Source organism: Mycoplasma miroungigenitalium (assembly GCF_013008635.1).
In the GTDB taxonomy this organism is placed as follows: domain Bacteria; phylum Bacillota_I; class Bacilli_A; order Mycoplasmatales; family Metamycoplasmataceae; genus Mycoplasmopsis; species Mycoplasmopsis miroungigenitalium.
The window spans coordinates 57,672-115,342 of sequence record NZ_CP053096.1 but is presented as its reverse complement, the minus strand read 5'-3'; the positions used below and the strand labels follow the sequence as shown (position 1 = coordinate 115,342).

Below are 57,671 nucleotides of genomic sequence, written 5' to 3'. Positions count from 1 at the left end.
ACAAGAATTGTTATGCATTTTTCTAAAGAGCTAGCGCCATACAAAGTTGCTGTCTTACCGTTAGTTAAAAAATTAAATGATAAAGCAACAGAGATTTATGAAATGATTCTAGAAAAAGGTATTAGCGTAGTTTACGATGAAACGGCTTCTATTGGTAAAAGATACCGTAGACAAGACGCGATTGGTACACCAAAATGTGTAACCATTGATTTCAATACTTTAGAAGATGAATCTGTTACAATTCGCGACAGAGACACTATGGAGCAAAAAAGAGTAAAAATTAGCGAATTAATTAACCACATTTAAATATGAATACAAATTTTAAGCAATTACAAGATGAAATACTATCTCACTACGACATTGTTGAGGTGATAAATAAATATATAACTTTGTCTAAATCGGGTCAAAGTTTTGTTTGTTTATGTCCTTTCCATGATGATTCCAACCCTTCAATGCATGTTAGTGAAACTAAACAATTGTTTAAATGTTTTGTTTGTGGTGTTGGCGGAAATTTGATTTCGTTTTTGATGAAATTTAAAAAGCTTTCTTATCCCGATACCTTAAAACTGCTGGCTGACGAAGCGACCATTAATTATGATTCACACATTTTTTATCAAAAACCTTCGAAATATTCACAATCTGATTTAGAAGTTTTAGATCTTTTAGATAAGGCTAATTCATTCTTTAAGTTGGAATTTACAAGACTCAAAAATACCACACTAAATAGTTTTTATAACTCAAGGGATTTATCGAATGATCTTTTAAGAAATTTTGATATTGGTTTTGCCTCTAAAGAAAACTTTTTGGAATTTTTCGGCGACGATATCAAACAAAATCCAACATTATTTGCTAAAGCGGGTTTAATTAATCCTGAATCATTGCAACCATCATTCAACAATCGTGTTACGTTTGGTATTAGAAATGATGACGGAAAAATTGTCGGATTTAGTGCACGTACTTTAGAGAAAGATGTTAAACCAAAATATATAAATAGTGTTGAATCTCATTTATTTCAAAAATCCGAACTTCTTTACAATTTCTATAAAGCTAAAGATTTTCTTGAAACAAAAGAACTGATAATTACAGAAGGTTTCTTTGATGTAATTGCTCTCCATAAAGCTGACATTAATAACGCAGTTGCCTTAATGGGCACAGCGCTAACTAATAAACACTTCAAATTATTGAATAATAAAACAATAATAATGTTTTTAGATGGCGATGGCGCCGGACAAAACGCAACTCTAAAATCATTATCTTATTTACTATCTAAAAATATTCACGCGAAAGTTGTAAAAAATAATACAAGACTTGATCCTGATGAAATCCTCAAAAAATACGGTTCTGAATATTTAAAAAACCTTATTAAAGATTCGGTAGATTCTTTAGATTATATTTACCAAAACGGCAAAAGCCAATTTTCATTAATTGCCGGTGGTGATAATAGACTCAATAATATTCAAAATTTTATATCTTATTTTTCAAAATATATTGAATATTCAGAGTCAAATGTAAGAGATTTCTATTCTGAAAAAATTTACACTGATTTTAAATATAAAATTATTTTCAAAAGTAATTTACAGGATTCAAATGAATATTCAATACATGATGATTCATATCTAAATGATCCGCAAATGGATACAGCGACATTCATGAATCAATATCAAGTTCCTGATTATGTACCGGATTTACCTCAGAACCCTTACGATTTTGATCTAATTCCCAATAAAGGAATTTCATCACCTATCAACATTGTAAAAAAACATTCGTTGCCCACATTGAGTTGGATTGACAGATTATTTTATTTAATTCTCGATTTCCCAGACCTAATTCAGTTTTATCTGGAAAAAAATAGAAAAGATCAGATGAATTTCAATGTTTTCGATGACTATAAAGAGCAAGTGCAAAACATTCTCGAAAAAGGCAAATTAACTCAAACTGACAAAAAATGAATTGAATCAATGATAACTAATAACGGAGAATTAAAATCCGAATTTGAAGCAGTAAAACAAGATTTCAAAATGTACCTCGGAGATAAAGAAAAGTTATCAATGAATTTAGAAATGATTTACGAAAACGCATTAAAAGAAAATGATGATAAATATATTGCGTTCGTACAAGACCCCAAAACCAGCAGGCTTATTGCCTCAAACCCAGCAATGTTTGAGCAAATGACTCAAAACATGCTAAGAATAAATAGGAGGAAAAAATAATGGCGACAATGAATAAAGAACTGGAAGCAGTAATTAAATTAGTGCAAAAGCACGCCAAAAAACAAAATCGTGAAAAGCTATCTCAAGCTGATATTTTCGAATATTTAGACCAAATCAAAGTAGAGATACCTGATGATCAAATGGACGAAATGTTGGAAAATCTTCATGAAATGAATCTAATTTCAGATGAAGTCGATGAGGGAGATGACTTAGAAGTTGGAGAATCGGACATTACTGATGAAATGGAAGATATCACCGATGAAGAAGTAGAAGAAATAGTCAATGAAGAAGACACATTTAAAAAGCGTACATTAGTTGAAGAAGAAGATTTTGAACATGATAATGAGCTTGACGGAACAATAGATATCGGCGAATTCGACGATGAATATACTCAAGAATTCACTTACGATGACGATTATGAATACTCTGATGATTCTAGCTATGCCGAAGAGGAAGAAGAAGAAATAATCGAAAAGAAAAACCGTAAAAATGCTAAAAAAGACGCCAGAAAAAAATCTAAAGACATAACTGATGATGATTTAGAAATTGAAACTTTCGAAGATGAAGAAATTGACTTATCTAAAGAAGAAGATAATATTTCTGCTCATGATTTGCGTAATAAACTAACCGAAACAAACGATATTGTTAAATGATACATGCGTTGAATTGGTAAATACGGGAAATTGTTAAACAAAGAGGAAGAGGAAGCTCTTGCTCACGAAATGGAAAAAGGCGGATTTAAAGGAAAACGCGCGCGTGACAAACTGATTAAGCGTAATTTACGTCTTGTTATCAATAATGCCAAAAAATACAAAAACCGTGGATTAAGCTTTATTGACCTTATTTCTGAAGGTAACTCTGGAATTGTTAAAGCTGTGCAAAAATATAATGTTTCAAAAGGATTCAAGTTTTCAACATATGCAACTTGATGAATTCGTCAAGCCATTACACGAGCTGTTGCAGACCAAGCACGTACCATTCGTGTTCCAGTTCACATGGTTGAAACAATTAATAAAATAACTAAAATTGAACGTGAACTACACCAAGAAAATGGAACAGAACCAACCGATGAAGAGATAGCAGAAAAATTCGGTAATGGATATACAGCCGAAAAGGTTAGATATATTCGTAAAATAAACATCGACCCTATTTCATTGGATAAACAAATCGGAAAAGAAAACGACTCTGCATTTTCAGATTTTGTTAAAGATGAAAGTGTTGTTAGTCCTACAGATTTTGCATCACAGGAAGAATTGGTGGATGTTTTAAATGAAATTTTAACTGATACCCTTGACCGTGACGAATACGTTTTAATTTGTAAACGTTATGGTGTTGGAGTTGATGAAAATGGCGAGAAATACCAAATAACACCTCTAGAAGAATTAGCAAAAGAACGCGGCGTTTCTAAAGAACGTATCCGCCAAATTGAAAATAAAATTTTACGTAAACTAAAGAATTCAACACGTAAAGGCAGACATTTGAAAGACTTCTTTAAATAATGCAATTAAGAAAGATTACTCAATATTTACTTAATAACTACCCATTAGAAGCAGCAGAAATTTGAGATCCAACGGGATTTAGTGTTAAATTTAATTTAAGTGAAAAAATAACAGGTGTTGTTGTCGCAATTGATTTAACAACTGCGGTTTTAAATAAAGCTTTAGAAACCAATTCAAATTTAATTTTAGTTCACCACCCATTTAAATTTATGCCAACGTGAAAAGATGAGTTTTTAGCGGCGCCTTATAAAAAGTCAATGTTAGAAATTATTAAAAAACATCGTATAAATGTCTTAGCGTTTCATACCAATTACGATAATAATGCATTAGGAACATCACATCAAATTGGTTTTAGATTGGGTTTTAGCGATCATATAGATTATCATGAGACTTATCCCTGCGTACTAAATGCAAGTTTATCTATTAATGAACTTACTAATAAATTAAGCAATTATTTGAAATTAAATAATTTTAGAACTAACGTTTCTGATTTAGATAGAAAATATCAAAAAGTCGCTATTTTATCTGGTTCAGGTCCAGCTACTCTAGCCCATGAATTAAGCACTAAAGGAATAGAATTAATATTAGTCAGTGATATTAAATGAAATGAATGATTGTTATATAAAGAACATAATATAGATATTTTAGAATTATCACATTTAGATGAACAAGTCTTTGTCAGTGATATTACAGAACAATTACAACAAAAATTTACAACCATAAAAGTAACGCCGATTTATATCGGAGAACCTTACAAAAATATTTAGGAGAAAAAATGGATTTTACAAATATATTTAAAATGCAAAAAACACTTGATGACGCAATTAATTCTCGTGAAGATCTGGGACACGTCATGCCTGAAGAATGAGAAGCAAAATGATTGCTGGCGGTTTTAGTTGAATTTGCTGAATTTGCTAACGAAGTTCAATGTTTTAAATATTGAAAAAAACATAAAAACGTTAATAAGGAAGCCGCTCTAGAAGAATTTGCAGATGTGTTACATTTTCTAGGATCGTATGCATATAAATTAAATGTTAATCCTTTTATTGAACCTAAAATTGTTTCAAAATTTCCAACAGATCAAATCTTGGAAATATTCAAAATTGCCAGTGATGCCAAAGGCAAAGTAAACGCTGATATAATCAGTGAATTGCTAAGTCTATCTCTGGGCTGTGCGAAATTGCTTGATTATACTGAAGAAGAAATTTTCAAATGATATGAGGTCAAAAATAAGAAAAATTTTGATCGCATCAAAAACCATTATTAAAATCAGCCACTGAGGTTGATTTTTTTACTAATCTACACGTTTTTGTATTGAATAAATAAAAATAGCACCCAAATAATGCTATTCCAAAATTTAGCTATTGCTTTCGGGTAATATAGTGATAGTTTGAATCTTATTATCTGATTTATTTACAGTGTTTAGTTCCATAACAACTGCGTTGAATTGACAACAGTTTTTTGAAACTTGAAATTTACTGAATGCACCATAGCGCATATGTTGATACACTTCGTCAAAATTGGCTCCAATGGCGCAATTATAAGGCCCTACCATACCAGCATCAGTTATAAAACAAGTTCCTTTTTCTAAAACTCTGGCATCGTTTGTTTGGACATGAGTATGTGTTCCACACAGCGCATCTACTTTACCATCCAAATAGAGCCCCAATACCGCTTTTTCACTTGTTGTTTCTCCGTGAAAATCGATAAAATGAAAATCAGTTTTTTCACCATATTGAATAACGTTATCTATTGCATCAAAAAAATTGTCAGCAAATTCATGTTTTCAAGGATTTAATAATTTGTTAAATGTTATACCCATTAAAGATGTTACTCTTAATGTCGAACCATTTTTCAATTTAATTATTGTTGTTCCGTGACCCGCATATGAGTTTGGAATATTTAATGGTCTAACAACATCATCATTATTAATAATTTCGAAAATACCTTCTTGAGCCCAGACATGATTCCCAAGCGTGCAAACATCTACGCCACAGCGTTTTAATTGTTCATAATCACTTTTGATAAACCCTTTACGTTTTGTTACGTTTTCACACTGAGCAACAACAGCATCTATTTTGTATTTTTCTTTGATGTTATTTATATGTTTTGTCACCATATCGATACCGGGTTGTCCGAATATATCTCCAATGAACAATAAATTTATTTTTTTATTTGGCATTTACATCCTCTTATCTACTAGAATAATATTATCACAATTGTTTAAAAATATTGTTAGTTTGCGATATGCACATATTTATTTAATAAAAAAACTTCGCCAAATATACTATATTAATATCGCAATATATTTAAGATAGAAATTAATAATTAAAGATCAAACACTTAAAACTATTACTAAAGTTTTCTTAATACTTAGCATGATTTATTTATTCTGATTATTTTACCTCTTGTGTTTGGAATTATTGCCCTTATGAAACTTGATTCAGGTGATAGTAATGAAATTTTAGTATGAGGTATTCTTAGTTTATTATTTGTCAATTTTGTTTCGGATATTAATGATTGTTGATAGTTTGTTTAAAAAATAATTAATTATTTATAAACAAATAGATTAGAAAAGCGTGGAAATTGTTTATTCCACGCCTTTTTATATACATAAATTTTCAATTTCTTCTTTAAGTTCTTTATTTAGTTTCAACAATTCTTTTAATGCTTTTTTTCCTTGACATAAATTTTCATCTTTGTATGAATATCAAGATCCTTTTTTGGATATGATTCCTTTTATTGATGCTAGCTCAATTAATTCACCAAGATAATCAATTCCTTGACCAAATACTATTTCAGTCTGTAAAGATTTAAAAGGAGGCGCTAATTTATTTTTAACTACTTTGATTCTTATATCGTTACCGATTATATCTTTTCCGTCAATAATAGATGAAATTCTTCGAACTTCTAACCTGATTGAAGCATAAAATTTTAATGCTCTTCCACCTGTTGTTGTCTCAGGATTGCCAAACATTACCCCGATTTTTTCTCTAATTTGATTAACAAAAATAATCGTTGTATTTGTTTTATTTAATGTTGCAGTAATTTTTCTTAAGGCTTTAGACATTAATCTTGCATGCGCCCCAATTTGTTGTTCACCCATTTCACCATTTAATTCAGCCTCAGGAACCAACGCAGCTACAGAGTCAACAATAATTAAGTCAATAGCTCCACTTTTGGCTAAATAGTCCACTATTTGCATTGCTTGTTCGCCGCTATCTGGCTGAGATAAAATGACTTTAGAGAAATCAATGCCTAGATTTTTTGCATAACTTGGATCAATTGAATGTTCAGCATCAATGAATGCTGCAACACCGCCCATTTTTTGCACTTCCGCAATAGCGTGTAAACATAGAGTTGTTTTGCCTCCGCTTTCTGGCCCAAATATTTCAATTATTCTTCCCTGTGGATAGCCTCCTATACCAAGCGCTTCATTTAATAAATAAGAGCCAGTTGGAATGGTTTTTATAGGTGTATTTATTACTTCGTTATCAAAAAAAGTTATTGCTTCATCGCCAAATTTTTTAGTTATTTCATTAATTGCTTTTTGAACAGCTTCATTCGTTTTGTTTGTGTCTTTCATTTTTTTCCTTTCATCATTTATAACTGCAAAACAGCAATTTTTCATCTTAAAAAATTTTTTTATTATTTTGAATCAATTAATGATATTTTAATCTTTTTTTAGAAATGATAATCCCTTAATTACTGAAATTTATTTATTTTTTCTCATTGAAATCACCAAAAATTATTGATTTGCTGTCTATAATTATAAAAAATGTGGAAATATTTTATTTATTTTCAGTTTTTTTATATTTAAACTCATTTATGAGTTTACTTTAAAACGATATATACTTATTTTTTTATCTGTTACTGACCAAAAAAAATTACTAATTTACTCATATTTCAATTGAATTGGTAAAAACGTGCAAATTTTTTTTCAGTTTTTAATCATTTTTTCCTAATGTTGCTACAAAAATAGTCAAAAAGCGTTGTTAATAAGCTTAAAAATGAAGATATATTGATAAAAAAACGTTCTTTTTTTGCGCTCGTGATTCTTCTAAAATAATTGGAATATAATTATTTAAATAAAATAATAAGATTATTAGAAAGGATTTTATGGATCAAACATCACAAAATGTCTCTTCACAAAGTAAAGAGAAAAAGAATGTTGCGCTCAAAGTAATTACAATTATATTCACGATTATATTTATTGTGGTTATTGCATTAGCAATTGCATATATTGCAGATTTTTTGATATATCAAGGGTCGCACAAAGATGGTTTATTATGAACCGCGAATCAACGTGCCCACGGATTATTTAATCTGTTTAATAAATAATAAAAGGAGATTTTATGTCAGAAAACAAGAAGAAAAACAAAAGAAAAGCTTTAGCAGCTTGATTGATAGCCGGAATCCCAGCTGCCGCATTGGCTGTTACTGTACCATTGCTGCATTCCGAAGCGGATTTACAAGTTAAAGACATCGAAACTGTTGCATATACAGAATTAGATGATGTCGCAAAAAAAGCAGAAGAGTTAATTAAGTCAGATAGTGTTCAAAATTGAAGTGCAGATTCAAAAAGCAAATTACAGGCTGCAATCAATTCTTCAAAACAATTGATGGCGAATAGGGTTAAAGATCAAACAAACGATTCAAGAGCATCAATTAAAAATATGCTGGATAGTAGAAACAATCTTAAGTCATTAGTTCCTACATTAAATTAACTGAAGCTAAATCAGAGGACGAGATAAAACTAGCAGTCAAAGAATTTAGTTTATTAATTAAATCACCCGACTTAAAACACGATTTTAATGATGCGGTAGAAAAATTTGGTAAAAATGGTAATAAAGAGGAATTCGTCAATGAATTCAACAGAATTTATGAATTGCAAAAGAAGATTGTTTTTGATTTGGAATTAAAAACAAATGTTTTCGTTTTAAATATTATTGCAAATGTTGATAACTTGCATTTAGGAAAGAAAGTTGATAAAGTCAATAAAGTAATTGATTTTATCAATAAACGTTTAGCTCAAGAAACCATTTCAAGAGATAATGTTGAAACCTTGAATGAATTATTTGATATTCAAAGTGCGAAACTATATGATGCTGAAACTACTAACAACCAGCAACAAGTTGATAAGATTTTAAGTCAAATAATTGAAGCAAAAAAACAAGTTTCAACTTTTGAACTTGAACAAGCAATCAAAGATAAAATTTATTACGAATTAGACATCGTTGAAACATTTATCCAACAAAATAAAGGTCATTTAAATTTCAATGTAATTAATATAAACGATGATAATGAAGTTGAAATTGGTCAAATTTTAAGTGATTATGTTTCTTCAATTACTAACAGAACAGCAACATATTTCTTATCTACCGATGCCGAAATTATTCCGTTCATTAAAAAACAAATTGAAGAAGGCAAAAAATTATTAGATAAAATTCAACATCAATTCAAATCAGCGCTTGAAAATTCTCTTAAATCAGCCCAAAAATTTATAGATAGTAAAGATTATACTGACGCACACAAAGTTATTTCTGAATTATCTAAACAAATTAACTCTGTTAGAATTGCGAATAGAGTATTGCTAGATGCTAAGAATTCAATTGAAAAAGATACTAATAATTCAGGTCAATTTGACCAAGAATTAGTTAATGAATTGAATACTAAAGTAGATCAATTAGTTTACACAGACTTCTTTAAATATGTCAGCGAACTTAACGATGTTATTTCTTTAGTCGAAACAACTAAAGAAATTAAAGATTTTTATCAAGACAAATACACTAAACTAAGCCAACAAATTCAATTTTCTGCAGGAAGCGACCTTACACATGAATCAATCGTAAACGACCAAGAAAAAATTAATGCTCTAACTGAAACTAACAAGAAATTGCTTTTAGTTGACTTTAAGTCTGCAAATTTAAACACTATTGCGGATACTTTTGAACAATCTGTTGAAGTTGAAAGAACTATCAATAAACAAGAATTATCAATATTACTAAGTCAAATTCAAGAACAAATGGATAAAGACACCATTTCACCTGAACTTAAAAAATTATGAGAACAAGAAAAACCACGTTTTGAAAAATTTGTTAAAGTAAACTCCACTGCAATTCGTAGCGAAATGGCTGCTTACACCTCAGACCAAATTGGCGTTAACAAATTAAACGTAATCGCTGGAGGGTTAGTTAAATTCGCTCTTGATTTACGCGATAAAGCAATCATTTCAAACCAAGCTAACATTGTTATCAACAAAACTAACAATACATTAGTAAAAATTAAGGAAACTTGAAGTGAAGATGGTTCTCCAGTTAAAAAACAATTAACCGAACACATTGCTAAAATTGCTAACGAAATTGAATTGCTACAAACTAATGACAAATTAACTTTTAAACAAAAGCAACAACGCATTAGAGAATTGAGTGAATTACAAGACGTTTACGCACAAAAAATAATTGAAGCCAAAGAACTAGAAAAAACTCGTGATGAATCTTCAAATATTTTGGAAGTTGTTAAAGATAATGACAACGTTAAAATTTATCTTGCTGAAGAATTGAAAAAACTTTCTACACTAAAACAACAAGCAGACCAAGCACTTAATGACCCTACTCAACACAATCTACCTGAAATCCAAGAAAAACTTAAAAAAGCATTGGAAGATTTCAACGAAAAACGCAGTAATCTTGAAGCTCAAAACGCATCAGGCGTTATTTCAAAATTACTTGACGATACATTTGCCAAAAACCGTAAACCTGGCGAAGAGTTTACCCCAGCTGAAGCTAAAATGCGTGATGCATTGGATAAATTGATTGAAAAAGCTAAGGTTATTAACGACGACAAAACACATTATGATTCTGAATTAGACAAAAAAGATGCCCGTCAAGAATTAGCTAACCAAATGGACGTGCTTCGTGATGCTATCGAAGCTGTATCCGAAATGGAGCTAAGTCTACAAAAACTTATTAGTGAACACAGACAATCACGTGAAGTGGCCTCAAGCTTAAAAACTGACGCTGAAAAAGATTCGTTATTCAAGTCTGAAGCTTCTAAAAAGGAAATGAAATCTATCGCTGATGAGTTGAGTTCATCGAACGATATAATTTCAATTGAAATTGAAAAATTACAAAATATCATCGACAACATTATGTTTATTCCGGATGAACATAACCGTGGTTGAATTAATATGAAGAACCGCGATATCGATGATTTAACTAATGAAATTAAGCAAAATGTTGCAAAAGCTAAACTAAAAAGAGAACAATTAATTCTTAATAATCATAAAATCACAGCCGACGATATTGGTAATGATCAAATTACAAACGAGCCATACAGCATGTTGGTAAGTGATATTAATGTTTTTGAGAATGAAAAAAATATTGCATTATCTGAATTGGAAGCAGCAAAGAGAGAAATCGAAACACTAAATAACCAAATTGCTGAAAAACAAGTTGAATTAGATCGTTTATACAAAGAAAAATTAGAGATTAAAGATGATAGACAAACTTACAATCAGCCTCAAATTGTGACTGCTGAAGAAAAATTAGCTGAAAATTCTAAGAAAATAAAAGCAATAAACGATGAAATAAAATCATTACAACAAAAAGTTGCCGATAAATATCAAACATCTAGTTTGAACGCGGATTCAGTAGCTGGTAAACTAGCTGACCAACAAAAACTGCTTGCAAAAATTAAAGAATGTACTATCGAATTTTCTAAAATTAGTGAAAAAGAATATCCGGAATTACGTACTAATTTCAAGGGCGTAATTAATGCTAGTCGTGCTGTTATTTCAGATAAACCTAATAAAATTAATGACAAAATCCTTGCTCTAGAGGAAATGCTTGGCAAAATTGAAACATCTAAAGAAGCTAAAATTGAATTAGATAAATTAATTAAGGTTAAAGAAAATCAACATAATACCCCTGAAAATAATAAATATGAAAGAGTTATTTTTGCAAAATTAGATGAAGATATCCAAGCAAAAATTGCAGCCGAACAAACAAAATTAGCAGATCCAAGTTCAACGAAAGCAGATTTAGAAGCTGTTAAAGGTAGAGTAAGACTTTACGTTGATCAATATTCTGTTGCCAAACTTCAAATTGTTACAGATTTCAATAACGCCAAAAATAATGTAATGAATTCATTAAATACATTTTTAAATAAAGAAAAAGAACAAAACTTTGACACTTTAGTTAAAGATGGAGAGGCCACTACTGAAAAAGGTTCTGAAATCCAAAAATTAAAAGCTAAATTCGACGTGCTTATTGATACAAATTCTCCTTCTGAAGGCGGCCCTAGTGCCCATGATAAGGCTGTTATGGACGATTTTGAAAACATTAGAAAACAATTTGAAATTTGTTATCAAAAAGATGCATTCAAAAACGAAAAAGCATTGTTAGAAGCTAAAGTCAGAATACTGCAAGAAACACTTAAAGCCGACCCGGCACTATCAACTATTAATGGTGAAGACTCGCAATTAATGATTGACAAAATTAATAAAACTATTAAAGCTATCGATGATACTGTAAATAGACTTGATAAACCAGAAGACGTCATTGAGCAAAAACGAAGAATTGAGTCAATGAAGTTGCTTTTAGATGAGCAAAAAATTGTAGTTGACAGAATTAAAAAAGTTGCTGATCAAGAAGATAAAAGAATCGTTCTTGAAAAATCATTAGCTGCATCTGTTCCGACTGAATCGGCGACTGTTACTGACATTGACAATGCAACGATTGCACTGCATAATCAATATATGGACTCAACATCATTTGAAGACTTAAAAGCCAATGAAAGTGAACGTATTGATGCTGTAAAATCAGAGTTTGACAAGAAATATCAATCACAACAACACGACCCCGAATCGCAGGCTGCGATCACAGGGGCACAAGGACTAATCAAACAATACCAAAATGAACTAAATAGCATTCCTAACACAGGTAATAAAGATGAGGACAATGCCGCTATTTTAGAAATTGACAGTAAAATAGCTGTTGTTAGAAACAATATCGACAACATTTTAGATCTAGCAGAAGTTGTTAAAAAAGTTAAAGAAGAAGTTCAAACTGTATCTGATACTGAGGGGCCGGTTATTGATGTTGTTAATTCAATTAAAGCCGATCTTGAAAAACAATTTGCTCAAGCACGCGAAGCGTATAGAGACCCTGCTCAATTTAGTAATTTAATGAATATTAAGCAATCAATTAAAAACAATTTAAGAAAACTAAATAAAGTTGTTTCATTGAATAAGAACATGACTCAATTGAAAGCCGTCATTCAAAATGTTACATACAGACTTGGTTTGAAAGGTCAAAGTGATTTGGAATCCAAACAAACAGAAACTAAAAATTATTATGCTAAACTTGAAGATTTTGCTAAAAACACACAAATTAACTCAGATACAACAAAAGTCCAATCATTAGATAGTATTGTAATTAAATTTACTAAATTGGTTAATAAACAATTAGAATTGCTAAAAGAATACGATAAAGGTGATTGATTATTTGATAATAAAGTTTATGGTTATGAGGCCGATAAATTAAATCTTGGACAAGCTGTCTTAGATTCTGTTGTTGAAGTGCCTACTGGCGAGTTTGATTCAACAGCGCTTTCAAATGCTATATCAGTGAAATCTAAAGCGTTACCTGAATACTTCTCAAAAGCTAAAGATCTTTATGAGGCTCGAAAATCGGCGTTTGAAGCTTTGAAAAATGCTTATGATGAAGAAGATAAATTTATAACAACCAATCATTCAACTATTGATTCAACTGCCTTCAATGAATTAAATATTGACAGAAAAATATTCTATGTTGAAAAAATAACTGAAATTTCAAAAATAAAATCTACTGATGATTTAGAAAAAATTAACAGACTTAAAAATGAAGGTCTTTCTGTTCATTCATTATTCAGTAAGTATGCAGATTTGGCTATTGTTGTTGCTGAAGCACAAAAACAAGTCGAATCAGCAAAAGGTGAAAGCGATCCTTCACAAGATTTAACTGATCTATTAACTAAAATCACTCATGAAGTTGAAGAAGTTAACAAAACTGGAGCAACAACCGTAAAAAATAATTTCTACTTTAAAGAAATAAATGCATTTAATGTTCAAACAAAAACTAAACAAATTAAGACTGATACGGTCAAAATTTCATTGCTGATTTCTCACTCTAAAAAATTAAATGAACTTAATACTAATAATGAAATCGATTCAACTGAAAAAGCTCCGCTAAAAGCAATTTTAGATGCCATGATTGCTGAATTAAAATCTAAGGATACTATCGACATTCAAGGACTAAAAACACTTGAAGAAACCTATTTAATTAAAGGTGCTAATAGTTTTGATGTTAGTCTGAAAAATAGTATTGCACTTAAAAAAGCTATTGCTTCTGCTAAATTGTTTGTTCCAACATCTGATGATTCTGATTACAGAAATAACGAAACCGCCGATATGAAATCACTATATAATGAGTTAGATAATTTAATCAGTAAAGCAACATCAAACTTAAATAATATTTCCCATATTGAAAACAATAAACTTGCTTCAATTTACCACTTGACAAACACAACAGAAGGTATTATTGCAAAATTAAAATCGCAAAAACATGTTGAATCACGTTCATTAAAATTGGAAATAGATGATGTTAAATCATACCTTGATGACTCATATGATTCGGACGCAACACCATTGATGTCTGAATTTACATCTAATGCTGTTAATGTTATTGTAGATAGTCCAGCAGTTGAAACATTAGAAAATATTAAGGCCGCTCAAAAGAATCTTGTCACAGCAAAAAAAGCTTTAGAAGCTCAAAAACAAGCAATCATTAAATATGAAAAGAATCGTTTAACATTAGCTATTGAGAGATTACAAGCTTATACAAATCTATTAACAAGCAAGAGTGTTTCTGCCAAAGGGGAAACTCAAACTTTAAATCCTGCCGAAGCTAAAAAACTTGCAGTTTCATTGCGTCTTGATAAACTGCTAAACGAATATGAAAGCAATATAGCTGAAGCCAATAGAGTTCTATCAGCTAACAACAATGACTTTAAAACATATAGCAAAGCATTGAAAAAATCATTTAACATTCTTGACAAAAACTACACAACTGTTAAAGATTTAAGTAAAAAAGCAGCAGAATTATTAAAAAATCAAATTGATTCATTTAATAATCAACTGCAACCAGCTCAAGGAACAAATGTTAAAACATTACGTAATTACATTGATATTCTTGATAAAAAAGTAAATAACAGCAATGAAAAACACAACGCTTTACTAGCTGCTATAACTAAAGTTGGAACATCTAAAGATCAAATAGATACTGATTTGACTAAACTTGGAACAAAACAATTGACTATTGACTATAATCAAGACATTAATGAACAAGTCAAACAACCTATCCAAGCTGAATTTGACCAATATTTTGAAATAACACACTCAATTCTTAATGCATTGAAAGATATTGATACATTAATTTATGGTTCATCTAATGAAACCAACGTTGCAAAAAACAGCTCAGACACTTTAATCGGTCTATATTCACAATTTATTAAAGGCCGTGATTTAACTCATATGTTAGAACTTATTGCGGGTGAAAATAATAGAGCAAATGATAAGGTTGCCAACCCAGTATTTGCGAACCTAATTACCTCTTATAAAATTGATTATGATTCATTATTGACTCAAGAATCAATTTCAAATGATTTATTAACTAATTCTGAACTAGCTCTTAATGCTAAACAAAGTATATTAGTAAATATTTTCAAACCATCTGTTACCCTTTATAACTGAATGCATAATTCTTCTAATAAAAACTTCATGTTTGATTATATTAATACCAAAAATGGCGAAAACATGAAATATATTAGACCTAAAAAAGATGTTTTACTTGAAGATTTAATTGAAAAAATAAATCAAATTCCAGGTCAAGGCACATCATTAGAAATTGACATTACTAAAAATCAAGAAGTTCTTGACTTGTTCAAAACATTTAATATCTTGAAAGGAGTTACTCCTTACAATTTAGACAATGTTAAGGTGCTTTTAACTAGAACTTCAACTTCTCAACCATGACTACCAGTATTTTTACAAACTGATACGTCTATTAAGAAGACAAAAATTAACTTAAAAGTTGTTTATAATCAACCTAAAAACTCTAATAATTTCTTTAATGATGTTGCGACTATGAGTTCGATATTTAATGACATTTGAATTACATTTAATACTCAAGCATACATGAGAATTCAAAAAGATAATTTAGGTTCAGAAAACAGCGATACCGCTGCAAATAACAGTCATCAAAGAAATACCGTCATTTTCGAAGCTTCCAGAGCTGGATGAAACAATAAAACTATGAACACAAACATTATGGCTGCGGTTAATAAAGGTGCCGGTAAATATCTTGCAAAAAATGGCATGACTTTCTTTACTGAGGATGTTACATTCGACGATGAGCATTGAGAAGCTGCAATGTTTAATAAGTTGCCTAAACATTCAAATCCAAATCACTTAAAAGTTGAAGATATTGAAAAAGTTGACCCTAATATTGATATTTCTAATAGTACGGAAAACATGAAATTCAAGATTAGACTTAAAGATAGTGGTATTGAAATGGGTGGAACAATGTGAAAACATGCGCCATTAGCTAATGGTAAGAAAATTATGTTCTGAATCCAATCTGGTTCAGACCTTGAATGACAAGGTAACAGATATACAAACTGGATGCCATATGGAGTTTCTATTCCTGTATATGAAGAAGGAACTAATAGATATGGTGTTCTTCACGGGTGAGCTGAAAATGTTATTTCAAATGATTGAGAAGGAAATAACGCAAGTTATAAAAATAATTTTGAAATGAAGTGAGAAATATATTTACCTTTAGGTGATAAAGTTGAATTTCAAACTAATTATCCTAATAGAGATGCTAAATTCTATGCTAATAAATATGCAGAAAAGTTTGCAGGTCTTTTCACTGATAAAGGTAATCAAGCTTCAAATGTTAATAATAAAAACAAATTTGAAGCAAAAGTTGGTTGAAAATCAATGAATGACCCTGTTTCAATTAGAGGTATTGATAAATACGATTTCTTCTTGAGATTACACGAAGATAAAGGAGATGAATAATGACTAAGAAAAACGCAATAAACGGAATATTAATAACGCTTGGATCACTAGCGGCAGCTGGTGCTACAACAATATCATTGCTTGAACAACGAGCAAATTTTGATAGACAAAGTTACGTTGAAAAACAATTTGAAAATTCAATTAAATTATTTGACAAATATGTTGATTTAATGAATTTATCTCCCAAAGAAAAAGCAAATCTTGAGTCAGAAAGAGATAAAGCAAGACTAAGTCTCTCAAATCCTGAGACATCAGTCCTAACAAAATATAAAGAAATTAATAGTATTAATGATTTGCATAAAAAACACATCTTTGATTTTGCTAATAAAGTTGCTGACCAAGATGAAATCTCTAAAAAAGATTTAAACGCTCTAAATGCATTATTATCAGACCAAGCTAGTCGTTTGAGAGAAAAAGATTTAGTAAGTCAATTCGGATCAAATGAATTAACAAATCTAAAAATTGCTTTGAATGATTTCAATAAAATTAGCAAAGTACAACGTGTCCAATGAGTGAATAATTACCAAAAGGAATTAGATAAGTTTTTAACTAAGCAAGATTATTTAATTAAAGATATTCTAATGCAAGAAGGTAATACATTTGATGACAATATCACTGAATTAAATAAATTATTGCCAACAAAAGCCCTAAAAAATACCATTAACCAAAATATAGTTCAAGTTGAGCATGATGTATTAGCGAGAGAATTCAGAATCAATAACATCGAAATTAACAAAAGAATTATTGAAAACAAAATTATTGACGCTAAAGGTCAAGCCAATACAGAATTTGCTGCAGAATACGTCAAAATTACTGCTGAAATCACATCACTAGTTAATACTAATGTAGAAACTATTGCACAATCATTGTTTGAAAGTGCTACACCTAATAATAAAGATGATGAAGTAAAAGCTGAATCTGTTAAAAAACTTAGTGATTTAAAAGATTTAGTAAAATCAAATAAATCAATTGAAGAAAATAGAGTGCTAATTGAATCAATGGTTCAAGTTATTGAAGATTCTAAACTTTTAAACAGTTCACAACTTAATAGTCTTTTAATCAGAGATTCAATCAGTAAATACTTTAAACTTTCGGATTACTACTTAAACAACACGAAACTTAAATTAGAAGCAAGCCAAAATAAAGATGATATCGCTCAAGCAAATGAAGATATTAGAATTTATCATTCAGTACTAAATGACTCATCTTTATCAAACGCTGAAATTATTAAAAAACTAAAAGAACGTGTTAATTCTTATCAATACTTAGGCAAATCTAAGTTAAAAAATGTTTGAAATAGATTAATCACAGAAAAAAACATTATTGCATTAATCAATACTGATAAACCAGATAGCTACAACAAAACAAAATTATTAAATCAAGTGCTAAGCTATACTTCGCGTTTAAATTCATTACGTTATTTCAATGATAAACTTTCAAATTCATTGTTGTACTTTGAACAAGAACACAATAAAAATGTTAAACGTATAACTCAACAAGAACTATTGAAGTTGAATAGAGAAATTGATGAAATTATTGAAAATAATACTGATTCAGCAAAAATTAAATCATTAGTTGATGCAAAATTAGACGCAATGTCTACTTTAATAGAAACTAGAAAAGAATTAGATGAAATTAAGATTCAAATTAATTCGACTATCATAAATTTAAATGACTATCCTCAACAAGTTAAAGATAAATACTTGAGCAAGTTAGTTAAACAACAAGCAACAGATTTAATCAACCAAATTTCAGATGCAAACATTTTTGTTAATTTAGATACTGATCAAATAGTTGCTAAAAAATATTCAATTAGAGAACAACTAAGATCACTTCAAAAAGTTGAATTAGCTTACTTATATGCCAAAACTAATGCTGAAGTTAAAGCGATGAAATCAACATTACAATTATTGAATAAACTAACTGAACAACAAGCACAAGATTTAAAATCTCAACAAATTGACGCAGTTTTACTTGAGAAACTAATTAATGAATTAAACAAGGAAACACAAAAGATTGTTTCGGTTAAATTCAACCCAGTTGTTTCAACAGTTGTTTTAGACCAAATTAAGAAATATAAATTCTTAGTTAATGTTTTAGAAACAACTATCACTCAAAACCAAACTGCTTACGACCGTTTACAGGCACAAATTTTTGCAGAAAGAACATTTAATCCAACCGGTGAAAATCCACACGAATACACTGAAAATGAAAAAATTCAATTACAAAAATTAAAATCTAATAAAGATTTATTGCAAAATCGTGCACAAAATATTAACGACTTGCTAAGCGCTCTTGACCGCAAAGAAAACGGTCAAGGCGATTTAACGCAAGACCAAAAAACTCAATTCGAAAATTCTGGAGTCTTTGCTAATGCTGAAAGTGGACAGTTAAAAACCTTAAATGATGTAGCAGATCAAATTAAAGATATTCAAAATTCAACAAGTATTATTCGTGATGTTAAAGATTCATTAAAATCATTAGATAAATTAGTCGATGAAATAAAAGCAGATGCTGATATTGTTGATCAATTTACAGAAGAATTCCAAAAAGTTGATGATATAAAAGATCAAATTTCTAATGAACTTAAACAAAACCCTGTTAATTTAGACAATGTTAACAAACTTAAACAACAAGCCATTAATTTAGCAAAAACTTTAAAAGAAAAACGTAATAATAACTCTATTGAAGCTAAATTAAATGCAATTACGGCGGATATTGATAAATATTATCCAAACCAAGAAGACAAACAACCTTCAGCCGGAGAAAATGCTCTACGTAAACGTTTAGAAGATTTAATTAAAGAATCTAAACAAGAAAATCTAACAACAGAACAAAAGAAAAAAATTCTTGAAAAAGCCGAACTTCTTAAACAATCTATTGCTAAGGTTAAAGAAATTGAAGACAATTTGAAAACCTTTGAAAAAAATTCAGAAGAGTTTAATGCAAGTCCTGATAAACGTTCTGGAGTTCCTAAAGCTATTGCTGATTCAGAAGAAATCAAAACCAAAATGGATGGTATTTTTAAGGTTATTCAAGCTGGTGAACAAATGCCAACTCTTGCAAGTATTGAAGACGCTGTAAAGAAAACATCTCAAATGAATGATGATTTAGTTTTAGCATTCCATAAAGACCAAATCAGAGCACGTAATGAATCAATTCAATCTAAGGCATATCCTATTTCCGGAGAAAGTGCAGACACATTAAAAAACCTTGTTAATACCGCAATCAAAGATATTGATTCATATGCTCAAGAGAAAGATAAAGCCAAGTCAGATGCAACTGCTAAAGACGCTGTTGCTGTATTGTCTGCCCAAGAAGCTTTAATTGATCGAATTAAACAAGCAATAATTGAAAAAGAAAATATTCAAAGTGATCCGACTTTAGCACAAAGTGAATCAGCTAAAGAAGCCAATAATTTAGGTGAAGTCATTAAAATCAACTTACCTGCAAAAGGTGACACAAGTGAAATGACTGCAGCAAAAATGAAAAAAATCACTGATGCCATTGAAATTGCGAAAGCTAAACACGAATTGCGTAAAGTGATGGTTAATGAGCTAGACAAGGTTTTATCTCCTTCACAAGAACAACGTACATTATTAGAAAGCGTAAAAACCGCTGTTAAAACCAATAAAGCAACATATAAAGATATTATTGAAAACGTCAGTTATTCTCCCGAAGCTATTCTTCAGAAGGCAAAAGAACTTCATGAAAAAGTGGTTTCTTTAAATGCTGAAAAGGAAGAATTAATTGCGACATACAACAAAGAAAAAGCTCGTATTGACGCCTTTGTTGCTGAACTTGACCAAAAAGCATATCATGATCAAACAAAACCAGACCAATACACCAATTTTGATGATTATGAAAAAGCTCGTCAAAGTTATGTAACTGATTGCGCTAATATACTTACTTCAACAATCGATTCAATGCAACAAGCAGAAAAAGCAATGAGATTTGCTTACAATAAAGATCTTGTTCAAAACAGACTAGCTAAATACGAGGCATTTGTTACAAGCGAAATTGACAACGAAACCGGAACTAAACCAACTGGCACTGCCAATGTAATGGAACACATCCAAAACTTTAAAAATAAAATAAATAATGAAATCAATAAAAATATTGAAGGCGCTACAGCAGATTCAATTATTAAAAATATTGATGCAATGGAAAACTACAATAATCGTCAAAAAGATATTATTGATTTAATCCATGAATACGAACTCGATCCTGATAAGGATACTCATAAAAAAGCTCTTCAAGATTTAAATGCATTATTAGGTGCGCAATACCAACCTTTAGCAACTGATCAACTAAATCTAAAAGATAAAACTTTATTGAGCGAATTAAAACGTATTAAAACTGAAGCTGGATTAAAATCTGAAAACAAAAAACAAGGCAACTTGTTATTGCAACACTTTAATAATTTCAGAGCAATTCCTGAGTTAAATAATAATTCAAATGAAACAAGAGTTAAAGTTAACGAAGTAGTTAACGAAATCATTGGTAAACCAGTAGATTTAGGTAATTTGGTGGATAATTCACTGACTCTAAATTCTGGCAAAATTATCAACAACATATTAAATGAAAACTTAAAACAAAATGCAAATAAAGATGTCTTAAATTCAATCAATGACAGAATCGAAATAATTAAACAAAACAAGATTTATTACGATGCATTAGGCTTACAAGTTGGTTCAGCCGAAACATTAAGTCAAGCAAATGCAAATACTGTTTCAGACACTGTAAAAAGTTATTTAACCAGTGATTTACAACCGCTTATTGACAAGGCTAGAAATCTATTTAGTTCTGACACAAAACCGGACGATAAACACTCAGTTCAACAATGTGTTCAAGAAAACAGAGCAAAATTTGTTGAAATTATCAAAGCTATTGAAATTTCTAAAGAGAGAATTAAACAAGCTCTAGAAATTAGTGGCACTGTTGACGAAGCTAAAAATATTAACCAATCTGTTGATTTCTTTGAAAAAGATGGTATCAGTGGCGCACAAAACACTGAAAAATTACAAAACTGATTAAATTCTGTTGTAAGTGAAGCGAATAACAATATAAATGAAAAAGACAAAGCTAAAGAAGCTAGAATTGCTCTTGTTAAGGAAAAATCACTTAAAGCATTAGAATTTATGAAAGCGCTAAGCGACGTTTCGAAAACAATTCAACAATGAAAAACTGAACGTGAAAGCGCGCCTAAATATAGTGTAACTATTGAAGACGAAAAAGCAATGATTCAAAATCTTTGAGATATATTGCCTAACGATAATGAGGTTCTTACTCCGTCCCAAATTGAGGAAAGAATAACCAAGATTAAACAACAACTAGCAAATCAAACAGTATTAAGAAATAAACGTAAAGACACATTAGATTCATTGAATGAATTCAAAAATAGTCCTAACTACGATGCTGCTAAACAAACTCATAATTTAGGCAGAGAAATTGATAAGAAAATTGATGCTCTTCTTCAAGAAACTGAAAACGCTAAAAACAACAATACAATGGATGGTGTAATACAAAAGGTAAATAATCTTAAAACATTCATGCCTAAATTGCTAGAATTAGCATCTAAACTGAAAAAAGTCAACGATTTCAATAGTTCTTTAGTTCCTCTAAATGAATCCATTTCTCAAGATAAAGAACAATTATCAGCAGCTATCGACTCTGCAACAGTATTATTTAGACAAGATATTCCAACTGATGAAACTATGGCTGCTAAACAAGATGAAATTGTTAAAAACATTAAACTTCTTGATTTACATATGGTTCGTCTAGATGTTAACCAGGATAGCGCTAGAATTCAAAGCGAAATTGAAAACGACACATTAATTACAAAAGAAGAAAAAGATGTAATTAATGCAAAAATTGCAGAATTCAACAAAGAATTAAAAGCAATTCCTTTATCTGATACTACTCCTGCAAAAAATTATTATGATTTGAGGGATAAATGATTATCTGGCGAAGGAAATAATTCAATTAAATATGTAATTAAAAATTCTAGAAACCTTACTACTCAATATCGTACTGCAGAATCATTATTAAGATTACAACGTAGTGGATTAACAGAAAATGTTGATTCAAATAACGTAAAAAACGCCTATGCTTTACTGAAAGAATCAATTAATAAAGCAAAAACAGCAAACAAAGCAATGCAAAATGATGAAAAAACTAAGGTAGCATTGCAAACTGAATTAAGTGATAATATCGATAAACTTGTTTCTTCTAAAATTCTGTCTGCAATGACATTGAAGGCTAAAACAAAAGAATTATTAGATTCGTTAAAATTAGCTTCTAACAAAGCGAATTCATCGGCACTATTGGGCGACTATGAACAAAAAGCAGTTAATGCACTTGACTATACAAGACCTCAAGGTGCAGCTCCTGAAGATATCATTGAAGCAGTAAATAAATTGATTGAAAAAGCATTAAATGAATATAAACACCAAATTAAGAATGCTTTTGATGTTCAACATAATGAAATTAATAAATCTCTAGCCAATTTAACCAACTTTAGTGAATTCCTAATCGATTCATTATGAGGTAAAAAATCTAAAGACAACTTTAATGCCATTGTTCAAGCTAAAGCTTTAACAAAACAATTTATCGAAGCAAATAATACGCTAGGCTCACGCATCAATTCTTTTGTTAAAATTGATACACAAGCCGGCCAAGATACTTTTGTAACAGCATACCTAAACAAAAACTTTGAACTAATAAACGAGTCTAAAGCTAAAATTGAAAAATTCATTAACCAATTAAGAGTCGATTTCGATCAAATGATTAAAGTTCAAAACGGTTTAATTGATTCATTAAATACAACATTTAAAAAAGGTTTACAAACCACTGACGAAACAACTTTATTTGAAAAATCAGGTTTAATTCAAACTCAAAAAGATTTCAATGAATTTAGCTCGGCATTTGAAAAAATTCAAGGTGTATACACTAAGATAATATCTTCTAATTCAGCAAGTGAGTTACAAAACTATGTCGATTCAATTAATTCGTCAATTAATCAATTTGATAAAATGATTTCAACATTTAAAAATGAAGTAACCGTTTTACTTGGAAAACGTGTAGATTTAACTGAAATTTACAAGTATCTATTTAAATCAACCGTTGTCTGAGGCAATGAACCAAAATTAAATGATTTAGAACAAGCTTATGAACAAGCGCTTGCTCCTATCACAGCCGAAATGGCTAAAATTAGTAAAAACAATAATTCAGGCAATTGAGTCAGCGAATTTAACACGACTGAAGCAAATAAAATTGCTATTAACACTATTTTTGAAAAATTACCAGAATTCTTAAATTGAACTAACACCAATAACAATTTATTCTTTGAAAATGTTATTGGTAAAGAAAGTTCAGATGAACAACAAAACCTCGATAAACCATATTATCAAATTGTTGCTAAACCTTCAATGACACGTGAAGAATTTAAGACTAATTTCAGTAATATTACAAACGGAATGGAAAATTCACAAACTGAAATTGACATCACAAATAACGATCAATTCTTAAATATGTTTGATGAATTTAATTTCACAAAATTAGATGATGGTTCAATTTATAATCCTGTTAGCATGAAAGTTTACTTGATAAAACAAACTGATATTAACTCGTTCTATCAAGAAACTAAGAGTTCGCAAGTTTCTAAAAGTATTAAAATTAAACTTAGATATAAATACGAACCTTCTAATCTTTCAATTTACAAGGAATTCAAAGGATTTGAAACTGAAAGAACTGTTGAAATTCCATTTACAACTAAAGATGAACTTAAACTTTTAGATGGTTCTGCGGATGTATTTTATAAAGATTATGTTAAAGAAAATATAGGCTACAACAGTAAACAAGTAATTGCTAAAGCTGACGAACTTGGTTGAGAAGAAAACGATTTAAACGCCATAAGTGCTAAAACCCTTGAAGCCTTCAAGAAATCACTCGGAATTGTCAACGAAACTGATGAAGTTATCGTTGATTACGCTAACCATAAAATTTATGATATTAAAGGTGGCAACATAACTGAAAGAACAGGTTTTGTAGACTCAAAAGACTCTAAATTCGATTTCAAATTCTTATTCCCTGAATTCTATATTTATCAACAATTTAGTCAAATTAACGCTGATTCAAGTAAACAAATGCTTAGAATAAGAGTTAAAAATCACCAAATTTATATCGAAGCTGTATTACCGTCTGTATTATTAATTGGTAATTCAAATATTGATCACAACACTAAAACTGTAACCGCAGTACAAAAAGGTGATTTCAAACTTCTTGAAGACGAAAAAACTATGGCTGCTGCTACAACAGTTTCAATGAGATTTGCAGTTGATTATGATACCGCAACTAAAAATATCTATTTATTTACTACACGGTTTGAAACTTGAATTGTTGCAAAACACAGACAATTAAGCGACCCTTCAATTAAACCAACCGCAACCTGAGAACAAGATGGAAAAAATGCTTACAACTGATCTAATATTGATTTTTGTAAATGATTAGTTACTCATGGCAGTGTATGACAAACTGAGGGTAATAATTTCAATTCATCACCATTATATAAACCTAACGAAACCGGTTCTGGCTCCGATAAAGGTAATAGAGATGATTTAGATAAGGCGGTAGGCAACGAACAAATATGAACTAAAAACCCACGTGCAGCAGAATGTTATGTATGATCAGATGGTACAACACCTGAATCATTAAAAACAACTCATATTCTTACAGCATTTGAAAAATTATCAACAGTTTATAACTCTGGTGTGTTCAGATTCATGTTTAAAGATATAAAACCAACTAAATAATTTAGCATTAAAAGCAAGTTAATTCCTTGCTTTTTTTTGTTATCTCTTTATATTGTTCGTGCGCGTTCGTGCGCGTATATATAAAGATAAGAAACCAAAAATATAATTTATTATCTAACAACGCTTTTTGGCGTATCATATATTTATTAATCATAAAAATATTAATTTCGCCATTACAATGAAAGTTTTTCAGAGAATAACTCAAGAATGATTAAATTATCAAAAACATTAAAATGGAATAAATTAAATAGCAAATTTGTGATTTTTGATAACAACGCATCTTCGCGGTTCGCACGAATTAATTAAGTGCTATAAAAATATGGAATATTTATTTACGAAATTCTTATTTTAATATAGAATATAAAAGCAACTATTACTGTGAAGCATAAGGTTGTTAAGTGGCCAATACGTTGTTGAGGACTGCTTAAGTAATTTATGTGGAGTAACGTTCGCATATGAACAAAGGAGACAACATGAGCAAAATTAATATCAAGCTAAAAGCCTTCGAACATGAACAATTAGATTTTGCTGCGAAAAAAATCGTTGAAATCGCACAAAAAAATAATGTTAAGTTCTCAGGACCTGTAGCCGTGCCAACAAGAAGACACGTTGTTACAATACTTAGATCAGTTCACATTAACAAAAAATCTCGTGAACAATTCGAAGCAAGAGTACACCAAAGACTTGTTACTCTAATCGATGCTGATGCAAAAACACTAGACCAAATTCGTAGATTCGAATTTCCGGCTGGTGTTCAAATTAGCGAAATTACACAAAAATAAAATAAAGCCAACTTGTATATCAAGCAATGGTCGTTAGTTTTCTAACGAGAAGGAGAAATTATGAAAGGAATCTTAGGACGTAAAATTGGTATGACCCAAATCTTTACTGAAGATGGACAATCTGTTCCAGTTACAGTTATTGAAGTTAAACCAAATGTTGTGTCTAAAGTTTTAACTGCTGAAGTTAACGGGTATGTTGCAACCCAATTAGCAGTTGAAGATTTAAGAGCTTCAAGAATTAACAAACCTTTAGCAGGTCAATTCAAACAAGCAAACACAACACCTAAGCGCTACATTAAAGAAATTCGTGGCATGCAAGGCTATGAATTAGGACAAGAAGTTAAAGCTGATTTATTTACATCAGGACAACTTGTTGACGTTACTGGTACATCAAAAGGTAAAGGTTTTGCCGGAACCATTAAAAGATGAAACCAACACATTGGACCTAAATCACACGGTGGTGGTGGTGGTAGCCAACCAGTTAGACAAACTGGATCACTTGGTGATATCGCCGGAAACAAAGTTTTCAAAGGTATGACAATGCCTGGTCATTTAGGTGCTGTACAAACTACTGTACAAAACCTTGAAGTTGTTAAAGTTGATACTGTAAACAACATTTTATTGGTTAAAGGATCAATTCCTGGACCTAAAAAATCACTTGTTATCATCAAAGAAGCGGTTAAAGGTTTACCAAACCATAAACCAGTTGTTCTAGTTGATGTTGATGAAGTTATTAAGATGAATGAATTAGTTGAAAGAGCTAAAAAATTCGGTATTGAAGTTAAAGTTGGAATGCACTCAAGTGAATTAGAACCTCTAATTCTTGAAGCAGAAGCAGCTAAATTAGCAGAAGAAGCTACTGCTAAAGAAGCAGAAGCAGCCAAAGAAGGAGAAAACTAATATGTCAGTTAACAAATTTTACTTATCTGAAAAATTCGGTAAAGACAATGTAATCTCATTCAACCTTAAAAAAGAAGGTGCAGCCAGATCTAAAAACTTCAAAACATTTAAAGAAGCTCTAGAACAATTCCAAAAAGACGCTGATAAACTTGAAGGAGAATCAAGAGTTTGATTCCATAGAGGTGGACAATTTTCTGGTTCAACAACCTCAGCAAATGTTGTTAACATTATTGATGCTGTCGCAAGCAAAAATGTTAAAGACGAAAAAGCAATTGAATTCATCAATGAAGAAAAACTAGTTGATGTTTCAGCAGCTAAAGAAAAAGCAGCTAAAAAAGCTGAATCAGCAGAACCAAAAGCTAAAGCAGCGAAAACAACTAAAGCTAAAACTTCTAAAGTGACTAAAGTTGACGAAGAAGCAAAATTTAATTTTGACAATTCAAAATTACCTGCTGAAGTATTCAATTTAGAAAAAATTTATGAACAAGCAATTTTTGACACAATTATGTCAGAAAGAGCTTCAAGAAGACAAGGTACCCACTCAGTTAAATCACGTGCTGAAGTTAGCGGTGGTGGTAAAAAACCTTGAAGACAAAAAGGTACAGGCCGTGCTCGTGCTGGTTCGACAAGATCACCAATATGAGTAGGTGGTGGACGTGCTTTTGGTCCTAGAACTGAAAGAAATTACAATCTAAAAGTTAATAAGAAAGCTAAAAAAGCTGCCTTCCTAAGTGCTTTAACATTATTAGCACAAGACAATGCAGTTATTGTTGATGATTTTAAATTAGCAAACATTTCAACTAAAGAAGCAGTTGCTAAATTAGACGCATTAAAACTAACACACGTAAAACACGTTTTAGTTGTATCAAGTGACGAAACAGTTTACAAATCATTAGGCAATGTTGCCAATGTTGCGGTTATTAAACCTGCATCAGTTACTGTTGAAGCATTAATTTGAGCTGACGTATTAGTACTATCAAACGAAGGTCTAACTCATTTCGTAGAAAAAGGGAGAAAATAATTATGGAATTAACACAAATCATTCGTAAACCTATTCTTACAGAAAAAACTAACCTTCTACAAGCTCAAAATAAATACACTTTCGAAGTTGACTATCACGCAAATAAATACCAAATCAAACAAGCTGTGGAATTTATTTTCCAAGTTAAAGTAACTGACGTTAATACAATCAAAGTTGATAAAAAAGCTAAGAGAGTAGGACGTTTTAATGGTTTTACTAACCGTTATAAAAAAGCTATTGTTACATTAGCGGCAGATGACAAAATTGTTTTCTATCCTAATGAAGCAGAAGCACAAGATGAAGCTAAACAAGCTCAAAAAGCCGCTAAAGCTCAAGAAGCTAAAGCAGCAGATAAAGCTAAAGAAGAAGAATTGGCAGCTAAAATCGCAGCTAAAAAATCTACTAAAAAAGCTACAACAAAAAAAGCCGCTACTAAAAAAGAAGCGTAATACAGAGGATTAAACAGATTGCTTAAAAGACAAACTTCCTCATATATTTTTAAGCAAAGGAGTATATAGACATGGCAATTAAACATTACAAGCCAATTACTAACGGTCGTCGTAATATGTCATCTCTAGACTACGGCAAAAACCTATCAGGACATGCTCCTGAAAAATCTTTACTAGTAATTTTAAAGAAAAATGCTGGTCGTAATAACCAAGGTAAAATTACTGTAAGACACCAAGGTGGCCGTGTGAAGAGATTTTATAGACTAATCGACTTCAAACGTAATAAAGATAATATTCCGGCAGTGGTTAAGTCAATTGAATATGACCCAAACCGTTCAGCTAATATTTCATTATTAGCATATGCTGACGGAGAAAAAAGATACATTTTAACTCCAAAAGGACTTAAAGTGGGACAAACAGTTATTTCAGGTACTGATGTTGATATCTTAGTAGGTAACACATTACCTCTATCATCAATTCCGGAAGGTACCTTAATCCACAATATCGAGATGCAACCAGGAGGGGGCGGTATTATCGCTCGTTCAGCTGGTACCAGTGCACAAATCTTAGGTAAAGACGACGACGGAAAATACGTTGTTCTACGTCTAAAATCAGGCGAAACACGTCGTATTCTTGCTCGTTGTCGCGCAACAATTGGAGAAGTTGGAAACGAAGAACACCTACTAGTTGACTTAGGGAAAGCTGGTAGAAACCGTCACATGGGTGTGAGACCTACAGTTCGTGGTTCAGTTATGAACCCAGTAGATCACCCACACGGTGGTGGTGAAGGTAAACAACCTATCGGACGTAAGTCACCTCTTACACCTTGAGGTAAAAAAGCTCTTGGTGTTAAAACTAGAAAAACTAAGAAATCTTCAAACAAATTGATTCTAAGAAGAAGAAAGGATGCTAAATAATGGCTCGTAGTCTTAAAAAAGGCCCATTCGCCGATGATCACTTACTAAAAAAAGTTGATGCAATCGTTGAAGGTGGCGCAGCTAAAAAACCAATCAAAACTTGATCAAGACGTTCAACAATCTTCCCAAGCTTTGTTGGTCTAACATTCCAAGTTCACAATGGTAAAAACTTTATTGATGTATATGTAACTGATGACATGGTAGGACACAAACTTGGAGAATTTGCTCCAACAAGAACTTACAATGGTCACGGTGCTGATAAAGGTAAAAAATAGTTATGCAAGCAAAAGCACACGTAAAAATTCAACGTATTAGTGTACGTAAAGCTAATTTAGTAGCTGCCTTATTTAGAGGTAAAGACGTACGTGAAGCATTAGGTATTTTAAGAAATACAAATAAAAAAGCTTCAGAACTATTTATTAAATTAATCAATTCAGCAATTGCCAACGCAACAAACAACCACGGAATGGACGCATCAAAATTATTTGTTAAAGAAGTTATAGTTAATGAGGGACCAACATTAAAAAGATTCCAACCTCACTCACAAGGTAGAGCATTCTCAATTTTTAAACGTACATCAAATTTATCTGTAGTTTTAGAAGAAAGAAACTAGGAAAGGCAATATTATGGGACAAAAAGTTAATCCAAATGGCTTTCGTTACGGCGTAACTAAAGCACACAACACAACATGATTTGCAGATAAAAAAGAATTTGGATCATTATTAGTTCAAGACGATAAAATTTACAAATTCTTCGATAAATTAGTGCGTAAATACCAAATCGGTCAAGTGGAAATCAAGAGAACACAATCAAATAAAGTAACTGTTATTTTACATGTAGCAAACCCAGCCAAAATTTTAGGCGAAAACGGTGCTAACATTGAAGCTCTAAATGTAGCTTTACACAAACATTTAAAAGACAAGAAACTTGATATTAATTTACAAGTATTGCAAATCGCTAAACCAGAATTAAACGCTCGTTTAGCTGCAGAAGCTATTGCGATGAAACTAGAAAATCGTGAAAGCTTTAGAATTGCTCAAAAATACATTATCAACGATGCATTAAAAGCAAGAGCAAAAGGTATCAAAACAGCTGTTTCAGGCCGTCTAAACGGAGTTGATATGGCTCGTACAGAAGGATACTCTCGTGGAGAAATGAAACTACACACCTTAAGACAAGATGTTGATTACGCACAAGCAACAGCACGTACAACATACGGTGCAATTGGTGTTAAAGTTTGAATCTCTAAAGGTGAAATTTTGGAAGGAGGAAATAAATAATGCTTCAACCAAAAAGAACCAAATATCGTAAACCTTTCGTTTTGCGTCACGATAAACGTAAAGCTCACAAAGGTAACAAAGTTTCATTTGGTGAATTCGGTTTACAAGCCGTAACATCTGCATGAGTAGATGCTCGTCAAATTGAATCTGCCCGTATTGCGATTACTCGTCGTATGGGTCGTGAAGGACAAGTTTTTATTAGAATTTTCCCTCACTTCCAAAAAACATCTAAACCAATTGGTGTTCGTATGGGGTCAGGTAAAGGGTCTCCAGACAAATGATATACACCAGTTAAGGTTAATACAATGATGTTTGAAGTTTCAGGTGTTAAAGAAGAAATTGCTCGTGACGCCCTACGTTTAGGTGGACACAAATTGCCTGTTAAATGAAAAATTATTACTAAAGATGAATCACAAGGAGGTCAACAATAATGCTTTATAAAGATATCAAATCAAAATCAGTTGATGAATTACAAAAACTTATTAACGACCTTAAAGCGGAATTATTAACTTTACGTTTCAAAAACGCTACCGGACAATTAGACCAAAGTCACAAAATTAACGCTGTTAAAAAAGACATCGCAAAATGTTTAACTGCAATTGAACAAATTAAAGGAGACAAATAATGGAAAGAACAACAACACGTAAAAGTTTAACTGGTAAAGTTACTTCAGTTCGTGGCGACAAAACAATTTTTGTTGAAGTTGAAAGCTACCGTTCACACTCTTTATACTCAAAACGTTATAGAGTAGTAAAACGTTTCGCTGTTCACGACGAAAAATTATTAGCATCAGTTGGTGACATTGTTTCAATTATGGAAACACGTCCACTATCAAAAACCAAACACTTCCGTTTAGTGGAAATTAAACAAAAAGCTGCTAGAGGAGAAGAATAATGGTTATTGAATTATCTAAATTAAAAGTTGCTGATAACTCAGGTGCTAAAGAAGTCGGTGTTATTAGAGTTTTAGGTGGTTCACGTAAAAAGACCGCCAACATCGGTGACATCATTATTTGTTCAGTTAAAAAAGCATTACCAAACGCAGCAGTTAAAGAAGGTCAAGTTGTTAAAGCCGTGATTGTTAGATCACGTTACGGTATCAGAAGACCAAATGGTTCGCATATTAAATTTGATGACAACGCAGTAGTTATTATTAAAGATGATAAATCAATGAGAGGAACTCGTGTCTTTGGACCAGTTGCTCGTGAACTACGTGACAAGGGATATTTAAAAATTGTTTCTCTTGCTCCGGAAGTTTTATAGGGAAGGATTAATATTATGAAATTTAAAGTAAACGACGAAGTTGTTGTAATTTCAGGTACTCATAAATGATCACAAGGACGTATCATCCGTATCAACTCTAAAAATAACCAAGTTTTCATTAAAGACGTTAACATGCAAATCAAACACAAAAAACCTTCACAAGCCTCAGATGGTGCTATCAAGAAACAAGAAGGCCCAATTCACGTATCAAACATCGCAGTAATAGCTAAAAAAGGAACTAAAACAACCGCTCCTACAATTTCAAGAATCGGTTATCAAATCGATAAAAATGGTCAAAAAACAAGAATTATCAAGAAAACTAATAAGGAATATTAATTATGAACTTAAAGAAACACTATTTAGAAAAAGTCGTACCTGCATTAATGGACGAATTCAAATTTAAATCAATTATGCAAGTACCTCGTCTTGAAAAAATTGTTTTAAATATGACCGCAGGTAGAGAAGTTACAAACTCAAAAGCAATTGAAGAAGTTTTAAACGAATTAACACTAATTTCTAGCCAAAAACCTTACCAAACAGTTGCTAGAAAATCAAACGCATCATGAAAATTAAGAGAAGGCATGCCTATGGGGGGTAAAGTTACTCTACGTAGAGAAAAAATGTGAGACTTTTTGGAAAAATTAATTCACATTTCAATGCCTCGTATCCGTGATTTCCGTGGGGCAAACCCTAAAGCCTTCGATGGCAGAGGAAATTACTCATTAGGAATTAAAGAAGAAATCATTTTCCCAGAAATTGATTTCGACAAAATCAGAAGAATCAAAGGATTAGACGTACAATTAATTACTACAACAAACTCAGATGTTGAAGCTAAAAGAATGCTTGAATTAATTGGAATTAGATTTGCTAAAGGAGATAAATAATTATGGCTAAAGTTTCGTTAAAAGTTAAACAAAAGAAACACGCGAAATTTTCAACACGTGCTTACACACGTTGTGAAATTTGTGGTCGTCCACACGCTGTTTTAAGAAAATTTAAAATCTGCCGTATTTGTTTCCGTGTTAAAGCACACGCCGGACAAATTCCAGGATATAAGAAAGCGAGTTGATAATTATGTTTATTACAGATCCAATCTCAGATATGATTGTGCGTATTAAAAACGCCAACCAAAGAAAATTTAAAACAGTAAACATTCCATTCTCAAGCAAAAAAGCTAAAATCCTTGACATTCTATTATCTGAAGGTTACATTCAAGCCGTAAACGTTAAAGGAGAAGGCATTGAAAAAACTTTAGAAGTTAGCCTAAAATACAAAGGAACTCAAAGAGCAATCATTGATTTCAAACGTATTTCTAAACCGGGTCTAAGAGTTTATTCTTCAGCTCAAGACCTACCTACAGTATTATCAGGTTATGGTACAGCTATTGTGTCTACTTCAAAAGGCATGATGACTGAAAAACAAGCACGTAAGGAAAATGTTGGCGGTGAAGTTATCGCTATCATTTGATAGGGGGTAGATTATGTCACGTGTAGGAAACAGAATCTTAACAATCCCTGCTGGTGTTGAAGTAACATTAGATGGAACCAAATTTAGCGCAAAAGGTAAATTGGGTACTCTAGAAGCAAACTTTTCACCACTTATTGCTATCAAAATTGAAGAAAACAAAATTAGCACACTAAGAGCAAACGAAGAAAAATCAACCAAACAATTACACGGAACCACTAACGCTTTAATTTCAAACATGTTAATCGGTGTTAGTGAAGGTTTCAAAAGAGAATTAGTAATTAAAGGGGTTGGTTACAAAGCGGTTCTAAAAGGACAACAATTAGAATTAGCTGTTGGTAAATCACACCTTGAATTATTAGACATTCCTGCTGATGTTAAAGTTGAATTACCAAAACCAACTGAAATTACATTATCATCAATTTCAAAAGAAAGCGTTGGCCAATTCGCTGCCATCGTTCGTGCAACCAGAAAACCAAGCCCTTACTCAGGTAAAGGCATTGCTTACAAAGACGAAGTTATTCGTCGTAAAGAAGGGAAAACTGCTGCGAAGTAGTTTCGAAAGGACAAAATTATGGCTCAATTATCAAGAAATCAAGCACGTCAAAAGAAACATTTACGTGAACGTCAATCAATTATTGGCACCAGCGTGAAACCTCGTTTATGCGTTTTCAAATCACACCAAAACTTTTATGCGCAATTAATTGATGACTCTAAAGGTGTTACATTAGCTAGTGTATCAACATTAGTTAAAGGACAATTTGCAGGAAACATCGAATCAGCTAAAAAAGCTGGTGAATTAATGGGTGAAAAAATCAAAGCTCTTAAATTAACTGAAATCGTATTTGACCGTTCAGGTTACGTATACCACGGTCGTGTTAAAGCATTCGCTGAAGCAGTTAGACAAACCGCACAAGGAGTTAAATTCTAATGACAGATAACATTAATCAAACACAAGCAGCCCCAACTCAAGAAGTTGTAAAACCTCAAGAAAAAGCTCAAAACGACGCAAAACCTGTTCGTAAACAACAAACTCGTGAACGTAGACAACCAAGAAGAAGAAACGATTCATTCCAAAACGAATTTAGTGAAAAAGTAATTTCAATTTCTAGAGTATCTAAAACCGTTAAGGGTGGACGTAGATTCTCATTCTCAACCTTTGTGGTTGTTGGCGACAAAAAAGGACGTGTTGGATTTGGTCACGGAAAAGCAAATGAAGTTCCTGACTCAATCAAAAAAGCAGTTAAAGACGCTAAAAACAATTTAATCTCATTACCTATTCTAAACGGTACAGTACCACACCAAAACGAAGCTAAATTCTTGGCTTCTAAAGTATTATTGAAACCTGCTGCTAAAGGTACCGGGATTGTTGCTTCATCAACTGTACGTGCAGTTGTTGAATTGGCTGGTTACACTGACGTATATTCAAAAACATACGGTTCACGTTCAAAATCTAACATTGTTAGAGCAACCTTAAAAGCCTTAACCCAAATGAGAACACCAGAACAAATTGCTGACATTAGAGGCAAAGACGTCAAAGACTTACTATAATTAAATATTTAGTTTAGTTTAGCAACTTGAACTCGTTTTCAAAAGTACTATTCAAACAGTCAATAATATTTAATTAACGAAAGGAAATATAATGAACAAAAATTTAGAATCATTAAAACCAACCCAAGGTGCACGTAAAGACAAACACCGTGTTGGTAGAGGTCACGCCGCTGGTAAAGGTAAACAAGCTGGTAAAGGTCAATCAGGTCAAAATAAACGTCACGGACACAGACCAGGATTTGAAGGTGGACAAACACCTTGATTCCGTCGTATTGGTAAACGCGGTTTCACAAACGTTAACCACGTTGAATACCAAGTTGTTAATTTAAAAGATTTAGAAGAACGATTTAACGAAAACGATCAAGTTAATTTAGAAACCCTAGTTAAAGCTAATTTAATCAAAACAAACCTACCTGTTAAAGTTTTAGGTAACGGTAAACTTACTAAAAAACTTTCAGTATCTACACACGCCGCTTCTCAAACAGCTATCGACGCTATCGAAGCAGCTGGTGGATCATTCACATTACTTTAATTCCAATCATTAAAAAGTAAGCGCGGCTTACTTTTTATTTTTGCTTTCATGAATTATTTAAATTAATTTAATATAGCAATTTAGCAGTTTTTGGCTTTGGATTTATTGCTACTATTTCTAGCGTGATTAAAACTGACAAATACAGTCTATTAATTTTTGCAATCACAGCCTTTATTGCTGCTGGTGTGATGTTAGCTTTTGCTGGAATGGTATGGTCAACAAAGTGGTGGCTTTTACGCATATGTTAGAAATGCATCCCACCACCGTTGATTGTGGTATATCAACGGCTGAAGTCAATTTATGCAAGCTCCACTCTTTAGTGCAACGACTCCATTATTTTTTTCAACATGAGTAAGCTTTTTTGTAACTGATTTTAAATATCAATTTATATTACAAATTTGATCGCTATTATTTTTCATTGCTTTAACAATCATTAAGCTTGAGTCTAAACATTTCTAAAAAAGTGATTTTTTATTCAGCTTTGATTCAAAGAATTGTATTGGTATTTATATTAGCGGTTATTGTTTATTTAGCAATTACTAATTCAAGAGCTAATAATATTTTTACAACTAATACTCAAACTATCACGCCCTATTTAATTATTAGTACAATATTAAGTTTCATTTATGCCTTTGCTGGTGTTGAAGGATTGGCGGGGTTAAGTACCGAGGTTAAAACAAAAAGTTTTAGAAAATATTACTTTATCTATTTGACATTATCATTGTCATTTATCTAGCTTTTTACCTAATTTTATTTTTATACCACTCTTGGCTAATTCCACACAGTTAAATTATGTGGCGGCTTTAATGCAAAAAACCTTAGGTGTGTCCGGTTTAATTATCTTTACACTATGTTTGTTATTTAGGCAGATAACTTAAACGATTTTTTCGATGGTTTATTATGCCAAAACCATTGTCCACTTGCCCAAGACGGTTTTATCCCTCATTCATTATCGAGAGTGGCGAGAAATGGTCAACATAAAAATGCTACTATTTTTGTGACCTTGCTAACCGTACTTGCGATGATATTTTTATCAATTATTCCATCTATATTTAAAATACAAGATAGTTTTGCTACGATTCTTAATGCAGGTAATTTAGTATTTTTTATTCATTATCTATTTGCTATCGTATCAATTGTGGTCATATCCATACGAAATAAGGAGTTAAAAGTTAGATGTTGAGAAAAAGCAATTTATATATTGGTTTCAATAATGATTGCAGATGTTGCCTTGATAACATTATTTCCTCCGCTCGTTGGTGCTGATTACGATGGTAATGTGATTATTATTTTTGGATCTTACTTGGTATTTATGTTTATAGGTTTAGCGTTTTGAGCCTCATATAAATTATATTTTAAATTCCAATATTTTTTCAAATATGCTTTAACATTCAAATTTTCCGCTCAAAACTCAGGGATTAATCTTAAAAATTGTGAATTTAGTGCTAAACCCTTAATTGCTCAACTCAGCAACCAAACAATGTTATTAATTCGCTACTTGACTCTTATCCAACAGAAAGTGTTTTATTAAGAATGTTTAATAACATAAAATTTCAAAATAACCACTTAGAATTATCTATGTTTGCGCAACTAATTCAGAGCTCAACCAACCTTCGTAATATTTTGATTATTGATTTGTTGCCAAACAATTTAAGCTACGATACTATCTTAAATCTGCAATCAAATACTAACATCCAAGTAATTTTGATTGCAAAATATTAATTGGCATATTAAAATTTAAGCAAGCAAAGGCTTGTTTTTTATTTTTTTTGAGCTAATTTTAAAATATTTTTTGTGAAACTATACCATTAATTTTCTTTTAAGCGTATTTATCAAGCTAATTGGAAACATTATCTTAATAATAAACAATCTAATGATTTTAATATAATTTTATAAGTAAAAAAATTAAGGAGACAAATTATGAAAATTTTATTTGCTGGAGCTGGTGCTTTAGGTTTAAGATTTGCCTACATGATGCACAAAGCTGGCCACGATATTGTGGCAATTGATGGTTGAAAAGACCACGTCGATGCCATGAAGAAAAATGGTTTACAAGCTATTATCGATGGCAAGGACGAAGGATATTTACATTTCCCTGTTTACCACACAAGTGAAGTTAACCAAATTAAGGATAATTTTGAATTGGTTTTTGTTGCTACTAAAGCTATGGGATTAAAGGATATGTTGAAAACTATACAACCTTTAATGAATCCAAAAACCAAAATCATCTGCGTATTAAACGGTTTAGGACACATCACAACTCTTAAACAATTTATTGCGCCTGAAAATATATTGATCGGTACTACTGTTTGATCATCTGGTTTAGGTGGACCTGGTGTATTGAAAACGGGCGGTAGTGGCAAAATGGATTTAAAACAAGTTGAAGAAAAAAATCTTGATTACACTATGCAAATTGTTGAAGAATTGAATAAAGCAGGTTTGAATGTAAACTATTCGCAAAATGTTTATGCTTCAATTTGAAACAAAGCAGTAGTTAACTGTGTATTGAACACTATGTGTACTTTAATCGACTGCAATATTAATGAATATGGTTCATACGAACACAACTATGAAATATCAAAAGCTATTATTGATGAAATGGCCTTAGTAGCCAAGGCTGAAGATAATGTTGATATGGATAAAGAATTAGTACACAAAATTGTGGCTGGTACATTCCCTATTGACAAACAAGGATTACACTACCCATCACTATATCAAGATATGAAAAACAAACGTTTAACCGAAATTGATTATTTAAACGGAGCTGTAGCACGTATGGGTAAAGCCCACAACATCCCAACGCCTATTAACGCTTTTATCGCTCACTTAATTCATTCAAAAGAAAATAAAAACGGTAATAAATAAAACCTAAAAGCTGATTGCCCTCAGCTTTTTTATATATTGACTTAAAAATTAAACATTTAATAAATATTATTTATTGAATAGGCCTTTGATCAAACAAAAGTAAGGTTTATAGAACTGAATTTATATTATTAAGTATATATACTAATTATTAATATATTATTATGTACTATATTTTATAGTGTTTTAACACTCAGATCGACATATATGCTAACTATCTTGTTCACATTAAAAAAAATAATAAAAAAGTTAAATATTTTTTTTGTTGAATTTGGAAATAGTGTATATTTATATCAGCAAGTTTAAACGAGCTAAAAAAATATCATAAAAAAATCTTTTTTAAGTTTTAAAAATATGTTATTATAAGTTAGCTACTTTTAAGTTGCAAATTGTTCTTTGAAAACTAGATATATAAACATGACGAAGTCAATTTTTTCGAGAGTTTGATCCTGGCTCAGGATGAACGCTGGCTGTGTGCCTAATACATGCATGTCGAGCGAAGTACTTCTGTACTTAGCGGCGAATGGGTGAGTAACACGTACTCAACGTACCCTTCAGATTGGGATAGCGGTTGGAAACAACCGATAATACCAAATACTTGTAATTATCGCATGATGATTACATAAAAGGCGCGTTTGCGCCACTGGAGGAGCGGGGTGCGTAACATTAGCTTGTTGGTGAGGTAACGGCCCACCAAGGCGATGATGTTTAGCGGGGTTGAGAGACTGAACCGCCACACTGGGACTGAGATACGGCCCAGACTCCTACGGGAGGCAGCAGTAGGGAATATTCCACAATGGACGAAAGTCTGATGGAGCGACACAGCGTGCAGGATGAAGGCCCCATGGGTTGTAAACTGCTGTGGTAAGGGAATAAAAAATAGCATAGGAAATGATGCTACATTGAATGTACCTTATTAGAAAGCAACGGCTAACTATGTGCCAGCAGCCGCGGTAATACATAGGTTGCAAGCGTTATCCGGAATTATTGGGCGTAAAGCGTCTGTAGGTTGTTTATTAAGTCTGGCGTTAAATTTTGGGGCTCAACCCCAAACCGCGTTGGATACTGGTAAACTAGAGTTATGTAGAGGTTAGCGGAATTCCTTGTGAAGCGGTGAAATGCGTAGATATAAGGAAGAACACCAACATGGCGAAGGCAGCTAACTGGACATACACTGACACTGAGAGACGAAAGCGTGGGGAGCAAACAGGATTAGATACCCTGGTAGTCCACGCCCTAAACGATGATCATTAGCTGATGGGGAACTCATCGGCGCAGCTAACGCATTAAATGATCCGCCTGAGTAGTACGTTCGCAAGAATAAAACTTAAAGGAATTGACGGGGACCCGCACAAGCGGTGGAGCATGTGGTTTAATTTGAAGATACGCGTAGAACCTTACCCACTCTTGACATCTTCCGCAAAGCTATAGAGATATAGTTGAGGTTAACGGAATGACAGATGGTGCATGGTTGTCGTCAGCTCGTGTCGTGAGATGTTCGGTTAAGTCCTGCAACGAGCGCAACCCCTATCCTTAGTTACTAACATTTAGTTGAGCACTCTAAGGAGACTGCCCGAGTAATCGGGAGGAAGGTGGGGACGACGTCAAATCATCATGCCTCTTACGAGTGGGGCAACACACGTGCTACAATGGCCGATACAAAGTGAAGCAACCCAGCGATGGTGAGCAAACCACAAAAAATCGGTCTCAGTTCGGATTGGAGTCTGCAACTCGACTCCATGAAGTCGGAATCGCTAGTAATCGTAGATCAGCTACGCTACGGTGAATACGTTCTCGGGTCTTGTACACACCGCCCGTCAAACCATGGGAGCTGGTAATGCCCGAAGTCGGTTTATTAACAAACTGCCTAAGGCAGGACTGGTGACTGGGGTTAAGTCGTAACAAGGTATCCCTACGAGAACGTGGGGATGGATCACCTCCTTTCTACGGAGTACAATGTCAAAAATACTTTTTTGACGAACTAACCTTAATCAGACCTATTTACACAAACATTTTTGTCATGGCTTGTTAGGTCGCAAGCATATATCTAGTTTTGAGAGGACAATCTCTCAAAATTGTTCTTTGAAAACTGAATAGTAAATATTTTAAAATATTACAACGACATCAAAAATATAAATTATATCAATTTTGGTTAATTTGTTTTGATTCATCGAGTAGTCATAAATATATTATGACTCATTGAAATGTCTTAAAATACACATCAATAACAACAATAGGAAAATCCTAATTTTAATTAATTAGGGACATACTTTTAAATAAGTAAGAGTTTGTGGTGGATGCCTTGGGTCTGGAAGTCGATGAAGGACGTGATTACCTGCGATAAGCCTCGTGGAGCTGGATATGAGCTACGATACGGGGATTTCCGAATGGGGGAACCTAACTAGAGTAATGTCTAGTTGCCTTCTTCTGAATACATAGGAAGTCGAGCGAGACACCATGTGAACTGAAACATCTTAGTAGCATGAGGAACAGAAAATAAATAATGATTTCTTCAGTAGCGGCGAGCGAACGAGAAAGAGCCCAAACCACTTTATAGTGGGGTTGTAGGACGATCTACATAGAGTTACAAAACTTAATGATAGCAGAAGCACTTGGGAAGGTGCGGCATAGAGGGTGATACCCCCGTAAGCGAAATCGTTAAGTCTCTTGGTCGTATCCTGAGTAGGGCGGGGCACGTGAAACCCTGTCTGAATCTGCCGGGACCACCCGGTAAGGCTAAATACTAACCAGACACCGATAGTGAACTAGTACCGTGAGGGAAAGGTGAAAAGAACCCCGAGAGGGGAGTGAAATAGATTCTGAAACCACTTACTTACAATTAGTCAGAGCCCATTTAAGGGTGATGGCGTACATCTTGCAGTATGGACCGGCGAGTTATGTTATCATGCGAGGTTAAGCGGAAAAAAGCGGAGCCGTAGAGAAATCGAGTCTTAATAGGGCGAATTAGTATGATGGCATACACCCGAAACCAGGTGATCTATTCATGAGCAGGCTGAAGCTTGGGTAACACCAAGTGGAGGGCCGAACCGTAGTACGCTGAAAAGTGCCCGGATGACTTGTGAATAGCGGAGAAATTCCAATCGAACTTGGAGATAGCTGGTTCTCCTCGAAATAGCTTTAGGGCTAGCGTGTGATGTTAAATGATGGTGGTAAAGCACTGAATGTGGAATGGCCGCGCCTAGCGGTACTGACTATAATCAAACTCTGAATACCATCATGTATTATCATGCAGTCGGAACCGGGGTGCTAACGTCCCGGCTCGCGAGGGAAACAACCCAGATCGTCGGCTAAGGTCCCAAATTCATGTTAAGTGAGAAAGGTTGTGAGGTTTCATAAACAACTAGGAAGTTGGCTCAGAAGCAGCCATCTTTTAAAGAGTGCGTAATAGCTCACTAGTCAAGAGACCTTGCGCCAATAATTTAACGGGACTAAAACATGAAACCGAAGCCACGGGTACATTTATGTACGTTAGAGGAGCGTTCTTAGGGCGGTGAAGCTAGACCGTGAGGACTAGTGGAGCGCTAAGAAGTGAGAATGCCGGTATGAGTAACGATTCGCAGTGAGAATCTGCGACGCCTATTGGGGAAGGTTTCCTGGGCAAGGTTCGTCCACCCAGGGTAAGTCAGGGCCTAAGGCGAGGCGGAAACGCGTAGTCGATGGACAACAGGTTAATATTCCTGTACTTTCTATGGTAGTGATGGAGTGACGGAGAAGGATAAACTTACCTCTTACTGGATTGAGGGGCAAGTAGTAACTGGGAATTGTAGGCAAATCCGCAATTTATTAACCGGGAGCTGCGACGCATAGGCAATAGCCGAATTAGTTGATTTCATGCTTCCAAGAAAAGCTTCTAAACTTAATATCATGGAAACCTGTACCGAGAACGGACACACGTCCCCAAGATGAGTATTCTAAGGCGAGCGAGAAAACTAGTGTTAAGGAACTCTGCAAAATGACCCCGTAAGTTCGCAAGAAGGGGTGCTCACGAAAGTGAGCCACAGAAAATTATGAGGGGCAACTGTTTATCAAAAACACAGCTCTCTGCTAAACCGCAAGGTGATGTATAGGGGGTGAAGCCTGCCCAGTGCCCGAAGGTTAAGTGGATGCGTTAGCTTATGCGAAGCGTTGAAATGAAGCCCGGGTGAACGGCGGCCGTAACTATAACGGTCCTAAGGTAGCGAAATTCCTTGTCGGCTAAATACTGACCTGCACGAAAGGCGCAATGATCTCTCAACTGTCTCAACACTAGACTCGGTGAAATTATGGTCCCAGTGAAAACGCTGGGTACCCGCATCAAGACGAAAAGACCCCATGGAGCTTTACTACAACTTCGTATTGAAATTTGGTCTAACATGTGTAGGATAGGTGGGAGACGTTGAAGCTAGAACGCCAGTTCTAGTGGAGTCAACCTTGAAATACCACCCTTGTTATATTGAGTTTCTAACTTGCCATCATAATCGGGTGGGAGGACAGTGCGTGGCGGGTAGTTTGACTGGGGCGGTCGCCTCCTAAAGAGTAACGGAGGCGTTCAAAGGTACACTCAATACGGTCAGAAACCGTATGCAGAGCGCAAAGGTAGAAGTGTGCTTGACTGTGAGACTTACAAGTCGAGCAGGTGCGAAAGCAGGACTTAGTGATCCGGCTGTACATTGTGGAATGGCAGTCGCTCAACGGATAAAAGTTACCCTGGGGATAACAGGCTTATCTTGCCCAAGAGATCACATCGACGGCAAGGTTTGGCACCTCGATGTCGGCTCATCGCATCCTGGAGCTGGAGTCGGTTCCAAGGGTTGGGCTGTTCGCCCATTAAAGCGGTACGCGAGCTGGGTTCAGAACGTCGTGAGACAGTTCGGTCCCTATCTGATGTGGGCGTTGGAATATTGATGAGAGCCGTTTTTAGTACGAGAGGACCGAAACGGACGTACCACTGGTGTTCCAGTTGTTCCGCCAGGAGCATAGCTGGGTAGCTAAGTACGGAAAGGATAACCGCTGAAAGCATCTAAGTGGGAAGCCTCCTCAGAGATTAGTATTCCCTTGAGATTCCTTGTAGACTACGAGGTTGATAGGCTGGATGTGTAAGCATAGCGATATGTTGAGCTGACCAGTACTAATAAATCAATAGGTTTAAAAGTAATGTGTATTTTATACATTTCAATGAGTTTTAAATTACTATTCAGTTTTCAGAGAATAATGCTCCGGATGGAGTTTTTTTATTGCTTTTTTGAAAAAAATGTGTTTTAAGAACCTTAGGCAGTCAAACAACTTGAATTTTAAAGTTAAATTTAACATGGAACCAAATGGTTGTAGGTAGTTTGGTTGTTATTTATATTAAATACAGCCATTAAACGCACTATCATATTAACTTTATAAATAAAAATATCAAGCGCAACATAAATACGCTTGATATTTTATTTGGAAAATGACAACAAAATTATTTTAATTACTTTTAGAAGTCGTTAAAAGTTTAATTAATGAAGATAAACGTGTTTCAGTGATGGTGTCATCGAATGTATGCGATGATTTCAATTTATTGAAATCATCATTTGTTCAATTGTCTAAACTGTTAGTTTCATTCATAATTTTGTCATATTCAGATGTCTTATTAGATAAAGCTAATATTTCTTCTAATGAACGCTTAATAGAAATTTTATCAACATAAATTCCATTTTTAATTGTGTAAATAAGTTCAATAACGCGATAAGGGCGAGCTGCAAGTATAACATTCACTTCATCTTCTTCATTATCTACCGGCGGAGCTGGTAAATCTTTTCCTTGGTCATCAGGGTTATTTTGTGCGCGTTTTGGACGAGAATGGCTTGTCTTATCTTTAAGTTCCAATTCTTTTTGGGCATCGAAATCAGCTTTAGATTTATAAGTATGCATAATTATATCAACTAGTTCTAAAGTCTCAATGTTTGGGATACTGCTGTAATCTGCGTTTGTTTTTAATTTTTCGACACTTTGTTTGAATTTATCTAAGTTCATTTGTTTGAAAGTTTTGTCGTTTTGAAAAGCTAATAAGTATGTTTTTGCAGGCTCTTTCTGTATTTCTGGAAATAATACAGCTTTAAGTTGCACCATTTTAGATTCTTTAGAATCAAAGGTGTTAAAATGTTTAAAGCCTTGGAAATTTAAATTTATATTTTCGATCATCGTATCACCGTGCACGATATCAAAAATTAATGTTAATTTAGTATCATCATTAGTATCAATTTTAAATTGACGCACTTTAATATTAAATCCATCATCAATCGTAGTTTGTAAGTCATTCTCGGTTACTTCGTTAGCGTATTTTTCACTTATAGAAGGAATGGTTATTGATAGTTTAGGCAACGAAGCCTTAACTACTTCTTTTACTTGTAAATTATCGTTTTGAGTTGAAGTGTTATTAGTCTTTAATTTAGCATTTTCTAATTTTAAATCATCAACAGTTTTAGTTAGGTTAGTATTTAAGTTTTTAATAGATGCTAATTCCTTTGTTAAATCTTCATTTTTCGTTTTTTCGTTTTTAGTTTGTGTGCAACTTTGAGCACTCATACCAGCTAAAACTACTATAGCAACAGTTGCCACAGCTCCAGTGGTTAATTCCAAAATTAATCTTTTTTTCTTCATGAATCCTCCTTCCTAAATTCTAACAAAGATAAATTTATTAATGAATATTTATGATAATGCCAACAATTTTAATCATAAAACAAGGAAAAATTCCATATTTTAACTTTAAAGTAGACAAAAAACCGATTCTTGATTATTGAAAGTTTTTTATTAATTGAAAAATTTTAGTTTTACTTCTATATCTTATTATTTTGTTTTATCAGTTTATTTAATTACATTTTTTCGAGTGACCTTAAACAAAAAATAAAAAATCTAGAAAAATTATTGTTTTACTAGATTTTTTATTTTAAAACAAATTTTAATACCGGAAAAATACTAGTTCTATAGATTAAATCGATTTGATGAATATTTATTTTTAAAAGGGTAATATTTGATAAAAAATCACTTAATACGGCATTTTTTGCTATAAAACGCAATTATTGGTAAAAAGTCATTTTACTAATAAGTAAAAGATGATTCAAAAAGAAAAAAACTTTTAAAAAATCTTGTTTATTTTCTTTTTTGTCTGACTTATAGTATTAAAATAAAGGAAGTATTTAATACTAAAGTAACACATTAAGGTTGAGGAGCAAGATGCAAGATAGATTTCTAGGCAAAATTTACATATTGCACTGAAGTCTTTTCGCTGTTTTGACAGTTATCTTTAGTCTATGCTGTTTTTTTTATCAACCAACTTTTGTATTAGGATACGTAATCGGAGCTTGTGGCGCTTATCTTTGCTTTGAAATTAGACAGGCGTTTTTAACAAATATATTTGTCAATAAACGTAGTGCAGTTTTAAATGCATTAGCTAATTGAGTGCTTTCAATTGCTCTGGTTGGGGTTTTAGTTGCGTCAATACTTGTTATCAACCATTATTTTGGTGGTCAACATTCAATGGCGCTATTCCCTATCAATGTTTTTACATTTTCTTTGGGTTTAAGCAATATAATGGTCGCTGTTATATTGACTATGTTTTTTAATATACCTAAGAAAAGGAAAGGAGGTCCATGCAAAAGATAATTGATGCATTTAGTATGTGGAATCAACCTCAACTATTTTCTTTGGCAGTGACGGTACTTATTATTTTTATTGTTAGTTTGGTTGTATTTATCAAGATTAAAAAACACTCCAAACCAAATAAAGCACCGGTCGCTACTGTTTTAATAGCTGAAAACTATGTTACAACTATCGATAATGCCTACGACGATACTGCTGGTGGTAAATTACCAATTGCTCGTTTTTATATATTTGGTTTAGCAACATTTCTATTGGTGGGCAATATGCTTGGTTTAATTGGTTTAGAACCAATTGCTACATCATATTCAATAACGTTTACTCTTGCGGCAGTTACGTTTATTGGAATCTATTTAGTTGGTTTCTGATATCAAAAACTTAGATTCTTTTTACGTTACATAAAAAACCCAGCCGAAATTCTCGGGCAATTCTCACCTTTAATTTCTTTGGGGTGTCGTATGTTTGGTAATATCACTGGTGGTGCCGTGATTGTTACTGCCGTCTATTTCGCCGCAGGTTGATTATGGGGGTTGATTTTCCCAGGTCCACAACTTTATTTCTTCGCATGTATTGTCACACCGTGAATGCACATGTTCTTCGATATCTTTGGGGCCGTCATTCAAGCGTTAATATTCACAGTATTAACAACTATTTACTGAACAAATGAAGTTGAAATACACACACGTAAAAACAAAACTTCTAAAAAACAACTTAAAAATCAACAAAATATTATAAATATATCTAAAAATATTTACTAGGAGGTAACTATGGATAAACAAGGATTAATCGCTATTGGTGCCGGTATCTGTATGCTTGGATGCTTTGGTACAGGTTTAGGACAAGGTCTAGCTAGTGGTAGAGCCGCTGAAGCTGTTGGACGTAATCCTGAAGCAGCAAGTAAAATCAGAACCATCATGATTGTTGGTATGGCTTTAGCTGAAACTGCTGCTATTTATTGTTTCTTAATCGCTATTCTACTTCTATTCGTTTTCGGAAACTAATATGTCAATAAATAACGTTATGCTATCCAGTGGTCCTTCAATTACTGAAGCCTTCACTGAGAAATTTGAAAAACTTTTCCCATCGTGACCTATGTTTGTGGCAACATTAGTTTCACTTGTATTAGTGCTAATTATTTTGTGATACTTTTTATACAAACCAGTCAAAAAAGCAATTAAGCAACGTCAAGATTATATTCAAAGTAATATAGACCAAGCGGAACAAGCTAACGTCTCTTCACAAGAATTGTTAGCCAAAGCTAACATGAAATTATTAAATGCCCACGACGAGGCCAGAAATGTTGTTAAAGACGCTAAACACGAAGGCGAGAAAGTTTTAGTAACATATTTAGAAAAAGCAAAACGCGAATCTAAACGAATCATAAATGAAGCAAAAGCTGATGTAAAACTTCAAAAACAAGAACTACTTGAAGAGAACCAAAAACATATAGCTGCAGCAGCGGCGATGTTGAGTCGTAAAATTCTAAAAGAAGAAGTCAATAGTGATATTGAAAATAAAATTATTGACGAATTTCTTAAAGGTGAATAATGTATCAAAAAGCTAATATTGATGGTTATGCCATCGCATTATATGAGTTAGCCTCAGAAAATAATGAACTAGCCCAAGTACATCAAACACTAAGTCAAATCTGACCAGTTTTTGAAGAAGAACAAAATTTCTTAAAATTACTCGCAAATCCTAATATTGAGAAGGAAACAAAATTTGATTTTATCGATCAAACATTCGCAAATATACCTAATACAGAATTATTGGTAAAGTTTTTTAAAGTTGTTGTGCAACGTCGCGCAACAACCGTGCTTGGTCGAATAGTCAAACAATTTTTCCGTCTTTCTAACCAAACATTAGGTATTAAATTTGCAAAGGTTTATACTGCCTTCCCTTTATCTAAGGGGCGTATGAACAAAATTAAATCTTTTTTAGAAAAGAAATACAATTCAAAAGTTGAACTAAATTACATTCAAAAACCTGAACTTTTATCTGGTTTTAGAATTGAAATTGATAGCGATGTCATTGAACAAAACATTGCATTAGATTTAGAGAAACTTTCATCATTAATCATAAAGAAAGGAGTCTAATATGAATAGTTATACAGAAGATATCAGTAAAATCATCAAAACTAGAATCAAAAACTTTAATTCTACCGTTGATTATTCTGAAGTTGGACAAATCATTACTATCGGTGATGGTATTGCTCTAGTTAGTGGTTTAGATAACGCTAAAAATGGTGAAATTATTGCTTTCAAAGATAACATTTACGGTATGGTTTTAAACCTTGAAGAAGAAGTTGTTGGTATCGCTATTTTCGGTGATGCTGAAAAACTATCTGAAGGCGATGAGTGTAAACGTACTGGAGAAGTTATTTCTGTTGGTGTTGGTGATTCATTGATTGGTCGTGTTATTAACGTTTTAGGACAACCAATCGATGGTAAAGGTCCTATTAAGACCGAAAATAGACGTGAAATCTTTAAAGTTGCGCCAGGCGTTATGACACGTCAAGAAGTTAATGTAACTTTAGAGACAGGGATCGTAGCTATTGACTCAATGATTCCAATTGGTCGCGGCCAACGTGAATTAATTATCGGTGACCGTCAAACTGGCAAAACAGCTATTGCAATAGACACAATCATTAACCAAAAAGGTAAAAATGTTAAGTGTGTTTATGTTGCTATTGGACAAAAAAACTCAACTGTTGCACAAATTGTTCACAAATTAGAAGAAACAGGAGCTTTGGAATACACAACTGTTGTTGTTTCTGCTGCTAGTGAATTAGCACCTCAACAATACATTGCGCCTTATACAGGCGTTACTATTGCTGAAGAATGAATGGCAAATGGCGAAGATGTTCTAATTGTTTACGATGATTTAAGTAAACATGCGGTGGCATATCGTACGCTTTCATTGCTTTTAAGACGTCCACCTGGACGTGAAGCATATCCAGGAGATGTTTTCTACTTGCACTCGCAATTACTTGAAAGAGCTGCGCGTGTTAATAAAGAAAACGGCGGTGGTTCAATTACAGCACTTCCTATAGTTGAAACTCAACAAGGCGACATTTCAGCATACATTCCAACCAATGTAATTTCAATTACAGATGGGCAAATTTTCACAAGAGAAAACTTGTTCCACTCAGGACAACGTCCTGCAGTTGATGTTGGTTTCAGTGTTAGCCGTGTTGGTTCAGCAGCGCAAATTAAAGCTATGAAGAAAGTTTCAGGTTCGCTAAAACTTGAACTAGCTCAATATAATGAAATGCTAGCTTTTGCTCAATTTGGTTCTGACTTAGATGCATCTACTAAAACTATTTTAGAACATGGTGCAAAAGTATTTGAATTCCTAAAACAAGGCCAATATCAACCAATTAATATGTATGCACAAGTGGCAATTCTGCTTGGAAACAAAGAAAGAATTATTAACCCTCTACCTAAAGAATCAATATTAAAATACCGTGAAGACGTAATTAAATTTATGAATTCAGCTGAAGGTAACATTATTATTGATGAAATCATTCATGCGAATAATGATTTAACTGACGAAATCAAAGATAAATTAACTACTAAATTAGTAAAAATTGTGAAAGATATTGTGGCAGGTTTACCAAACTACAACCCTAACGATCACGCTCAAATGCCTGAAAAATATCGTGCCCAATATGAAGCTTAATTATGGCCAGTTTACAAAAAATTAAATCTCGTATTAACACAGTTGAATCTATTCGTAAAATTACTCACGCTATGGAACTTGTTTCGACATCAAAAATGCGTAAAGCACGTGACTACTTCAACTCGGTAAAATTATATGAGCAACAAGTTAGTGACATTTTTGGTGGATTCTATTCTTATTTGAGTGCAGAAGATTTAAGAGACTATTTTGCTGCTAAAACCAGTAAAAAACGTTTATTTTTAGTCATAACCAGCGATTTAGGTTTGGCTGGAAGCTACAATTCTAACGTTTTAAAATTAGTTAAAAATACAATTACCGACCAAGACGAATTAATAGTATTGGGCAGTAAAGGTATTTCGATTTTAGAAGCTAAATACAAAAATCAAATAATTAAATCTACAAGTTGAGCACATTGCGAAATCAAAAACATTGCTCAAAAATGCACTAAAATCATGGTTGAAAAATACCGTAAAAATGAAGTTGGTGAAATTCATGTTTTATACAATGAATTTGTTAATAATCTAGTTCAACAAGAACATGATTTAAAAATATTGCCTTATGAATACAACTTCAAAAAGAATCAACAACGAAAAATCAATCAAGTTATTGAATTTGAACCTAGTGCGAAGGAAATTTTAATTAACACTGTGCCTTTATACGTGTCAGCTAAGGTAAACAAATGTTTAGCTTCTGCGGTTATTAGCGAATACGCTTCAAGACGTGCCGCAATGGAAACAGCAACTGATAATGCTGACGAATTAATTGACGATTTGAATCTAGAATACAATAGAAAACGTCAAAGTAACATCACCCAAGAATTGAATGAAATTGTGGGTGGGGCAAATGCAGTTTAAGGAGATATTATGAAGAAAAATAATGGAACAATTGTACAAATTTTAGGTCCTGTCGTAGACGTTAAATTTCCTAAAGGAAAATTACCAAATCTACTAAACGCATTAGTTGCTGAATTCGACGGGGTTAAATTTACTTTGGAAGTCGCTCAACACATTGGCGACGATACAGTTAGAACAATTTCGATGGTTTCAACAAACGGGTTAGCTCGTGGGGTTAAAGTTGCTGATACCGGAGCTCCTATTTCGGTACCAGTTGGTGAAAAAGTTTTAGGCCGTATGTTTAATGTTTTAGGTGAAGCTATTGATAATGGTGACGAACCCGATACATTAAAAATGCCTATTCACGCCAAAGCACCAAGCTATGAAGAACAAAAAACTGCAAGTGAAATTTTAGAAACAGGAATTAAGGTTGTTGACCTATTAATTCCTTACGCTAAAGGTGGAAAAATTGGTTTATTTGGTGGAGCTGGTGTTGGTAAAACAGTTCTTGTTCAAGAATTGATTAATAACATTGCTACGCAACACGGTGGACTTAGCGTTTTTGCCGGTGTTGGAGAAAGAACACGTGAAGGTAATGACCTTTACTATGAAATGAAAGCATCGGGTGTTCTTGACAAAACAGCACTAGTGTTTGGTCAAATGAACGAACCTCCTGGGGCACGTATGCGTGTTGCTTTAACTGGTTTGACTATGGCGGAATATTTCCGTGATAAACAAAACCAAGACGTGCTATTATTCGTCGACAATATTTTTAGATTCACTCAGGCTGGTTCAGAAGTTTCAGCACTTCTAGGGCGTATGCCGAGTGCCGTTGGTTACCAACCAACATTAGCTACTGAAATGGGACAATTACAAGAAAGAATCACTTCAACACATAAAGGTTCAATTACTTCGGTACAAGCTGTCTATGTTCCGGCCGATGACTTAACTGACCCTGCTCCTGCTACAACATTCAATCACTTGGACGCTAAAACAGTTCTAGACCGTAATATTGCAGCGCTTGGTATCTATCCGGCTGTTGACCCTCTAGAATCAAGTTCTAAGTTGTTAGACCCATTAGTTGTTGGACAAGAACACTACAATGTTGCTTACGGCGTAGTTTCAATCCTACAAAGATTTAAAGAATTGCAAGATATTATTGCGATTTTAGGTATGGGTGAATTAAGTGAAGAAGATAAATTGTTAGTTTCACGGGCAAGAAGAATTAGAAACTTTCTTTCTCAACCATTTACAGTTGCTGAAAAATTCTCTGGTAAACCAGGTGCTTATGTTAAATTAGCAGATACTATTAAGAGTTTTAAAGGAATTTTGGAAGGTAATTATGATGAAGTACCTGAAGATTTATTCCTTTATGCCGGAGATATCAGCGAAGTTGAACAAAGATATGATGAATACAAAAAAGCTAATAGCATTCAAGAAAATGTAGAGCAAACCGAAGATGAATCAAACAACAGAGAAAAATAATTCAAATCAAGTTGTAAGACTAAGTATTTCAACTTTAGAAGGTATATTTTATGAAGGGGATGTACGTTCAGTAAACCTTTCAACAGTAACTGGTGGAGCTATTATGCTTCAACCTAACAGAACCCCTTTCATCAGCAATATTGCGGTAGGCAAGTTATCAATTAATGAACCTAACGACCCTGATTATAAATTATGTGTAATCGGCGGTGGCGTCGTGTTTGCTGATAGCAAAAGAATCAAAATAATTACCGATGATATTATTGATAGTAAAGACATTGACATTAATAGAGCAAAACGTGATCGTGAAGAAGCGTTAGCTCATCTAAAAGAAACAGACAAAGATGATAAAGCGAAATTTGAATTGCAACTACGTAAAGCAATTGCTCGGATTAACATCTCAAATTCTAAAAAATAGCCTGCGGGCTATTTTTTTCTTTTATACTCATATTTGTGTATGTTACGTCATTTTAATATATGTTACTCATTTAAATAAAATTAGTATAATATGAAAAAGGAGTAAACATGGAAAAAAATAAATTTGTAAAATACAAACATCATGTAAGACCTTACTTTTGAACTGTGACGATATCATCAATATTAACAGTTTTATTAGTTATGGGGTGAAGTCAAAAATTTATCCCCTTTAAGGTAGACATTAAAGTTGGACATTTAGATTTTTGGAGTTTGATGTATTTATCTTTTACCATTTTCTTTGGCCTGATAGGTATCTATTCATTGAGCGTAATTCTAGTGATTAACTCATTTGTTTATAAACTGGAAAGAATGAAGGAATTATGACAAGAAAAAGACCGTGAAGCGCTTAAAAAACGCATTAATCGCCAAGCAATTATTTTAGACATGTTTGCATTGAATAAATCTTTATCGTACAATTTATATCAAACTAGTAAAATTGAGTAAAAAAATCGCGTTTAGCGATTTTTATAAATTGGTTTTATCTAATTCAAACACTGGGTTATCTTGTTTAGATTCGTTATTAACGTTATTATTGTTTATTGGTTTAACAACATATTTTTTTGTAAGTACCATTATTACACCTACAAGTGAAACGATTGGAACGAAGAAACCAACAATTAATAAAATCATTATTGTTTGATCAAATTTGCTTGCCTTAACTGCTAATATTATTTGTAAAACAACTCCAGCAATTCCAGAACCACATAGAAGCAATTGTAAAAATATTAATGAAACACTTTGATGTGCGACATCAAGATTATTGCTTTCATTTGTTGATGGTTGGGTATCCGTCGCAAGCTTAATAACTAAACTATAAGCAATTATTCCTAAAATAACAGCAACAATTTGTAACACCAATAGTGGAATAGCAATTTTCTTTGCTTTTTCTAATTCATTCATTTTTCTCCTCGTAATAATTAACTCTTTTATTATAACATAAATAATAAAATTACTCAGCTATGCATAGAACCGCCATTATTTTATAAGTAAAATATAGAAAAAAAGCTGTTTTCACAGCTTTTTGTCAAATGGCAGGGGTTAAAGGAATCGAACCCTTGCAAGCAGTTTTGGAGACTGCAGTACTACCATTATACTAAACCCCCATTTAGCCCTAAGGCTAATTATTTTCCGAATTTAAAGTGACAAATGTCGCCATCTTTCATAACGTAGTTTTTTCCTTCAGAACGGATTTTTCCAGCAGCTTTCACAGCTTGTTCTGAACCTAATTCGACAAAATCTTCATAAGTTATTACATCAGCTTTAATAAATTTATTTTCAAAGTCGGTGTGGATAATTCCTGCACATTGAGGCGCTAACATTCCATCATGAAAAACTCATGCTCTGACTTCAATTTGTCCAACAGTGAAATATGTTTTAAGTTTCAATAAATCAAATGCTTCTCTAGTTAATAAATCTAATCCACTAAATTTAATTTCATAGGTTTGTAGCCACTCTTGAGCTTCGTTTTCATCTAACTGCGATATTTCGCTTTCTAATTGAACGCAAATTGGCAGGATTTTTTCTTCGCTTGAACACGATGCTTTGAACATTTTAAATAATGGGGCATTTTCATAATTCGCAATTTCTTCAGCTGACATATTAGCTACGTAAATCATTGGCTTAAATGTCAAAAGGTGATAGCCTTTTAAAATTTTGGCTTCTTCTTCAGTAATATCTTTTAATTCACGGGCTGCCTTGCCTTGTTCTAAAAGTTCCTGAATTTTTAAACAAAGATTTTGCTCAATAAGAGCTATTTTATCTCCTGATTTTGCTTTTTTAGATATCCTGTTTAGCACGTTTTTAATTGTGTCTAAATCAGCTAAATTTAATTCCATATTGATAACATCTTTATCGTTTACAGGATTTACTTCATTGGCAACATGCATGATATTTTTGTCGTCAAAACAACGTACAACATGAATAATTGCATCAACTTCTCGGATGTTACCTAGAAATTTATTTCCAAGTCCTTCGCCTCTTGAAGCACCCTGAACTAGACCCGCAATATCAACGAAATCAAATGTTGCGGGCACAATTTTATTTGGATTTACCAGTTTTGCTAATTCGTATAATCTTTTGTCCTTTAAAGGCACTGAACTAACATTTGGCTCAATTGTGGTGAAGGCATAATTACTTGCCTCAACTTGATATTTAGTTAATGCACTAAATAAAGTGCTCTTACCAACATTTGGTAAGCCTACTATCCCAGCTTTTAATGACATGAGACCTCCTTGATATATTGTTAATTTTAATTTTACCAAAAACTTAATTTTGCCTGCTAAAATCACTAAAAAACATAAATAAATTTTAATTTTCATAAGTCAATATTTAAATTTAATCATGTCAATGATTTTACTAATATACTCATTTTTGTATGACTTTGGTACAAAAAAATATGCGTAACCGCATATTTCGCATCTATAAGCCACGTTTTGTCCCTTAAAAATAATAAGGTGCCAACAATTTATCTAACCAGTAAACTGGTTTTCTCTCTTGATTCAATTCTCTCGAGAAAATTCCCCTACCAAAATTTGGGTTTCTAGCTCATGGAGTTTACCGCGTTTCACAATTCTCGTCTCTGTGGCACTAGTCGTCTAGGCCTAAGCTTATTGGGCTTAGCATGAACACTACTTTCATCGCAGAAAGTGCTAGCGTGGACTTTCCTCTACTTTAATAGCAGCTGTTGGCCAATGCGATTAGATTATATAACAAAATTTAAATTAATATAGTATCTTATTAATTACTCAACAGTTAAATAGCAAAACAAAAATGAAAAAGTTCAGGCATTATACCTGAACTTTTAATTCTTTATTCACTAATAGTCTCGAATAGATCTTTTACACTTCAAATTGGTTTTTTATTTTCGTGATTAAGAATTTTATTTAATTTTTCACTAGTGCTAGAACCTCTAAATAGTATTTTGTGATCTACTGATTCGCTAACATAAGCAACAATTATAGATAAATCTTTAGTTATTCAATTACTTTTATATTCATCAATGTAATTATTAAAAGCTGTGATTATATTTTTTGTTTTGTTTTCATCGTAATCATTTTCAAAATCTTTAACTTCGATAATTAAATCATGTGACTCATGGTTGTTTTTGTATCTAATAATGAAGTCGGGATAAGAATTCTTAATATCATTAAATTCTTCATAATATTGAAAATTAATACCGTGAAATACTGCGTTTCTAGTTCATAATTCAACCTTTTCAAAATAATTCGGATAATCATTCAAACATGAAGTAATATGATTAATGAAATTTAACTCTGTTTCACTATCGAAATAATGGACATGTTTTTTTTCTTTTAATGTATTAACATATGCATACTTCATAATATTTTCGACTATCATGATATCGTGTTTATTTTTATAATTGTAAAGATAAATCGGTAATGTTTTTTGGAAATTAAGAATATATTCCTTTTGGTCACTAGTTTTTTTGAGTAATTCAACCGATTTTTTGTGACAACCCCTTATATCATTCAAATAATTTTTGATAATTATGTATCAAAATAAATGAATAGATATTTTATTGTCGAAATTCATAATTTCACTTTCGAATCAATTGTTTAATTTATTTTTTAATTGTATAGAAAAAAGTTTATGATTTTCTAAAATTGAATTTTCGCAAAATATTTCTAAATCAATATTATTTCATATTTTTTCTTCTATTAATTTTTTGACGATTTTACCTTCTTTAATTTCTGTTTCTTTAGCTATCAAATAGTGGTATTTAGCAAGATGATCTAAATAATTTTTTGCAAGTTGTAATACTTCAGTTTTATTCATAATTGATAAAACATCATCATAGTATTTTTGAGTATTACTTGCTTGTTTTAAGAGTAATGGATTAATTTTACCGCTTGCAAATGTTGCTGTTTCGTATACATTTTTTAGTTTGTAAATCATTGTTTCGCGTGTATCTTCTTTTTTATTAGAATAAATATAGTAGTTGTTCGCAATGCTATTCTCATCAAAATAAAAATTTGGATTTGGATTTCTTTTTATTCTTCCTATGGTTTGTTTATTTAATGTATCAGATGACACATCTCTAATTTGTAATAGCATGCACGCTCTCGGAATGTTTCAGCCAGTTGCTGGACCCACTTTAAATATTATTACGTCAACATCGGAATTATTTTTGGATATTTCTTTTAATGACTTAACATTTCTTGCTTTTGAGTCAATTTTCTCACCACTAAAATATTTGACATATTGTAGATTGTTTTTTTCTAAAATATTGGTTATTATGTTCAAATCTTTTTCAAATTTTTCTTTATTTTTGCTTACTTTGTCCGTTACTTGAATTAGCATTGCGGGGTTTATGTTAACTAAACCAGGTTCTTTTTTACTATCGCTGTAAAAGTTATCTTTTATATTTCTAAATTCTTTACATGCTACTTCTAATATTTCTTCGGTTGAAACTTCTTCAAAATTAATCCTAGAAATTCCGTGATTAAACATTAAATTATTTTTTAAAAGAACTATGTTGTCTTTTCTTAATTGGTCTTCTGTAATTATAACTTGTTCATAACCACCCTTTGGGGTAGCGGTCATTTTGACTACGAAGTTTGCTGCTTTTTGAACTTTTGATTCGAATTTTTCTTCATAATCCTTTGTATCTTTATTATTAATCAAACCACCGTGATGTGCTTCATCCCTGATATAAATTAACTTGTAATCTTGATTTTCTATTTGCTGTAGAAAAGCATCAAATATTCCATATTCCGTGAATAGTCTTTTTTTACCAAAAGATGACGAACCAAAGATAAGAACTTTTTCGTTTTCGGCAAAAAATCTCACATCCTTATCTTTAATGTTTTTGTCGGATGTAGACGGAGATTCTTGCCTTTGAATATTTATGTGTCTATTTTGTAAATATGGTAGATAATCTTTGA

48 protein-coding genes, 1 tRNA gene, 2 rRNA genes, 1 other RNA gene and 1 pseudogene (2 of these 53 cut by a window edge) are annotated in these 57,671 nt (G+C 32.5%); 44 read left to right on the top strand and 9 right to left on the bottom strand.

What is annotated here, in order from left to right:
* The 5 genes in view from HLA87_RS00515 to HLA87_RS00495 are tightly spaced (at most 8 nt apart) and all read left to right on the top strand, a layout consistent with a single transcriptional unit that may run on beyond the window.
* On the top strand, positions 1-306 hold the end of the coding sequence (locus tag HLA87_RS00515; RefSeq protein ID WP_171110888.1) for a glycine--tRNA ligase. 1,053 nt of this gene lie to the left of the window's left edge; 306 of the gene's 1,359 nt are visible here — the last part of the coding sequence; its start codon lies beyond the left edge, outside the window; the stop codon is at positions 304-306.
* 2 nt (positions 307-308) lie between these two features.
* The gene (gene dnaG / locus HLA87_RS00510; protein ID WP_171110886.1) at positions 309-2,210 is read left to right on the top strand and encodes a DNA primase; all 1,902 of its coding nucleotides are present in this window, start codon (positions 309-311) and stop codon (positions 2,208-2,210) included.
* Positions 2,210-3,709, top strand: a complete 1,500-nt coding sequence (locus HLA87_RS00505; RefSeq protein WP_336508859.1) for an RNA polymerase sigma factor — start codon at positions 2,210-2,212, stop codon at positions 3,707-3,709. Before dnaG ends, HLA87_RS00505 begins: the two co-directional genes overlap by 1 nt.
* Positions 3,709-4,476, top strand: a complete 768-nt coding sequence (locus HLA87_RS00500) for a Nif3-like dinuclear metal center hexameric protein (protein WP_171110885.1) — start codon at positions 3,709-3,711, stop codon at positions 4,474-4,476. The genes HLA87_RS00505 and HLA87_RS00500 overlap by 1 nt, the downstream gene beginning before the upstream one ends.
* Before the next feature lie 8 nt (positions 4,477-4,484).
* Positions 4,485-4,976, top strand: a complete 492-nt coding sequence (locus tag HLA87_RS00495; protein ID WP_171110883.1) for a dUTP diphosphatase — start codon at positions 4,485-4,487, stop codon at positions 4,974-4,976.
* A gap of 90 nt (positions 4,977-5,066) precedes the next feature.
* On the opposite strand, the gene HLA87_RS00490 is transcribed toward HLA87_RS00495, so the two are convergent.
* A complete protein-coding gene (locus tag HLA87_RS00490) occupies positions 5,067-5,891 on the bottom strand; it encodes a TIGR00282 family metallophosphoesterase (RefSeq protein ID WP_171110880.1) in 825 nt (274 codons plus the stop codon).
* Positions 5,892-6,314: 423 nt separating this feature from the next.
* Entirely contained in the window at positions 6,315-7,316 is a 1,002-nt protein-coding gene (gene recA / locus HLA87_RS00485; RefSeq protein ID WP_473743254.1) for a recombinase RecA, read from the bottom strand.
* A 748-nt stretch (positions 7,317-8,064) separates the two neighbouring features.
* Here recA and HLA87_RS00480 point away from each other — a divergent pair.
* The 23 genes and pseudogenes from HLA87_RS00480 to rplO all read left to right on the top strand — a co-directional run bounded on the left by HLA87_RS00480 (position 8,065) and on the right by rplO (position 35,803).
* Positions 8,065-8,436: a hypothetical protein gene (locus HLA87_RS00480; protein ID WP_171110876.1), complete on the top strand. Its 372-nt coding sequence runs from the start codon at positions 8,065-8,067 to the stop codon at positions 8,434-8,436.
* A gap of 161 nt (positions 8,437-8,597) precedes the next feature.
* Entirely contained in the window at positions 8,598-16,832 is an 8,235-nt protein-coding gene (locus HLA87_RS00475; protein ID WP_171110874.1) for a hypothetical protein, read from the top strand.
* Positions 16,832-25,645, top strand: coding sequence for a coiled-coil domain-containing protein (locus HLA87_RS00470; protein ID WP_171110872.1), 8,814 nt, complete (start codon positions 16,832-16,834; stop codon positions 25,643-25,645). The genes HLA87_RS00475 and HLA87_RS00470 overlap by 1 nt, the downstream gene beginning before the upstream one ends.
* A gap of 473 nt (positions 25,646-26,118) precedes the next feature.
* A complete protein-coding gene (gene rpsJ, locus HLA87_RS00465; protein ID WP_171110870.1) occupies positions 26,119-26,427 on the top strand; it encodes a 30S ribosomal protein S10 in 309 nt (102 codons plus the stop codon).
* Between the two features lie 60 nt (positions 26,428-26,487).
* Positions 26,488-27,147 (top strand): annotated as a pseudogene (gene rplC / locus HLA87_RS00460) (50S ribosomal protein L3); the annotation flags it as partial.
* 181 nt (positions 27,148-27,328) lie between these two features.
* Positions 27,329-28,348, top strand: a complete 1,020-nt coding sequence (gene rplD / locus HLA87_RS00455; RefSeq protein WP_171110864.1) for a 50S ribosomal protein L4 — start codon at positions 27,329-27,331, stop codon at positions 28,346-28,348.
* Between the two features lie 2 nt (positions 28,349-28,350).
* Positions 28,351-28,797 (top strand): 50S ribosomal protein L23, encoded by a 447-nt coding sequence (rplW, locus tag HLA87_RS00450; RefSeq protein ID WP_171110861.1) that lies wholly within the window; start codon positions 28,351-28,353, stop codon positions 28,795-28,797.
* A 71-nt stretch (positions 28,798-28,868) separates the two neighbouring features.
* The gene (rplB, locus tag HLA87_RS00445) at positions 28,869-29,714 is read left to right on the top strand and encodes a 50S ribosomal protein L2 (RefSeq protein ID WP_171110858.1); all 846 of its coding nucleotides are present in this window, start codon (positions 28,869-28,871) and stop codon (positions 29,712-29,714) included.
* A complete protein-coding gene (gene rpsS, locus HLA87_RS00440) occupies positions 29,714-29,989 on the top strand; it encodes a 30S ribosomal protein S19 (protein WP_171110856.1) in 276 nt (91 codons plus the stop codon). Before rplB ends, rpsS begins: the two co-directional genes overlap by 1 nt.
* Before the next feature lie 2 nt (positions 29,990-29,991).
* On the top strand, positions 29,992-30,327 hold the full coding sequence (gene rplV / locus HLA87_RS00435) for a 50S ribosomal protein L22 (RefSeq protein WP_171110851.1): 336 nt from the start codon (positions 29,992-29,994) through the stop codon (positions 30,325-30,327).
* 13 nt (positions 30,328-30,340) lie between these two features.
* Positions 30,341-30,994: a 30S ribosomal protein S3 gene (gene rpsC, locus HLA87_RS00430; RefSeq protein WP_171110848.1), complete on the top strand. Its 654-nt coding sequence runs from the start codon at positions 30,341-30,343 to the stop codon at positions 30,992-30,994.
* Positions 30,994-31,425, top strand: a complete 432-nt coding sequence (rplP, locus tag HLA87_RS00425) for a 50S ribosomal protein L16 (protein ID WP_171110847.1) — start codon at positions 30,994-30,996, stop codon at positions 31,423-31,425. The genes rpsC and rplP overlap by 1 nt, the downstream gene beginning before the upstream one ends.
* Positions 31,425-31,619: a 50S ribosomal protein L29 gene (gene rpmC / locus HLA87_RS00420; RefSeq protein WP_171110846.1), complete on the top strand. Its 195-nt coding sequence runs from the start codon at positions 31,425-31,427 to the stop codon at positions 31,617-31,619. Before rplP ends, rpmC begins: the two co-directional genes overlap by 1 nt.
* On the top strand, positions 31,619-31,888 hold the full coding sequence (rpsQ, locus tag HLA87_RS00415; RefSeq protein WP_171110843.1) for a 30S ribosomal protein S17: 270 nt from the start codon (positions 31,619-31,621) through the stop codon (positions 31,886-31,888). The genes rpmC and rpsQ overlap by 1 nt, the downstream gene beginning before the upstream one ends.
* On the top strand, positions 31,888-32,256 hold the full coding sequence (gene rplN / locus HLA87_RS00410; protein ID WP_171110841.1) for a 50S ribosomal protein L14: 369 nt from the start codon (positions 31,888-31,890) through the stop codon (positions 32,254-32,256). Before rpsQ ends, rplN begins: the two co-directional genes overlap by 1 nt.
* A 15-nt stretch (positions 32,257-32,271) precedes the next feature.
* The gene (gene rplX / locus HLA87_RS00405; RefSeq protein ID WP_171110839.1) at positions 32,272-32,592 is read left to right on the top strand and encodes a 50S ribosomal protein L24; all 321 of its coding nucleotides are present in this window, start codon (positions 32,272-32,274) and stop codon (positions 32,590-32,592) included.
* Positions 32,593-32,594: 2 nt separating this feature from the next.
* A complete protein-coding gene (rplE, locus tag HLA87_RS00400) occupies positions 32,595-33,140 on the top strand; it encodes a 50S ribosomal protein L5 (RefSeq protein WP_171110837.1) in 546 nt (181 codons plus the stop codon).
* 2 nt (positions 33,141-33,142) lie between these two features.
* Positions 33,143-33,328 (top strand): type Z 30S ribosomal protein S14, encoded by a 186-nt coding sequence (locus tag HLA87_RS00395; RefSeq protein ID WP_171110835.1) that lies wholly within the window; start codon positions 33,143-33,145, stop codon positions 33,326-33,328.
* Positions 33,329-33,330: 2 nt separating this feature from the next.
* Entirely contained in the window at positions 33,331-33,726 is a 396-nt protein-coding gene (gene rpsH / locus HLA87_RS00390; RefSeq protein ID WP_171110832.1) for a 30S ribosomal protein S8, read from the top strand.
* A 10-nt stretch (positions 33,727-33,736) separates the two neighbouring features.
* Positions 33,737-34,276 (top strand): 50S ribosomal protein L6, encoded by a 540-nt coding sequence (gene rplF / locus HLA87_RS00385; RefSeq protein WP_171110830.1) that lies wholly within the window; start codon positions 33,737-33,739, stop codon positions 34,274-34,276.
* A gap of 18 nt (positions 34,277-34,294) precedes the next feature.
* Positions 34,295-34,651 carry a 50S ribosomal protein L18 gene (gene rplR / locus HLA87_RS00380; protein ID WP_171110828.1) on the top strand — a complete coding sequence of 119 codons (357 nt, stop codon included), beginning with the start codon at positions 34,295-34,297 and terminating at the stop codon, positions 34,649-34,651.
* Entirely contained in the window at positions 34,651-35,271 is a 621-nt protein-coding gene (gene rpsE / locus HLA87_RS00375; RefSeq protein ID WP_171110826.1) for a 30S ribosomal protein S5, read from the top strand. Before rplR ends, rpsE begins: the two co-directional genes overlap by 1 nt.
* A gap of 91 nt (positions 35,272-35,362) precedes the next feature.
* Entirely contained in the window at positions 35,363-35,803 is a 441-nt protein-coding gene (rplO, locus tag HLA87_RS00370; RefSeq protein ID WP_171110824.1) for a 50S ribosomal protein L15, read from the top strand.
* Between the two features lie 67 nt (positions 35,804-35,870).
* Here rplO and HLA87_RS00365 read toward each other — a convergent pair whose 3' ends face one another.
* Positions 35,871-36,044, bottom strand: a complete 174-nt coding sequence (locus HLA87_RS00365) for a hypothetical protein (protein ID WP_171110822.1) — start codon at positions 36,042-36,044, stop codon at positions 35,871-35,873.
* 240 nt (positions 36,045-36,284) lie between these two features.
* Here HLA87_RS00365 and HLA87_RS00360 point away from each other — a divergent pair, with 240 nt between their 5' ends.
* From HLA87_RS00360 to HLA87_RS00335, 6 genes are all read left to right on the top strand, one after another.
* Positions 36,285-36,539 carry an amino acid permease gene (locus HLA87_RS00360; protein WP_171110820.1) on the top strand — a complete coding sequence of 85 codons (255 nt, stop codon included), beginning with the start codon at positions 36,285-36,287 and terminating at the stop codon, positions 36,537-36,539.
* A gap of 222 nt (positions 36,540-36,761) precedes the next feature.
* A complete protein-coding gene (locus HLA87_RS00355) occupies positions 36,762-37,334 on the top strand; it encodes a hypothetical protein (protein ID WP_171110818.1) in 573 nt (190 codons plus the stop codon).
* Between the two features lie 2 nt (positions 37,335-37,336).
* Complete coding sequence (locus HLA87_RS00350) at positions 37,337-37,525, top strand: hypothetical protein (protein ID WP_171110816.1); 189 nt, start codon at positions 37,337-37,339, stop codon at positions 37,523-37,525.
* A gap of 198 nt (positions 37,526-37,723) precedes the next feature.
* On the top strand, positions 37,724-38,668 hold the full coding sequence (locus tag HLA87_RS00345) for a 2-dehydropantoate 2-reductase (protein ID WP_171110814.1): 945 nt from the start codon (positions 37,724-37,726) through the stop codon (positions 38,666-38,668).
* Between the two features lie 428 nt (positions 38,669-39,096).
* Positions 39,097-40,609, top strand: a 16S ribosomal RNA gene (locus HLA87_RS00340).
* A gap of 326 nt (positions 40,610-40,935) precedes the next feature.
* Positions 40,936-43,818 (top strand): 23S ribosomal RNA (locus HLA87_RS00335).
* Together the 16S and 23S rRNA genes form the textbook arrangement of a ribosomal RNA operon.
* Before the next feature lie 304 nt (positions 43,819-44,122).
* On the opposite strand, the gene HLA87_RS00330 is transcribed toward HLA87_RS00335, so the two are convergent.
* On the bottom strand, positions 44,123-45,298 hold the full coding sequence (locus tag HLA87_RS00330) for a hypothetical protein (protein WP_171110812.1): 1,176 nt from the start codon (positions 45,296-45,298) through the stop codon (positions 44,123-44,125).
* 573 nt (positions 45,299-45,871) lie between these two features.
* On the opposite strand from HLA87_RS00330, the gene HLA87_RS00325 reads away from it, so the two are divergent.
* The 10 genes from HLA87_RS00325 (at position 45,872) to HLA87_RS00280 (ending at position 53,211) form a co-directional block, all read left to right on the top strand.
* The gene (locus HLA87_RS00325; RefSeq protein ID WP_171110810.1) at positions 45,872-46,300 is read left to right on the top strand and encodes a hypothetical protein; all 429 of its coding nucleotides are present in this window, start codon (positions 45,872-45,874) and stop codon (positions 46,298-46,300) included.
* On the top strand, positions 46,288-47,052 hold the full coding sequence (locus tag HLA87_RS00320) for a F0F1 ATP synthase subunit A (protein ID WP_171110808.1): 765 nt from the start codon (positions 46,288-46,290) through the stop codon (positions 47,050-47,052). The genes HLA87_RS00325 and HLA87_RS00320 overlap by 13 nt, the downstream gene beginning before the upstream one ends.
* 9 nt (positions 47,053-47,061) lie before the next feature.
* Positions 47,062-47,295 carry an ATP synthase F0 subunit C gene (atpE, locus tag HLA87_RS00315; RefSeq protein WP_171110806.1) on the top strand — a complete coding sequence of 78 codons (234 nt, stop codon included), beginning with the start codon at positions 47,062-47,064 and terminating at the stop codon, positions 47,293-47,295.
* A 1-nt stretch (position 47,296) separates the two neighbouring features.
* On the top strand, positions 47,297-47,842 hold the full coding sequence (gene atpF, locus HLA87_RS00310) for a F0F1 ATP synthase subunit B (RefSeq protein ID WP_237022748.1): 546 nt from the start codon (positions 47,297-47,299) through the stop codon (positions 47,840-47,842).
* Entirely contained in the window at positions 47,842-48,390 is a 549-nt protein-coding gene (atpH, locus tag HLA87_RS00305) for an ATP synthase F1 subunit delta (RefSeq protein ID WP_171110804.1), read from the top strand. The genes atpF and atpH overlap by 1 nt, the downstream gene beginning before the upstream one ends.
* 1 nt (position 48,391) lies before the next feature.
* A complete protein-coding gene (atpA, locus tag HLA87_RS00300) occupies positions 48,392-49,975 on the top strand; it encodes a F0F1 ATP synthase subunit alpha (RefSeq protein WP_171110802.1) in 1,584 nt (527 codons plus the stop codon).
* A gap of 2 nt (positions 49,976-49,977) precedes the next feature.
* Entirely contained in the window at positions 49,978-50,829 is an 852-nt protein-coding gene (atpG, locus tag HLA87_RS00295; RefSeq protein WP_171110800.1) for an ATP synthase F1 subunit gamma, read from the top strand.
* A 9-nt stretch (positions 50,830-50,838) separates the two neighbouring features.
* Positions 50,839-52,293: a F0F1 ATP synthase subunit beta gene (atpD, locus tag HLA87_RS00290; RefSeq protein ID WP_171110798.1), complete on the top strand. Its 1,455-nt coding sequence runs from the start codon at positions 50,839-50,841 to the stop codon at positions 52,291-52,293.
* Positions 52,268-52,708 carry an ATP synthase F1 subunit epsilon gene (gene atpC / locus HLA87_RS00285; protein WP_171110797.1) on the top strand — a complete coding sequence of 147 codons (441 nt, stop codon included), beginning with the start codon at positions 52,268-52,270 and terminating at the stop codon, positions 52,706-52,708. Before atpD ends, atpC begins: the two co-directional genes overlap by 26 nt.
* Before the next feature lie 107 nt (positions 52,709-52,815).
* Positions 52,816-53,211: a hypothetical protein gene (locus HLA87_RS00280; RefSeq protein WP_171110795.1), complete on the top strand. Its 396-nt coding sequence runs from the start codon at positions 52,816-52,818 to the stop codon at positions 53,209-53,211.
* 21 nt (positions 53,212-53,232) lie between these two features.
* Here the strand turns inward: HLA87_RS00280 and HLA87_RS00275 are convergent, their stop codons facing one another.
* The 5 genes from HLA87_RS00275 to HLA87_RS00255 form a co-directional block, all read right to left on the bottom strand.
* The gene (locus tag HLA87_RS00275) at positions 53,233-53,667 is read right to left on the bottom strand and encodes a hypothetical protein (protein ID WP_171110793.1); all 435 of its coding nucleotides are present in this window, start codon (positions 53,665-53,667) and stop codon (positions 53,233-53,235) included.
* 129 nt (positions 53,668-53,796) lie between these two features.
* A tRNA-Trp gene (locus tag HLA87_RS00270) sits at positions 53,797-53,870 on the bottom strand.
* Positions 53,871-53,888: 18 nt separating this feature from the next.
* Positions 53,889-54,989: a redox-regulated ATPase YchF gene (gene ychF / locus HLA87_RS00265; protein ID WP_171110791.1), complete on the bottom strand. Its 1,101-nt coding sequence runs from the start codon at positions 54,987-54,989 to the stop codon at positions 53,889-53,891.
* A gap of 194 nt (positions 54,990-55,183) precedes the next feature.
* Positions 55,184-55,462, bottom strand: an RNA gene (gene rnpB, locus HLA87_RS00260) — RNase P RNA component class B.
* Between the two features lie 113 nt (positions 55,463-55,575).
* A protein-coding gene (locus tag HLA87_RS00255) for a DEAD/DEAH box helicase family protein (RefSeq protein ID WP_171110788.1) crosses the window boundary here: on the bottom strand, positions 55,576-57,671 show its 3' portion. Its footprint extends 262 nt past the window's final position; only the last 2,096 of its 2,358 coding nucleotides appear in the window; its start codon lies off the right edge, out of view — the gene reads right to left on this strand; it ends in the stop codon at positions 55,576-55,578.